Origin of the sequence: Nostoc sp. ChiQUE01b, assembly GCF_034531255.1 — a bacterium.
Classification (GTDB): Bacteria; Cyanobacteriota; Cyanobacteriia; order Cyanobacteriales; family Nostocaceae; genus Nostoc.
The window spans coordinates 1-57,671 of sequence record NZ_JAVRBM010000047.1; the positions used below are offsets into that span (position 1 = coordinate 1).

General features: G+C 39.8%; 36 protein-coding genes (1 of these 36 running past the window's edge). 21 read left to right on the forward strand and 15 right to left on the reverse strand.

Features of this window, described 5'->3' with window-relative positions; all coding sequences use genetic code 11:
* Window positions 1-1,242: 1,242 nt before the first annotated feature.
* The 3 genes from RMY63_RS26035 (at window position 1,243) to RMY63_RS26045 (ending at window position 8,814) form a co-directional block, all read left to right on the forward strand.
* Window positions 1,243-4,278: an amino acid adenylation domain-containing protein gene (locus RMY63_RS26035; RefSeq protein ID WP_322731518.1), complete on the forward strand. Its 3,036-nt coding sequence runs from the start codon at window positions 1,243-1,245 to the stop codon at window positions 4,276-4,278.
* Window positions 4,279-4,453: 175 nt separating this feature from the next.
* Window positions 4,454-7,339 carry a hybrid sensor histidine kinase/response regulator gene (locus RMY63_RS26040; RefSeq protein ID WP_322731475.1) on the forward strand — a complete coding sequence of 962 codons (2,886 nt, stop codon included), beginning with the start codon at window positions 4,454-4,456 and terminating at the stop codon, window positions 7,337-7,339.
* 44 nt (window positions 7,340-7,383) lie between these two features.
* Window positions 7,384-8,814 carry a response regulator gene (locus RMY63_RS26045; protein WP_322731476.1) on the forward strand — a complete coding sequence of 477 codons (1,431 nt, stop codon included), beginning with the start codon at window positions 7,384-7,386 and terminating at the stop codon, window positions 8,812-8,814.
* Window positions 8,815-9,110: 296 nt separating this feature from the next.
* Here RMY63_RS26045 and RMY63_RS26050 read toward each other — a convergent pair whose 3' ends face one another.
* Together RMY63_RS26050 and RMY63_RS26055 are read right to left on the reverse strand one after the other, a co-directional pair.
* Window positions 9,111-10,283, reverse strand: coding sequence for a heat-inducible transcriptional repressor HrcA (locus RMY63_RS26050; RefSeq protein WP_322731477.1), 1,173 nt, complete (start codon window positions 10,281-10,283; stop codon window positions 9,111-9,113).
* A 458-nt stretch (window positions 10,284-10,741) separates the two neighbouring features.
* On the reverse strand, window positions 10,742-11,074 hold the full coding sequence (locus tag RMY63_RS26055; RefSeq protein WP_322731478.1) for a rhodanese-like domain-containing protein: 333 nt from the start codon (window positions 11,072-11,074) through the stop codon (window positions 10,742-10,744).
* Between the two features lie 158 nt (window positions 11,075-11,232).
* Here RMY63_RS26055 and RMY63_RS26060 point away from each other — a divergent pair, with 158 nt between their 5' ends.
* The 3 genes from RMY63_RS26060 (at window position 11,233) to cysE (ending at window position 14,714) form a co-directional block, all read left to right on the forward strand.
* A complete protein-coding gene (locus RMY63_RS26060) occupies window positions 11,233-12,894 on the forward strand; it encodes a DUF3352 domain-containing protein (protein WP_322731479.1) in 1,662 nt (553 codons plus the stop codon).
* A gap of 416 nt (window positions 12,895-13,310) precedes the next feature.
* Window positions 13,311-13,802 carry a hypothetical protein gene (locus tag RMY63_RS26065; RefSeq protein ID WP_322731480.1) on the forward strand — a complete coding sequence of 164 codons (492 nt, stop codon included), beginning with the start codon at window positions 13,311-13,313 and terminating at the stop codon, window positions 13,800-13,802.
* 147 nt (window positions 13,803-13,949) lie between these two features.
* The gene (gene cysE, locus RMY63_RS26070; protein WP_322731481.1) at window positions 13,950-14,714 is read left to right on the forward strand and encodes a serine O-acetyltransferase; all 765 of its coding nucleotides are present in this window, start codon (window positions 13,950-13,952) and stop codon (window positions 14,712-14,714) included.
* Between the two features lie 403 nt (window positions 14,715-15,117).
* Here cysE and RMY63_RS26075 read toward each other — a convergent pair whose 3' ends face one another.
* Window positions 15,118-15,702 carry an Npun_F5749 family FMN-dependent PPOX-type flavoprotein gene (locus RMY63_RS26075; RefSeq protein WP_322731482.1) on the reverse strand — a complete coding sequence of 195 codons (585 nt, stop codon included), beginning with the start codon at window positions 15,700-15,702 and terminating at the stop codon, window positions 15,118-15,120.
* Window positions 15,703-15,953: 251 nt separating this feature from the next.
* Between RMY63_RS26075 and RMY63_RS26080 the strand changes: the two genes are divergently transcribed.
* Together RMY63_RS26080 and RMY63_RS26085 are read left to right on the forward strand one after the other, a co-directional pair.
* Window positions 15,954-17,306 carry an AAA family ATPase gene (locus RMY63_RS26080; protein ID WP_322731483.1) on the forward strand — a complete coding sequence of 451 codons (1,353 nt, stop codon included), beginning with the start codon at window positions 15,954-15,956 and terminating at the stop codon, window positions 17,304-17,306.
* A complete protein-coding gene (locus tag RMY63_RS26085; protein ID WP_322731484.1) occupies window positions 17,263-18,945 on the forward strand; it encodes a tetratricopeptide repeat protein in 1,683 nt (560 codons plus the stop codon). The genes RMY63_RS26080 and RMY63_RS26085 overlap by 44 nt, the downstream gene beginning before the upstream one ends.
* 443 nt (window positions 18,946-19,388) lie before the next feature.
* Here the strand turns inward: RMY63_RS26085 and RMY63_RS26090 are convergent, their stop codons facing one another.
* The 3 genes from RMY63_RS26090 to RMY63_RS26100 all read right to left on the reverse strand — a co-directional run bounded on the left by RMY63_RS26090 (window position 19,389) and on the right by RMY63_RS26100 (window position 22,603).
* Window positions 19,389-20,747, reverse strand: a complete 1,359-nt coding sequence (locus RMY63_RS26090) for a Rieske 2Fe-2S domain-containing protein (protein WP_322731485.1) — start codon at window positions 20,745-20,747, stop codon at window positions 19,389-19,391.
* An 810-nt stretch (window positions 20,748-21,557) separates the two neighbouring features.
* Window positions 21,558-21,923 (reverse strand): Lin0512 family protein, encoded by a 366-nt coding sequence (locus tag RMY63_RS26095; protein ID WP_322731486.1) that lies wholly within the window; start codon window positions 21,921-21,923, stop codon window positions 21,558-21,560.
* 311 nt (window positions 21,924-22,234) lie between these two features.
* A complete protein-coding gene (locus RMY63_RS26100) occupies window positions 22,235-22,603 on the reverse strand; it encodes a cyclic nucleotide-binding domain-containing protein (protein WP_322731487.1) in 369 nt (122 codons plus the stop codon).
* 315 nt (window positions 22,604-22,918) lie between these two features.
* Between RMY63_RS26100 and ileS the strand changes: the two genes are divergently transcribed.
* A complete protein-coding gene (ileS, locus tag RMY63_RS26105; protein WP_322731488.1) occupies window positions 22,919-25,870 on the forward strand; it encodes an isoleucine--tRNA ligase in 2,952 nt (983 codons plus the stop codon).
* A gap of 649 nt (window positions 25,871-26,519) precedes the next feature.
* Window positions 26,520-27,671 (forward strand): histidine decarboxylase, encoded by a 1,152-nt coding sequence (locus tag RMY63_RS26110; protein ID WP_322731489.1) that lies wholly within the window; start codon window positions 26,520-26,522, stop codon window positions 27,669-27,671.
* Between the two features lie 74 nt (window positions 27,672-27,745).
* On the opposite strand, the gene RMY63_RS26115 is transcribed toward RMY63_RS26110, so the two are convergent.
* A complete protein-coding gene (locus RMY63_RS26115) occupies window positions 27,746-31,129 on the reverse strand; it encodes an EAL domain-containing protein (RefSeq protein WP_322731490.1) in 3,384 nt (1,127 codons plus the stop codon).
* A gap of 422 nt (window positions 31,130-31,551) precedes the next feature.
* Window positions 31,552-32,436, reverse strand: coding sequence for a ParA family protein (locus tag RMY63_RS26120; RefSeq protein ID WP_322731491.1), 885 nt, complete (start codon window positions 32,434-32,436; stop codon window positions 31,552-31,554).
* Between the two features lie 742 nt (window positions 32,437-33,178).
* Between RMY63_RS26120 and RMY63_RS26125 the strand changes: the two genes are divergently transcribed.
* Together RMY63_RS26125 and RMY63_RS26130 are read left to right on the forward strand one after the other, a co-directional pair.
* Window positions 33,179-33,502, forward strand: coding sequence for a phasin family protein (locus RMY63_RS26125; RefSeq protein ID WP_273769398.1), 324 nt, complete (start codon window positions 33,179-33,181; stop codon window positions 33,500-33,502).
* A 78-nt stretch (window positions 33,503-33,580) separates the two neighbouring features.
* On the forward strand, window positions 33,581-34,102 hold the full coding sequence (locus RMY63_RS26130) for an FKBP-type peptidyl-prolyl cis-trans isomerase (RefSeq protein ID WP_322731492.1): 522 nt from the start codon (window positions 33,581-33,583) through the stop codon (window positions 34,100-34,102).
* Window positions 34,103-34,222: 120 nt separating this feature from the next.
* Here RMY63_RS26130 and dnaB read toward each other — a convergent pair whose 3' ends face one another.
* The 3 genes from dnaB to gloB all read right to left on the reverse strand — a co-directional run bounded on the left by dnaB (window position 34,223) and on the right by gloB (window position 39,555).
* Complete coding sequence (gene dnaB / locus RMY63_RS26135; protein ID WP_322731493.1) at window positions 34,223-37,816, reverse strand: replicative DNA helicase; 3,594 nt, start codon at window positions 37,814-37,816, stop codon at window positions 34,223-34,225.
* Between the two features lie 144 nt (window positions 37,817-37,960).
* Window positions 37,961-38,419, reverse strand: coding sequence for a 50S ribosomal protein L9 (gene rplI / locus RMY63_RS26140; RefSeq protein ID WP_094352304.1), 459 nt, complete (start codon window positions 38,417-38,419; stop codon window positions 37,961-37,963).
* A 362-nt stretch (window positions 38,420-38,781) separates the two neighbouring features.
* Complete coding sequence (gene gloB / locus RMY63_RS26145; RefSeq protein ID WP_322731494.1) at window positions 38,782-39,555, reverse strand: hydroxyacylglutathione hydrolase; 774 nt, start codon at window positions 39,553-39,555, stop codon at window positions 38,782-38,784.
* 420 nt (window positions 39,556-39,975) lie between these two features.
* Here gloB and RMY63_RS26150 point away from each other — a divergent pair, with 420 nt between their 5' ends.
* The 8 genes from RMY63_RS26150 to RMY63_RS26185 all read left to right on the forward strand — a co-directional run bounded on the left by RMY63_RS26150 (window position 39,976) and on the right by RMY63_RS26185 (window position 50,070).
* Complete coding sequence (locus RMY63_RS26150; protein ID WP_322731495.1) at window positions 39,976-41,340, forward strand: glycosyltransferase; 1,365 nt, start codon at window positions 39,976-39,978, stop codon at window positions 41,338-41,340.
* Window positions 41,341-41,462: 122 nt separating this feature from the next.
* Window positions 41,463-42,626: a glycosyltransferase family 4 protein gene (locus RMY63_RS26155; RefSeq protein WP_322731496.1), complete on the forward strand. Its 1,164-nt coding sequence runs from the start codon at window positions 41,463-41,465 to the stop codon at window positions 42,624-42,626.
* Window positions 42,627-42,667: 41 nt separating this feature from the next.
* Window positions 42,668-44,917 (forward strand): ATP-binding cassette domain-containing protein, encoded by a 2,250-nt coding sequence (locus tag RMY63_RS26160; protein ID WP_322731497.1) that lies wholly within the window; start codon window positions 42,668-42,670, stop codon window positions 44,915-44,917.
* A 4-nt stretch (window positions 44,918-44,921) separates the two neighbouring features.
* Window positions 44,922-46,133 carry a glycosyltransferase family 4 protein gene (locus RMY63_RS26165; RefSeq protein ID WP_322731498.1) on the forward strand — a complete coding sequence of 404 codons (1,212 nt, stop codon included), beginning with the start codon at window positions 44,922-44,924 and terminating at the stop codon, window positions 46,131-46,133.
* A gap of 51 nt (window positions 46,134-46,184) precedes the next feature.
* Complete coding sequence (locus RMY63_RS26170; protein ID WP_322731499.1) at window positions 46,185-47,144, forward strand: glycosyltransferase family 10 domain-containing protein; 960 nt, start codon at window positions 46,185-46,187, stop codon at window positions 47,142-47,144.
* Window positions 47,145-47,147: 3 nt separating this feature from the next.
* The gene (locus tag RMY63_RS26175) at window positions 47,148-48,128 is read left to right on the forward strand and encodes an Npun_R2821/Npun_R2822 family protein (RefSeq protein ID WP_322731500.1); all 981 of its coding nucleotides are present in this window, start codon (window positions 47,148-47,150) and stop codon (window positions 48,126-48,128) included.
* Window positions 48,129-48,131: 3 nt separating this feature from the next.
* Window positions 48,132-49,022: an Npun_R2821/Npun_R2822 family protein gene (locus RMY63_RS26180; RefSeq protein WP_322731501.1), complete on the forward strand. Its 891-nt coding sequence runs from the start codon at window positions 48,132-48,134 to the stop codon at window positions 49,020-49,022.
* A 16-nt stretch (window positions 49,023-49,038) separates the two neighbouring features.
* Window positions 49,039-50,070 carry an Npun_R2821/Npun_R2822 family protein gene (locus tag RMY63_RS26185; protein ID WP_322731502.1) on the forward strand — a complete coding sequence of 344 codons (1,032 nt, stop codon included), beginning with the start codon at window positions 49,039-49,041 and terminating at the stop codon, window positions 50,068-50,070.
* Here RMY63_RS26185 and RMY63_RS26190 read toward each other — a convergent pair.
* The 4 genes from RMY63_RS26190 to RMY63_RS26205 all read right to left on the reverse strand — a co-directional run bounded on the left by RMY63_RS26190 (window position 50,067) and on the right by RMY63_RS26205 (window position 56,556).
* Entirely contained in the window at window positions 50,067-50,909 is an 843-nt protein-coding gene (locus RMY63_RS26190; protein ID WP_322731503.1) for a glycosyltransferase, read from the reverse strand. The genes RMY63_RS26185 and RMY63_RS26190 overlap by 4 nt on opposite strands.
* Window positions 50,910-51,245: 336 nt before the next feature.
* A complete protein-coding gene (locus RMY63_RS26195) occupies window positions 51,246-51,620 on the reverse strand; it encodes a hypothetical protein (RefSeq protein WP_322731504.1) in 375 nt (124 codons plus the stop codon).
* Window positions 51,621-51,649: 29 nt separating this feature from the next.
* Entirely contained in the window at window positions 51,650-53,374 is a 1,725-nt protein-coding gene (locus RMY63_RS26200) for an AarF/ABC1/UbiB kinase family protein (RefSeq protein ID WP_322731505.1), read from the reverse strand.
* 500 nt (window positions 53,375-53,874) lie between these two features.
* A complete protein-coding gene (locus tag RMY63_RS26205; protein ID WP_322731506.1) occupies window positions 53,875-56,556 on the reverse strand; it encodes a M1 family metallopeptidase in 2,682 nt (893 codons plus the stop codon).
* Between the two features lie 1,108 nt (window positions 56,557-57,664).
* On the opposite strand from RMY63_RS26205, the gene RMY63_RS26210 reads away from it, so the two are divergent.
* Window positions 57,665-57,671 carry the 5' portion of a DUF3352 domain-containing protein gene (locus RMY63_RS26210; protein ID WP_322731507.1) on the forward strand. Its footprint extends 1,670 nt past the window's final position, so only the first 7 of its 1,677 coding nucleotides appear in the window; its start codon is at window positions 57,665-57,667; the stop codon falls past the right edge of the window.

The following is a 57,671-nucleotide window of genomic DNA, read 5'->3' on the forward strand; positions in this document are numbered from 1 at the left end:
GCGCTTGAGCGCTGCTGTAAGGTTGTTGTCATGGTTTGATGATTGCGGTTATTTACGAATCAGGTAGGTTTGACTACCTGTTACATATCTTAAAGAACTTATTGCGTTTTGTAAAGGACTTTCACAAAAAATTTTTCTTTTAGGATTTACGCACCGACAACAGAAAATCCCCAATCCGTTGAAAAATGGGACTTTGGGTAAATTCTGTTCTAGAAATTTTGTAAAAACCGCTTAACTAAATGCCTCTGCTATCAAATCCGATGCCAGTCTCGTAGAGAGCGTCTGGCTGTGACAGGGGCGAACAGAACTTTGGTGGCCGCTCGAAACTTCTTCTTCAAAGACGCTGCGTTTAAAAGTAGAAGTACGGTAAACGCACAGAGAGAAGAAGGAGAAATAATTTCGGTGCAAGCAAATTTAATATAGGAATCATATTTGATTTCTGAAATTATCTACGTAGCTGGGGAGTAGGGAGTAGAGAATAGGGAATCAGGCTTTTCGAGTTATACGGAGTTTTTTCAAAAGTAAATAAGCAGGGGTGCAGGGAGCTATTAGCTGGGGAGAAAAACCACGCCACTTGCGGGTGGCTTTTACCAAGAGAGAAAACGAGCAGGGGTGCTTTCGTGCCACTTGCAGGCGAGGTTTGTACCTTTCTTTTTCCCTGTCCCCTGCCCCCTCCCCCCTGGTTATTGTAGAGAGTTTTATGTAGATCCTTTATAAAAACCATAGTTTGTGAATTGTCAAATAAATATTTTGTGTAAAATTTTTATATATTTTTAGGCATTTTCATAAAAATAAAATACTCAGCACTTTTTGATAATTTCCATTATAGTTCCTTTAGAAAAGGCCAGATTTTACTTGGTTTTAACTTAAAAAAATATATCGTCATCTAACCAATAACACTTAAAAAATTAGATACTAGTTTCAACAAACAGTTGTTTACAACTCTAGTAATGTCACTATGGTATCTGAAACATTTTTAAGTGAAAATGATTTACGCACCTCAAATTTATATATGTAGCATGAATATTACTTGTATATGTTGGGGATGTCTTAAAGATTTATTAATCAGGGTTTTACTAGCTAAATATACTTTTGTATTCCAAAAAGTATGTTTTCTAATTAGATAATTATAGCTAAATATCTACCTAATATCAACAAGATATTCAGTATGAATACGATGAAGAAGTCGTAGTATTTTCATATCTGATATTTTCGGAAAAATCTCAAAAATTTAAAAAAGTGATGCAAGAAATCGATTTAAATTTAATTCATAAATTAGTAGAAATTCAAGTAGAAAATTATCCTCATGCTGTAGCTGTTATTTTTAAAAATGAGCAGTTAAGCTATGAAGAACTTAACCAAAAAGCGAACCAAATAGCACACTATTTGCAGAAACTAGAAGTTAAACCAGAAGCTTTGGTAGGGGTGTGTGTAGAGCGATCGCTAGACATGGTAATTGCACTGCTAGGGATTCTGAAAGCAGGTTGTGCCTATGTTCCTCTTGACGCTACTTATCCTAAAGAGCGTTTAGGTTTCGTGATTGAAGATACTCGACTTCCGATCTTATTAACCCAACAGCATTTACTAAAATCGATTCCTCAACACCAAGCTCATACTATCTGTATAGATAGTGATTGGCAAAACATTGCACAACAGTCTGTGGATAACCCAGTCTGTGAAGTCCAACCTGACAATCTTGCTTATGTGATTTACACATCGGGTTCTACAGGTAGACCTAAAGGCGTAGCACTGGAACATCGCAATACAGTTGCCCTAATTGACTGGGCAAGAAAATTTTTTACTCCTGAACAATTAAAAGGAGTACTCTGCTCAACATCATTATGTTTTGATCTATCGGTTTTTGAATTATTTGTCACTCTCAGCTGTGGTGGTAAGGTTATTCTGGCTGAAGATGCTCTACAGTTACCCAATTTGCCAGCCGCATCGCAAGTAACTTTGATTAATACCGTGCCTTCAGCGATTTCTACATTACTGAGAATGAACGGTATTCCGGCGTCGGTGAACACCATTAACTTGGCAGGTGAACCGTTGCAAAATGCCCTAGTGCAGCAACTTTATCAGTTGAAACACATTCAACAAGTGTTCAATCTCTACGGCCCCACAGAAGATACCACTTACTCTACCGTTGCCTTAATAGACAAAGAATCGAGAGAAATTCCATCAATTGGTCGTCCAATTTCCAACACCCAAATCTACTTACTTGACTCTCGACTCAATCCTGTACCTGATGGGGCTGAAGGTGAAATTTATATTAGTGGAGCAGGTTTAGCCCGTGGTTATCTGAATTTTCCAGAATTAACAAATGAGAAATTTGTTGTTAACCCTTTTAGCAATCAACCGGGGTCACGACTTTATAAAACAGGAGACCTCGCAGTTTACTTGCCTAATGGCAATCTCAAGTTTTTAGGTCGCATAGATCATCAAGTCAAAATTCGCGGCTTTCGGATTGAACTGTTAGAAATCGAGGCACGTTTGAGTCAACACCCAGCAGTCCGTCAGCTAGTTGTTGTTGTCCGTGAAGATGTACCAGGTAATCAGCGCTTAGTCGCTTATGTAGTGCCAAATTCTGCCGGAGATCGCTTACAAGACATCACTCCCAAAACTCTGCGTAGTTTTCTGCATCAGAAGTTGCCTAAGTACATGATACCTTCAGCATTTGTCGTGCTTGATGAGTTACCCATGACTCCCAATGGCAAGATTGATCGTCGTGCCTTACCTATCCCTAAATGCTTCCAAAGAGAGCAAGGAAATTACACTGCACCTCGTACCTCATTAGAAAAAGAACTAATTGAGATTTGGATTGAGCTACTAGGGATAGAGCCAATTAGTATTTACGACAATTTTTGTGAATTAGGAGGACACTCCTTACTAACTATTCAACTCATTGCCGAACTCAGACAAGTATTTCAGTTAGAGTTAACTTTAGAAAATTTTCTCCACATGCCAACCGTTGCAGGTCTTGCACAAACTATTGAAGCTCTCCGTCAAGCCGCAACCGTTCCTATACCAAGCAAACCTCCAGAAACAAAAATATTACTAGACTCCTCAATTCACCCACAAAACACTCTGACCGAACCTGTATTGGATCTTTTATTAACAGGTGCTACAGGATTTTTAGGCACTTTTTTACTCTTTGAACTGCTGCAACAAACTCGCTCAGATATCTATTGTCTAGTTCGTGCTAGCAGTATTGAAGAAGCTAGAGTCAGAATTATCGGCCGACTAAAGTATTATCAACTCTGGCAAGAAGACCTCAGTGACAGAATCATCCCGGTTCTAGGAGACTTAAGCAAGCCACTTTTGGGGATAGAGGTACAACAGTTTTCTCGGTTGGCAGAAAAGATAGACATTATTTACCACTGTGGGGCATCTGTGAATATGGTGTATCCCTATTCAGCTTTGGAAAGTGTTAATGTTTTGGGCACTCAGGAGGTTTTACGGTTAGCCAGCCAAAGCAAAATTAAGCCAATGCATTTCATCTCCACCGTGGATGTTCTGTCATCAACGAATAATGGTATTGCAATAGTCAGAGAAGAAGATACTGATACTGTTGCGAATGGCCCATATCTCCATAGTGGTTATGCACAAAGCAAATATATCGCTGAACAGTTAGTTAAAATGGCATACACCAGAGGTTTGCCAGTCTCCATCTATCGACCAAGCAACATCATGGGGCACAGTAAAACAGGCTTATGCTCAACCACAGGTTTCTTACCAAGGATGATCAATGGCTGTATTCAAATGGGTATTGCCCCTGAGGTAGAGGCAGTATTAAATCTTGTGCCAGTGGATTATGTGAGTCAGGCGATCGTCCATCTGTCACGCCAACAGAAAATATGTGGTCAAGCTTTTTACATTGTAAATCCAGAACCTATTGAGTGGAAACAACTAGTTAACTGGATGGAGGCTATAGGCTATCCACTACAACAGGTTTCCTATGAAATTTGGTATGACAGGTTACTTCAACTTGGAAAACACAATTCCGAAAATCCACTAGCCCCCTTAGTAAGCATTTTAACGTATAATTTCATTCAAAAACTGCTAGGAGCATTTCAGTTTAAGTCAAAAAATACCGTCAATGAATTGAATCGCCATTCTATCTTCTGTTCTCCAGTAAATAGCGAATTACTAAAGACTTACTTCTCATATTTCAGCGAAAGTAGTTACTTAAAACCTCCTGTTTCCAGTAGTGAATGGAGAAGTTTAGTTTTTTCCACAAACTCAATGAAAAGTGCTGAGTTCCGAGTGCTGAGTTAAAAGACCGCCCACCAGGAGCGGGGCATTAACCATAGTAATAAATTTTTTAAGTAAGAAAAAATACTCAGTACTCAGCACTCAGTACTGAGATAGTAAATCTAGATAAGCAAGGAGACTATGAACAAAGTGCGATCGCCAAAATTGCCAACATGCACGCCATTTAAAGGATGTGAAAATGAGCAGAAAGTGGATCAATGGGTTAAAAATGCGAGTATCTGTGCCCAAGGTAAATAATATTGCTCAATGTCAGCACACAGCTTCGCTAACACAACAAACGCTAATCAAAACCGCAGTCAGCATTGGAGTGGTGATTGTGGTATCCACTGGTATTGCTTATTTTAAACTGATTTCCAGCATTACTACTGAGGCATTGGCTGCGGTTGAGAAATATGTCCAACTCCGGGCACAACGAGAAAATAAAATTTTTATTCTGGCCCAAGAAAATCATGTCCTACTTAAACAGGCTCTCTTAGCAAGGTTAAAAGCACAGAGCGATCGCGATCCCAAAGTTGAATTTGACCAACTGTTTGTCAGAATGGCAGACGGTACTATTCGCAATCGTGCGAGTAAATTTGATCTTCAAAAATCTCCGGGCATATTTCTTGGCCAGAACATCAGTATAAATCCTGATATCAGACGACGTGTCGTAGCCTATTTTGATGAGCTGAGTGCTTACGGCCCAGCATGGCGTAACCGCTTTGTCAACACCTACATCCAGATTCCAGAAAATGGAATTGCCATCTATATGCCCACCTATCCTTGGGTACAGAATGCACCCCAGGATAAATCTTTTCGAGTCACGGATGATGAGTCTTTTTATATTACCAACAAAGCTCATAATCCAAAACGCGAAACTGTCTGGACAGGAATTTATTACGACCAAGTAGCTAAGGCTTGGATGGCTTCCTGCGTCACACCTGTGGATATGAACGGCAAACACATTGCCACGATTGGACACGATATTTTTATTGGTGAATTGCAGCATCGTACAATTAACGACGCATTAGAAGGTACTTACAACATGCTTTTTCGGGAAGATGGGCGATTGCTAGCTCATCCGGCTCTCATGAAACAGATTCAAAAAGAAAAAGGCAAATTCGAGATATTAAATTCTGGAGATTCCCATTTACGCAACATTTTTAAATTAGTTAGCCAACAACACGATCGGGTTATTGTTGACAACCCCCAAAATGATGAGTATTTAGCAGTCACCAAACTTGAAGGGCCAAATTGGTATCTGGTGACTGTTTTTCCTAAATCATTTCTGCAAAAAAAAGCATTTATAACTGTTCAATTCGTCATATTTTTGGGTCTGACATCATTGCTAATTGAAATTGTGGTGGTGTTTTTAATTTTACGTCGCCAAATTTCTTCTCCTTTAACTAAACTAATGGCAGCAACTGAAAGTGTTGCTGCTGGCAATTGGAACATTGAACTGGATGTAACACGACAAGATGAGTTAGGTCGTCTCGCATATTTATTTCAGAAAATGGCCCAGGAGTTGCAAGAGTCTTTCACCACTCTAGCAAAGACCAATGAGGAGTTAGAGGTGCGAGTAGATAAACGCACAGCTGAACTTCAGGCGGCTAAAGAAACAGCTGATAGCGCTAGTAAAGCTAAAAGCGAATTTCTCGCGAATATGAGCCATGAACTACGCACGCCTCTCAATGGTATTTTAGGTTACGCCCAAATCCTTCAAGGCTCAAAAAATCTCACTGAAAAAGAGCAAAAGGGTATTAGGGTTATTAGTCAATGTGGTTCCCATTTATTGACTTTGATTAATGATATTCTTGATATTTCCAAAATTGAAGCTCAGAAGCTAGAACTGTATCCGACAATTTTTCACTTTCCTTCATTTATTCAAGGAATTTCGGAAATATTTCGGATGAAAGCTGAACAAAAGAATATTGAATTTTTATATGAAGCTGATGAACATTTGCCTATAGGTATCCAGGCTGATGAAAAAAGGTTGCGGCAGATTTTAATTAACTTACTGGGTAATGCTATCAAGTTTACTGACAAAGGTTTTGTGAAATTTATAGTTAGAAAAGAAAAGCTGAAAAGCAGCGTTTCTGGAGAAGCATCAATCTATCAAATTCGTTTCCAAGTTGAAGATACTGGTGTCGGTATGTCCAATGAGGAATTAACAAAAATATTTTTACCATTTGAGCAGGTTGGTGATCTTAAAAAGCAATCACAAGGAACAGGATTAGGGTTAACTATTAGTCAGAAAATTATTGCCATGATGGGTGCTAGTTTAGAAGTGCAAAGCCAATGGGATAGGGGTAGTATTTTTTGGTTTGAAGTAGAGCTACCTGAAGCAAGAGAGTGGGCAGAAAAATCTAAAGTTTTTTCACAAGTAACTATCCTTGGTTTCCAGGGTGAAAAACGAAAAATATTAATGGTAGATGACCATTGGGAAAATCGTTCAGTAGTTGTTAATTTGCTAGAACCTCTGGGATTTGAAGTTATAGAATGCGGTAATGGTCAAGAAGGTTTGGTAAAAGCAACTGATTGTAGACCTGATTTAATTATCACCGATATCTTGATGCCTGTGATGAATGGATTTGAATTGATACATCATCTACGAAATTCTCCTGATTTAAAATATGTGAAGATTATTGTTTCATCAGCAAGTGTATATAAGACTGACATCCAAAAAAGTCTAGATGCGGGTGGTGATGACTTTCTTACCAAACCTGTGCAAGCAATTGATTTGCTAGAAAAGCTCCAAAAGTGTCTAAACTTGCAATGGATTTACGATCAAAACTCTGAAGGAAAAAATCAAAATGTTTGTGCTTTAGAAATAGGACAACAAAAACAAAATTTTTTATCTCTTAAAAAACAAATAATACCTCCACCGCCAGAAGCTCTGTCTAAGTTATATGAACTTGCTTTAAAAGGTCGTATTAAAGCTTTACAATTGGAATTAGAACAACTAACAGAAGAACATCAGGAATTAACTCCATTTGCTCAAGAAATTTATCAGTTAACTAAAAAATTTCAAGTCGAAAAGATTCAAAGCTTTATTCAAGAGTTTCATAAAACAAATAATTTTTAAAATTTCGATTTTTAAATCACATTAATAATTTGGCAGGGTTTATAATGCATCTATCTGACACAAATGTAGTTTTAATTGTCGATGATATTTCCACCAACTTAGAAGTGCTTTCAGAAGCCCTAACAGATGCGGGATTTGACGTTGCAGTGGCAACTAGTGGCGAAAGTGCTCTCAGACAAGTTGAATACGATTTACCAGCATTGATATTGTTAGATGTGATGATGCCGGGAATTGACGGATTTGAAACGTGTCGGCGATTAAAAGCTAATGCCAACACAAAAGATATACCAATTATTTTTATGACTGCTCTTAGTGACTCTATAGATAAAGTTAAAGGGTTGTCGCTAGGTGCTGTAGACTATATCACCAAGCCGTTTCAACAAGCAGAAGTACTAGCCCGTGTCCAAGTTCATGTGCAACTGCGAAATGTCAGCACAGCACTGGAGGAGCAAAATCTGCGTCTGAAACAAGAAATTGAGGAACGTATTGCCGCAGAAGTTGCGTTGCAGCAGCTGACTCAGGATTTAGAGCAGCGGGTAGCAGAAAGAACTAAAGAACTTTCACAAGCTTTCCACACTTTACAAAAAGCTCAAGTTCAGCTTGTGCAATCAGAAAAATTAGCTACTTTAGGCCAATTAGTAGCTGGTGTTGCTCACGAAATTAATAATCCAGTCAATTTTATTTATGCCAATATTCATCATGCTAATCACTATATCCATAACTTACTAGAGCTAATACAGCTTTATCTAATTCAGTGTCCTCATCCCACTGCCGATATTCAGAAAAAAATCAAAGAAATTGACTTGGAATTCTTGATTGAAGATTTACCACAACTTTTTTCCTCAATGGAGATCGGCGCTGAAAGAATTAGTGAAATCGTCAAGTCTTTCCGTACTTTTTCCCGTCATGATGAAGCGGAAGTTAAAACAGTAGATATTCATGAGGGTATTGATAGTACACTGAGAATTCTCGAACATCGCCTGAATCCAAAATCGGCGCATCAGGCTATTCACATCACTAAAAAATATGGGAATTTAGCTAAAGTTGAGTGCTATGCAGGAAAAATGAACCAAGTGTTTATGAATATCTTAAGTAATGCGATTGATGCTTTGGAAGAAGTAATAGGTACTTATGACTGTTTTATTCCCCCTACTATTTGGATTTACACACATATTGTAGAAGCGGAATATATTGCAATTAGAATTATTGATAATGGTCCTGGAATATCCCAGGAAATTCAAAAACGATTATTTGATCCTTTCTTCACAACTAAACCTGCTGGTAAAGGTACAGGTTTAGGTCTATCGATTAGCTATCAAATTGTTACTGAACAACACGGTGGTTCATTGTGTTGTATCTCTAATCCAGGTAAAGGGACAGAGTTTGTAATTCAAATTCCACTTCGGCAGTCAACATTCTCTTATTATAAATGGCAGCCATCTCCAGATTTATTTGAATTCTTGACACAGAGTTAACTGACTTGAAAGTGCTGAGTTAGGAGTTAAGAGTAACGAACCACTCCAGACACAGCGGCGAGTCGGAGCACAGGCTTTTGGCAATCTGTTATGTCATGTCCGGTTAATTAGTTATAATTCCCGTAATCTATGCAGAAACCGGAAAACCCTCTTTCCCCCAGCTAAGTGCCCCCAGCAAGAACTGCGGTCTTAGTGATAAGTCTTTCACCGGACACGATATTAGTGCAGTGGTAGCGAGTCGGGAGAGCAGCACAAGCAGCACACTGCACGAACGAGCGTCCACAGGAGCGTCACTTTTAAGGATTGAAATAATTGAAAGCTTCTGAGAGGTAATCAGCAGCAGATGCTACTACTGCGATCGCACTTTCATAATCTAGGCGCGTTGGCCCCAAAACTCCCACACTTCCTACGGGTATCGAACCTCGACGATAGTTAGAAGAAATCAAGGTGCAGGTACGTATCGGTTCTAATGGATTTTCTGCACCAATGCGAACCGTTACCTTTGGTTTATCACCATCTTCCGGCTCTGGTTCCTCAAATATTAATCGCCACAGTTGGTCTTGTTCTTCTTCCAGCAGGTGGATAATCGTTTGTACCTGCTGTAACTGGGAAAATTCCGGCTGGCGCAAAACTTCTGACACACCCCGAACCATAATTTGGGTTGCGGTTGGTGCAAGAGTGCGACGAGTCAATTCGGCAACTGAGTTTTTCAAGAATTCCCCGTAACGTTGGAACTCCTGATCTAGTTCGCTCCAGTTGAGGTAGGCTAATTCCAACAGACTTCGCCCCCGCAGATGACTATTCAAAAAGTTAGAAACAATCTGCAACTCGCGATCAATTACCTCTGAATCCCGTTGTGTTTCTTCTGGTGTTGGCGACAAATCCATCAATTTGGAATGTGTCTCGTAACCATCAGTTACCACAATCAGCATGATCCGTCCGGCTTCAATTTGCACTAATTGCAGATGTCGCAATAGCGCTGTGGTCGTTTGCGGCATAGTGATCAAGCTAATGCAACCACTCAAGGTTGCTAAAATCTGCGCGGCTCCTTGCAGTAGGGTTTCTAAACTCCGATCTTGCCACTGTAGCTGCTTTTGCAATGCCACCTCTACTTCTCGCCCTAAAGTTTCCGTACCACCTCCCTGCGGGACACTGCGCGAACGTGGAAGCAAGCTACGCGTAACATCTGTCTGCGACACGCTGCGCGAACGCAGAGAAGGTGTAATTAACTGGTCAACATAAATGCGATAGCCTGAGTCTGAAGGTACACGTCCAGCAGAAGCGTGTGGTTGGTAGAGCAATCCAGACTTTTCTAAAACGCCCATGACATTGCGAATTGTCGCCGAGCTTACGCCCAGATCGTACTCCTCAACTAAAGCCTTTGAACCAACAGGCTCTGCCGTAGCAATATAGTGACGTACCGTTGCCCAAAGTATATGCTGTTGTCGATTTGTTAACTGAACTTCCATTATGGTATGTTTTGCTGAAGGCAAATTTTAATCAAACTCTGAAGAAATTTGTAAATTTAATCAAAAACAGAAAATATTAATAATTTATTAAGATAGCAAATTATATAACTATATTATGATAAGTATTTTTAAACTTTATATACATACAACATTTTTTAAGAGTAGGGTTGAAATAGTAGTTCAACTTTTTTGTAAAAACTGCTAATTATAATGTACCCTTACGATGCTTCTTTCTAACCGTATTTTTGCACAACTTTCCACTTGCAACAGTATTATTAGATACGTATCTTTGTGCAAGGGCTAATGCTGAAGGGCCAGTCGAAAAGTTTTGTGCAGATGTACCTGATACCCAAATTCTAAACTTTCCAGCAAGGCTATAAATTGATGTACTTCTGCTTTTAGCATAGCAAACGCCAGATGGAAGGGTAAGTTCCATCTCAGTGATGTATCTGAAAAAGCTAATATTGAGGAATTGAAGGGTCTATTAGTAGGGAATAAGCATCAATACCACCCGAAATATTTTGCACATTTGTAAAACCTTGAGCAATCAACCACTGGCACATCTGAGCAGAGCGGATGCCGTGATGGCATAACACCAGGGTTTCAGCTTGGGGATTGAAGAGGGTAGGTACTTGATCTCCCCATTCGGCAAATTGACTTAAAGGTAGGTTGACAAAGCCCTCAATGCTAGCGATCGCCAATTCTTCTGGTTCCCGCACATCTACGAGCTGAATACTTGTATCACTAGAAGAAAGACGTTGCGCCAGTTCTTCTACACTAATTTGGTTCATGGGTTGACTAAAAGAATTCCCTATAAACAGTCCTAATCCTATTTATGGTGACAGAAAATCTCTGCCTTTGCATGAGTATCCATTCTCAAGAGGGTTGATTAATTCTGCTAGGCTTTCTGCTTAAATGGCTGTAAACCGTCTTTTTTAATAGGTTTAATGTGAATAGGCAACGTTCATTTATTGGTTTTATCGTAGCTGGGGCGATCGCCCTGCTAGTAATTGCGATCGCAGGCTTTTACTGGTTTTTCGCTAAAAGTCCGGCTAACCTCATTGCTTCTAGCTCTGGGCCTGGTGCAGCCATATTCGTGTCGAAACTTTCTCCTGCAATGGTTTCGTTATTGACCAATCCTGACCGTTTGCAGGCGTTGGAGCGCGAAGAGGAACTATCTAAACTTAAAACCAGTTTATTCGCCAAGAGTGGCATAGATTACAAACAAGACATTCAACCCTGGTTAGGGGACGAAATTACATTAGCGATCGCTACCTTAGATATCGATCGCGACCCAGAAAACGGACAACAGCCAGGGTATTTGTTGGCATTAGCAACCAAGCAACCACAGAAAAGCCGCGAGTTTGTCGAGTTGTTGTTTTCTAAACGAGCCTTAGCTGGGGCAAACTTAGCTGTTGAACAATATAAAGGTGTAAAACTGATTTCTGATAATTCTCAACCAGAACAAAACTTGCTTGCTGGTGCTGTTGTCGGTGAAAGCTTTGTCTTATTTGCCAACGATCTGAAAGTACTACGAGATGCTATCAATAACGTCCAAGCGCCCGATCTGAATTTGACTAGCTCACCCGAATACCAAAAAGCTACCAAAGAACGGCTCAAAGGGCGATTAGCTGTAGCTTTCTTGAATCTTCCCATCGTTGCAAAATGGCAAGGGTTAGAGTTACCAGAACAACTTTATAACAGTCAAATCATATCCTTGGTGTTAAATCCTAAAGGATTACTGGCAGAAACCACCATTTTGACTTCATCGGAAATTGTCCCTCCATCTGCACCACTATCTAAACCTGTGAGAGCATTACAGTATGTTCCAGCATCCGCAGGTTTAGCAATTTCCGGCTCGAATTTGAGTAATTTGGGTGACAGCGATTTAGCCAAGCTCTGGAGACAAGCAACAGCAACTATCTATGGTTCTGAGGAAGATGTGGTTTCTCGGTTAGCAAAACCTTTGGCAGATGTTCAAAAACGCTGGGGTATAAATTTACCAAAGGATATTTTTAGCTGGGTACAAGGAGAATATGCTATAGCATTGTTACCTGACAAAGAGCAAACAACCCCACATTGGATTTTTGTGGTGGAAAAATCCGAAGGTGTAGAACAAGGCGTTGCTCGATTAGATGCGATCGCCTCATCCAACGGACTCAGCATCAATACCCTGAATATAGACAAGCAAAAAATCTCCGCTTGGACAGAGTTAACCACAGCTACAAAAAAAAGTGATGTTAAAGAAGGAGCATCTTTCAGCATTGAAACAAAAGTGCGGGGATTGCATACAACTTTAGGAAATTACGAGATTTTCGCGTCTGACTTGGAGACGATCAATGAAATTTTCACAACCAAGGGTAATTCCATAATTGACAATCCCAATTTCAAAGATAGTATCGCTGCAATTCCCCTACCAAACCAAGGCTATATATATCTTGACTGGACAAAGAGCCAGAATTTGTTAGAGCGTCAAGTACCGATTCTCAAATTAGTGGAAGTCTTAGGTAAACCATTTTTTAACAACCTGCGATCGCTCACAGTGAGTAGTTATGGAACTGACACGCGATCGCTCAAAGGTGGCGTTTTTTTCAAACTCCATAATTCGTGAGATTTTCATAAAACCTCAAAGTACAGAAGGGAAAAAACTCTTTTCCCTTCTGTACTTTCTTACCTCATAATATTTACGTAGATATTGTGTAGCATTTACTAATTAATGGCTTGATTGCCAAAATGCCCCACTATCAACGAGCGCGATTTAATTAGGACTTACGCAAAACATAACGAAAGTAGCGGTAATTCATGAATTACCGCTATGCAATAATCAGGTTTACAGGGACATCTTGCGTAAGTCCTGTTAATGTTGCTGTCTAGATTGAGAAACAACCTAGCAATTAGCTGTCCATTTTCTAAAACATTAACTGTGGCACATTTTAATGTGGCACAACCAACTGAAATATCACTGTAATTTTTTCACTAGAATATGTATATATCACTACTCATTTAAAAGCCTGTTGGAGGGCTACTATGAAATACTGTTGCCCCCGACTTCAGTTTCGCGGCGGTTGGTTGGTAGCTATACTTACCGCCATCACAGCTACCCCTGCAATAGCACAAACAGCAAACTTTGGTACTTTCAAATTATTAACAAGCTTTGATTCAGCACAAGTAACAGTGCAGGGGTTTACAGGTGGTTCTTACTCATTATCTGCCATCAGTAACCGCGATCGCGATCAAAGAGCCTGCATTGGCTTTGCCGATCCCAAACCAGATCACATTATGGTTTTGGAAAAGGACTTTTCCCAGCTAACAATCCAAGTTGATAGCAACAACAACGACACCACTTTAATCATCCAAGGCCCAGGTCAAACAACAATTCGTTGCGGCGATGATACTGGCAAAAGTAAAGATGCTAGCGTTAGCGATCGCAACTGGAAAAGGGGCACTTATCGGATTTGGGTAGGTACATTTAATCCTGGGGTCAAGCGGGATTATACTCTGAAAGTGGAGCAGCAGTGAAATAGGGAGTGCTGAGTTAGGAGTTAGGAGTTAGGAGTTAGGTGATTAATAACTAATGCCCAATGCCCAATGCCCAATTTTTACGTGTAACACCTGAAAGGATAATATGGGATAGTAGCTTGTTGTGCTTTCCGAGGGTGCTATCTCGTGCTATCTATACTGCGTGCTGACTTTCGTATCATATTTGAACGTGACCCAGCTGCCCGTAACTGGTTGGAAGTTTTATTTTGTTACCCTGGTTTGCAAGCCTTGTTATTCCATAGGCTGGCTCACTGGTTGTATAGTGTTGGTCTTCCCTTTATTCCGCGCCTGATTTCTCACTTGGCTCGGTTTTTGACTGGAATTGAAATCCACCCTGGTGCAACAGTTGGGCAAAGTGTGTTTATTGACCACGGGATGGGTGTAGTAATTGGTGAAACTGCGATTGTCGGCGACTATGCCCTAATTTATCAAGGTGTCACCCTTGGAGGTACTGGTAAAGAATGTGGCAAGCGCCATCCTACTATGGGCGAAAACGTCGTAGTTGGAGCTGGAGCGAAGGTACTGGGCAATATCCAAATTGGCAATAATGTCCGTATTGGTGCTGGTTCTGTTGTTTTAAGAGATGTGCCTTCAGACTGTACTGTGGTAGGTGTGCCTGGGCGCATTATGTATCGTTCTGGAGTTCGGGTTTCACCTCTTGAACACAATAACTTACCAGATTCAGAAGCTCAAGTAATTCGTGCTTTAGTAGACCGGATTGAGGCTTTGGAAGAACAAATACAAACCCTTCAGCGCACCAATTCTTCAGAAAAAACTCCTGTTTTAGTGGGTTCTTTAGCAGCGAAAGAGGACGAGCTAACCCATGATACTCGCTGGTGCAACCTCAAGGATAAGACTATCCAGGAATTTCTAGATGGTGCTGGCATTTAAAAAAGTGAGAAGTTAAGAGTGAGGAGTGAGGATTGAAGAAGAATTCAGAAGTCAGAATTCAGGAGCGGAGCAAGGAAAGCTCCGCCTCCGGTCAGAATCAATGAGTGGCGGGTCTGAATCCCCCACTGATTGAAGACCACCAAATTGAAAATTTGGTGGGGGTCTTAAACCCGGTTATTCATTCTGAATTCTGAACGGCAGTTGCTACAACGGAGGGAACCTCCCTCCGGGTTCGGCAGTTCCTCATGGGGGAAACCCCCAAGACCGCGGACTGCCTCACCGCAACGCACTGCCTCCTCCTGACTCCTGAATTCTGTTAGATAAAAATCATAAATGTCAGGTTTGCAGTTTCCAACTCCTAACTCCTGTAGAGATGCGATTAATTGCGTCTCTATTCCAATATTTAAGGATTAATCGCTTGGCTAGACCACTCTTGCTGGTCATCACGGTGGTAAAGCCATCGATTTTGTGGTTCGCCGCGTAATTCTAAGTGATCTACCTGCACCGGATCGAGTAGCAGTAGACAAAAATTAGCCACTGGCTGCATGGGTTCGGGTGCTGGTGGTGCAAAAGCTTCTGGGTTTTCAACTCTGGGTTTACCAGGATGCGGCCAAGCAAACTGTAAACGCGCCGCATCACTCAATTCTTGCCACATTGCGATCCGCGCTGGCTGTAGATTGTGGTCAGAATCATCACCGCTTACTAGGGTTAAACAGCCAGTGATGCGGAATTGTTCTCGTGTATTAGGAAAATACCAGCAAACTTCTGCCCAAGGTTGTTGCTGTATCTGGTCGGTTTTGGCGCTACGGTTATCGGTGATAAATTTTAGCTGGTTTGTATCTTCTAGAAAGCCGCGAAAGACTAGGGTACGATTAGGAGGGCGACCGTTTGTCTGTAGCGTTGCTAGTTGCAGGTAACGGGCATAAACAAGGCTGCGGTTGCGATGGAGTGCATGAGCGATCGCACCTCGCCAAGGAGCAAGAGACATTATACAATTCTGTTGGTAATCTAGCGCCAGGTATTCTTGAACATCCTACCATTTCAATACTCCTGGTTGAGCGCCAGTGATTCCTAAAAGTTCTCTAACGCTATAAAGCTTTAAGATTTTGTTGCTGTAATATATAGCAAGGGACTGGGGACTGGGTGAAAAGTCTTTTGGTGTCTAAGTTTTATCATCTTTTGATGTCCTAACCAGCTTGGCTGTTGCTATATATAAATTCTTAATATAAATAATACCTAATGAGTTCCTTACCCGCTAATCGTGCTAATACCCTTAAAGCTGCTTTTCGTGTTTGTGATGTAGCTCCTCTAGTGAGTAATAGAGATATTGAACGTTATTATGTTGATTTATCAAAAGTTCGCAAGACACAGGCAATTAGTACTGTTAAAAAACGTTTAGATTTTCTGGAACCCGCCGAATTTTGCAGCCTTCTATTCACTGGACATCGGGGATGCGGTAAAAGTACAGAATTAAGGAAGATTCAGCAAGAATGGGAATCTCAATATAAGGTTATTTATATAGAAGCCGACGCTGAACTAGATATATTAGACGCAGAATACACAGATTTATATTTGGTAATTATTAAAAAAGTTGCTGATGTGCTATACGCATCGGAATTAAATTTTGATGCCAAACTTTTAAACAATTTTGAGTCTTGGTTTAAAGAAATTACTCAAGAAACTGAACAAACAGTTGAAAGGTCAGTAAGTGTCGGTGTTCAGGCAGAAGCAGGTATAAAAATTCCCTTTATTTCAAAACTATTGAGTAAAATACAAGCTCAAATTAAAGGTGCTGACAAACAAAGAAAGACGGTTCGTCAGAATTTACAAAAAGATATTGGTCGTTTACAAGCAGATATAAATTTGTTGTTAGGTGATGCTTTTGTCAAGCTTAAATCCAAATACCCGGAATATGAAAAAGGATTTTTAATTATATTTGATAACTTAGACAGGGTTCCTCCGAATGTAGCTAAACATTTATTTTGTGATTATGCATTTCAATTACAAAGTCTACATTGTACGATTATCTATACAGCGCCAATTTCTATAGTCTATTCTGAAAATAATTTGGCTAACACTTTCGACACACCTAATATTGTGCCGATGGTTAACATATATGAGTTTGAAAAAGACAAAAACGAGCTAGATTATAATGATGAGGGGATAACAGCAATTACGAGTTTAATTGAACAAAGAGTTGAAGTAGACGCAGTGTTTGAATCGCGTCAACTATTGGTAGATTTAGCCAAAGCAAGCGGCGGTCACATCCGCCAATTGATGCAAATAGCATCAAAAGCATTTATTACAGCAGCAACTCGTGAGCATGAGAAAGTTACTGCTGATGATATCACTTATGCGATTAAGCAAGAGCAGTTTAATTTTGAGCGGAGTATATCAACAGAATACTATTCTGCTTTGGCTGCGGTATATATCAACAAGGATGTTTCTAAGGATGAAATCGGCAGGTTAATGCTATTTAGTCTTTGGGTTTTTGAGTATAACGGCAAAAATCGCTGGAATTATGTTAATCCAGTTGTGAGGCAAATCTATGCTTTCCAAGAAGCAGTCAAATCAGCCACAAGTAACCCCTGAGTTAAATTTAGCAAAAGAAACTTTTGTGCAAATAAATCAGCAGTCATTAGCGGAACTGTTAACCTTTATTGACTTTGCTGACACTCAGTTAACGATTGGGTTCGTTGCTGTTAATTTTGCTGAAGATAGAAATACTTTAATTGAAATCCTCAACAACCATCCTCAATGTCATGAGATTCAGTTTGAACTTCTCAATTTTGCCGATCCTAATTTGCGTTTTTTAAGGGATGAAATTATTCATGATTTAAAAGGAATTCATTTAGAACCAGAAAAAAAATTAGTTTTAATTGTTATCGGTTTAGAAAAGTCTATTGGTTTATCTGGAGAATATCCCCCTGTACTGCAAGACTTGAACTTTGTCCGAGACGCTTTTACTAATAGTGTTCCTCACCCTATACTGATATTTCTGCCAGATCATGCCTTAACACGTTTGGCAAAATATGCTCCAGATTTTTGGGCATGGAGAAAAGGAGTATTTTATTTTCAAACAGTCGAGTCTACTCAAGAGTTGGCTATTGAAAAAACTATTCAGTCGGAGAGAATATTAGGAAGTTTAGATTTACCAGAAAGGCAAGAGCGGATTGATTTACTTGAGCGTTTGCTAATGGAAGAATCAACTGATGTACGTACCCGCATTACTATTTCAAAAGAGTTAGGGGTTGCTTACAGTAGTATTGGTGAGGCGAAAAAAGCAGAAGATTTTTTACTCAAAGCTTTGAAGTTGACTGAAGAAGATGAAAATTTAGCAGGAATCAAAGCCAGCGTTCTCCACGAATTGGGAATAATCTACGCCGACAAAGGGGAAGTGGATGAAGCGATCGCACTTTACAATCAGTCTTTGGAAATATTTGAACGCATTGGTAATGTCCAAGGTCAAGCGGCAACGTTACACTGTCTGGGAATAATCTACGCCAACAAAGGGGAAGTGGATGAAGCGATCGCACTTTACAATCAGTCTTTGGAAATATTTGAACGCATTGGTAATGTCCAAGGTCAAGCGGCAACGTTACACTGTCTGGGAATAATCTACGCCAACAAAGGGGAAGTGGATGAAGCGATCGCACTTTACAATCAGTCTTTGGAAATATTTGAACGCATTGGTAATGTCAAAAGCCAAGCAGATGCTTTGCATAACCTAGCAATTATCTACGCCAACAAAGGGGAAGTGGATGAAGCGATCGCACTCTACAATCAGTCTTTGGAAATAGAAGAAGGCATTGGTAATGTCCAAGGCAAAGCGGCGACGTTGCACCAATTGGCAGGTATCTACGCCAATAAAGGGGATGTCGATGAAGCGATCGCACTTTACCATGAGTGCTTGGAAGTTTTTGAACATATTGGTAATGCTTATTGGAAAGCACTAACGTTGCATAACATAGCAAGTATCTACGCCGACAAAGGGGATGTCGATGAAGCGATCAAACTCTATAATCAGTCTTTGGAAATAAAAGAACGCATTGGTAATGTCCAAGGTAAAGCAATGACTCTGTGGTGGTTAGGACATTTGGCAGAACAGCAAGGTGAATATACTAAAGCGATATCCTATTTGCAACCAGCTTTAGAGATTTTGCAGCGATTGAAGTCACCGGATGCTGAAAGTGTGAGTGCAAGTCTTGATAGGATAATTCGTAATTCGTAATTACTGAAAGATTTTTGTTTCACGCAAAGGTGCAAAGAAGAAGGCAAAAGTGTAATTTAAGTAAATGAAAACTGCTGTAATAAGGCTTTGATACTTGTGGACGAGCCTTTAATACTCGCGGACGAGTCTTTGATACTCGTGAATGAGTCTTTGAACTCTATTAATGAACTCTTGCAAAAGTCCCCTAAACCCCACTGCCAGCCCCTAAGAGCCTGCTCTTAGGGGAGACTTTGACGTAATTCAAAGGCGGGGTGGGGTTCTTATTTTGGATTTATGCAAGAAGTCTACTTTTTCTCCTTTGTGTCAACTTTTCTGTTAAGAAACATGTTTATAATGCATAGCTTTCTAAGGGGGGTTGGGGGGATCTAAGACTTTGAAAACACGCCCTAGTCCCCAGCGATGCACTGAGCTTGCCGAAGTGTCCCCAACCCCCAGTCCCAATTTTAGTGACGAGTGTAGGAATGCTCAAAGTGAGTTTTGAGTGTATGAGCCATAACAGACATGACAATTGCTGCGATGGAAACCGATATTGCTGCGATTTTGATTCTAGAATCATCTGCAAGTATTGCGACAGCAAATAGAGCGATCGCTACCCCGATACAACCTTGTTTGATTCTATTTGTCACCTGATAAGCTCGATTGCAAGAACTACAAATAAGTGTATGTCGTGAAAACCTGTCTAACAAAACCGGCTTTGAATTCAACTCGCCATTCTCAACATTTTTCCACGTGGAATAGCCTTGATAAAAAGGCAAAGATGACCCAAATTTATCTAGCCACTTGCGGTACTCAATCACTAATGTGTCAGATGTTTTCAGCGGCAAATATAATTCTTTGAGACTTCTTCCCAAGCGCTCAATTTCTGCCTGTTGTCCCGCAATCAGAGGCAAATCCTGCTCCAATATTTTGTTCGTATTCAAGTGATCGAGCCAGCGCGGCCTCAGCTTGACTCCCCAAGTCATGAAATTACGATAACCTCTAGCTAAAAGACGGCATCGCCCTTTACCTAAAGGAATTGAATACAAAGCTAGTCCAAATGTCCAATCTTTTTTTTCAATATAAGCAGTGTTCAGCACAAGATTTGGAGCAACAAAATCAATATACTTCCAGGCTTCATTTGATTTGTTAGCTCCGCGCCACCTGCCTTTAACCCCCTGAGCCGAATTCTCTAGTACTTCCATTTCTAGCGGTTGGGCATTTTTACGATTACCACCCCCTCTAGTGCCATTATGGCTAATAGCAACATGAGCAGGATCGCTGACATTTTCGACTAGATATGTTTGGTCATAAGGCAGATCCAATATAAAGTCTGCACACACAAATCCTGGCTTATCTAAATCTGGCAAAATTGGAATAATTTCATCAACAGCAGTTTCTTTTTCGCCAGCCCACACCCAAATCATGCCTTGGCGTTCTACTACCTTAAAGGATGGCACGCAAGCATTGACTGGAATTTTTGCATCTGCTGGTAATTGGGGAATGTGCACACATTCACCATCACTGCCAAACTGCCAACCGTGATATAAGCACTCAATTTTGCCGTCAATAATTTGTCCTTCAGAAAGTTTGGCTGTACGGTGAGGACAACGATCTGCTAAACAGATAAATTGTCCATCTTTGTTTTTGAACAAAACCAAAGGTTCATCGTACAAGGAAAAGCTATGAGGGCGGTTGGCAGGCAAGTCTTGCACAAAGGTGACGGGATACCAGCATTGCCTCCAGTTAAATTCTTGCTTCTCCTCAAGCGTCTCAAAGGTAGAAGTTGGTGGTGTCGCCTGTAGTGTTTCTGTTTGTAATGACATATTTTTCTCCAGGTTTATATTATTTTATACTTTTGGATTAGCAAATCTTTAGTCCCATAGATAGAACATTTCTAGGGTAAAACTTCAAAAATTAACCATGAGAAAGCATTCAAGCATTTTGAGTAAGTCAAAGAACGTTTTGCTTGCGGAAAACACCCAAATGAGAAAGCAAACTGGGGTTTGAGTAAGTCAAAGAACATTTTGCTTGCGGAAAACACCCAAATGAGAAAGCAAACTGGGGTTTGAATAAGTCAAAGCTGCTTTTGCTTGCGGAAAACACTAAAATGAGAAAGCAAACTGGGGTTTGAATAAGTCAAAGCTGCTTTTGCTTGCGGAAAACACCAAAATGAGTAAGTCAAATGGCATTTTGAGTAAGTCAAAGGTCATTTTGAGAAAGAATTTAAGTATTTTGATAAAGTAATAAGGTTTTTTGATAAAGCAATAAGGCTTTTTGATAAAGTAATCAGCAAATATACTTAAGATTAAAAATCGCACTAGCACAAAAAAAGTCGGCGATCAAATAACTTAATAGCTTTTCAGTAAAATCTAGGACTTACGCAAAATATCTTTGAAACTCTCATTTCTCCGTGACGCGCCAGTTGCTTCTCCCTTGGCGCTAGCCTCTCCCTTTGGGAGAAGGGGAGACGCTGCGCGCGAACAAGTCGGGGAACCGCAAGGGCGCACTGGCTTCTCTGTGCCTCTGTGGTTCGTTATTCCGTGACTCTTGCGTAAGTCCTAAAATCTTTGAACCGTAAGCAAGGATAAAAAATTTATCCAATTAGTGATTTGTTTATAGAGGAATTGCCTCAGCTACTCATCTTCGATTAGAACTGTAACAGCAGCGATCGCAATCAACATTTCGTCATTTTTATCATTGAGTTCGGCAATCGCCCGCCCTTGAACTACCATCCCCCCAGATTCTACGGTGAGGGTTTTTCTACCAAATGGTAATACAGCGAGTACCTCTTCTTCTCTAACTTGTTCTGGGTATGGAACTGCTACTTGAACCTCTATAATCATTTCATTGGGATGACTTAAACCTGCAACCTCCCAAACACCAGGTAAAGCATTGTGAGCGATGGCATTTCGTACTGCCCTAGATGCTGCTACTGTTGGTTCTTGTCCATGCTGATCTATTCCCATCCCCATCTCGATAATCAACCGTTTACGCGCCATTATTACCTTCGGTAAATCTTGTATCTTTATTCTTTATATTGCATAGCAATACGAAATTCTCCAATAGACCTTTTGCACAAATAACAACCCCACCCCGCCAAAGCTACCCTTTGTCTCCCCTACCTGCAAGCCTACAGTCTACACACAAGTCCTAAAAATCTAGCTTGATAAGCCTTTCCTCGTTCCCATACTCCGTATCGGAATGCATTCATTGAGTCTCTGACTCAACGTCTGACTGGAGGCAGCAGCCCCTAATCAGCCATTCCCAGGCTCCGCATGGGAACGAGAGAATTTATTTTTTTGGGATTCCTTTATACCATACGCTGCAAGCGACTCAGACGCTCTGAGTAGCTTTTCATCACCTGTAGGGCAAACATGGGTGTTTCTTGAACGGCAAAGAGAAACTTTTTCTCATTAAGGAAACCCAGTTTGGTATCCACCTTAGCAATAGCTGCGTAAGTTCTACTTTTTACTTTTATAAGTACCCCAATACCAAAAACTTCACCCATTTCAATGGTTTCTACAACCTTGCCATTGACTAATATATTTACCTCTCCTTCGATAATGCCGTACATTTCATCACCAGACTGTCCTTCTTCAAAGATGACTTGACCTGCTGAAAATACTTGAGGGTCGGGTTGTTTTTGAAAGATACTGACTGTTACTACAGGACTTAACATTTAGAGCAACCCCAAAATTCTTAGTTTTAGACGAAACTTTTTGATAGCTTTAGGCGAACCCAGAAAAGTATACTACTTTCTGTTGGTTAACTCTCAATCACCGCAAAATTCCTGATTAGTCCCCTAATCGCCTAAAAACCCTCCCTGGTTTTACTACGTAAAATTGTTTCTCTTTGAGTCGCAGAGGGAGAGACTTGAACAAAAATTCAAGCTAGGGAGAGGTTTATCGAACTTACGTCAAAATAGCAAATTTTGGTTTTCCTGCCATCTTCTATAATTAATAAAACCTGCACACCTAATTCTAGGCATGAGACTGTGACCGAATCAGGAAGTTACAAAGATACTGTAAATCTACCCAAGACTAATTTTGATATGCGGGCAAATGCCATCAAGCGTGAGCCTGAAATCCAAAAATTTTGGGAAGAAAATAAAATTTACGATCGCCTCTTTGAAAATAACCCCGGCGAATTATTTATACTGCACGATGGGCCTCCCTACGCTAATGGCTCACTCCATATTGGTCATGCCTTAAATAAAATTCTCAAAGATATTATTAATCGCTACCAAATGTTACAAGGGCGTAAAGTTCGCTACGTCCCTGGTTGGGATTGTCACGGTTTGCCAATTGAGTTGAAAGTTTTGCAGAACATGAAGTCAGCAGAACGGCAAAACTTAACATCTTTACAACTGCGGCAGAAAGCGGAAGAATTTGCCTTAGCTACGGTTAACGACCAGCGCCAAAATTTTCAACGCTACGGTATTTGGGGTGATTGGAACCACCCTTATCTAACTCTCAAGCCGGCTTATGAAGCGGCTCAAATTGGCGTGTTTGGTCAGATGTTCTTAAAAGGCTATATCTATCGCGGTTTGAAACCTGTTCACTGGAGTCCGAGTTCTAAAACTGCTTTGGCTGAAGCTGAGTTGGAATATCCTGAAGGTCACGTTTCCCGCAGTATCTATGCAGCTTTTGCAGTTACAAGTTTGGCGGAAGCTGTAAAACCACTGTTGGCGGAATATCTCTCAGATTTGGGTGTGGCTATCTGGACGACTACACCTTGGACAATTCCGGGGAATTTGGCTGTGGCGGTAAATGCAGATTTAAATTATGCAGTGGTGGAAGTGAAACCCCACCCCCCAACCTCCTCCCCGCAAGCAGGGAGGGGGAGTGAGGAAGTAGCTTCACCCTCTTTGTTAACAAAGAGGGGGACTGAGGGGGTGAGGTTCCGCTATCTCATCGTTGCTGCTGATTTAGCGGAACGTTTATCTTCAACTTTGGGAGTTGAGTTAACTGTAAAAGCCACCTTCAAAGGGAATGATTTAGAACATACTACTTATCGTCATCCTCTATATGACCGCGAAAGTCCGATTGTTGTCGGCGGTGATTACATTACTACTGAGTCGGGTACTGGGTTGGTACATACTGCTCCCGGTCATGGTCAAGAAGATTACATTGTTGGTCAACGCTACGGTTTGCCCATCCTTGCACCAGTGGATGATAATGGGAATTTTACCGAAGAAGCGGGACAATTTGCTGGGTTGAATGTGCTGGGTGATGGGAATCAGGCGGTAATTGATGCAATGGCTGCGGCTGGTTCTTTGTTGAAGGAAGAAGCATACCCCCACAAGTATCCTTATGATTGGCGGACGAAAAAGCCGACGATTTTCCGCGCTACTGAACAATGGTTTGCTTCTGTGGAAGGATTTAGAGAAGAAGCACTTCATGCGATCGCAACTGTAAAATGGATTCCAGCCCAAGGTGAAAATCGGATCACGCCAATGGTAGCGGAACGTTCCGATTGGTGTATCTCTCGTCAACGGAGTTGGGGTGTACCCATTCCGGTTTTCTACGATGAAGCCACTGGAGAACCACTGCTGAATGAGGAAATTATCAACCACGTCCAAGGAATCATTGCAGAAAAAGGTTCTGATGCTTGGTGGGAACTTTCAGTTGAGGAATTATTACCCGAATCTTATCGCCAAAATGGTAAGTCGTACCGCCGGGGTACAGACACAATGGATGTATGGTTTGATTCTGGCTCATCTTGGGCAGCTGTCGTCCAACAGCGTCCAGAGTTACGCTATCCTGCTGATATATACTTGGAAGGTTCCGACCAACATCGCGGTTGGTTTCAATCCAGCTTGCTTACCAGCGTAGCAGTAAATGACATTGCGCCTTACAAAACTGTACTAACTCACGGCTTCACTTTGGACGAACAAGGCCGAAAGATGAGTAAGTCAGAAGGAAATGTGATCGATCCAAATACAATCATTGAAGGCGGAAAAAATCAAAAAGTAGAACCGCCCTACGGTGCAGATGTATTGCGATTGTGGGTATCATCGGTAGACTACTCCGGCGATGTTCGCATTGGCAAAAACATCATTAAGCAAATGAATGATGTTAGAGGTAAGATTCGCAATACGGCGCGGTTTTTGTTGGGTAGCTTGGATGATTTTGACCCCAAAAAAGATACAGTACCTTTTGAGGAATTGCCAGAACTTGACCGTTATATGCTGCACCGCATCACCGAAGTATTTGAGGAAGTAACCGTTGCCTTTGAGAATTTCCAATTCTTCCGCTTTTTTCAAACAGTGCAGAATTTCTGCGTGGTGGATTTATCCAACTTTTATTTAGATATTGCCAAAGATAGATTGTACATCAGTGCAAAAGATGCTTTCCGCCGTCGCAGTTGTCAAACGGTGCTAAAGATAGCAATAGATAATTTAGCACGAGCGATCGCTCCAGTGTTATCTCACACTGCCGAAGATATCTGGCAATATCTCCCTTACCAAACACCTTACAAATCGGTATTTGAAGCCGGTTGGGTACTAGTTGAGGAAAAATGGCGTAATCCAGAGTTAGCGGAATTTTGGTCTGTGCTGCGACAACTCCGCACCGATGTTAATAAGGTGTTGGAACAAGCCAGGATAGAAAAACTCATTGGTTCTTCCCTGGAGGCGAAAGCTTTGATTCATATACCTGACAAACAATTAGGTGATGCTATCAAAGCCTTTAACCCTGTTAAGGGTAACGGGATTGACGAATTGCGGTATTTATTGCTGACTTCCCAAGTGGAATTATTAGATTCTGCTGAAGGATTGCAAGGATTAAAATATACAGCGCAGACAGAAGACTGGGGAATTGGTGTAGTGAATGCAGATGGGGAAAAATGCGATCGCTGTTGGAACTACTCTATTCATGTGGGAGAATCAGCAAAACATCCCTTAATTTGCGAAAGGTGTGTTGCAGCCTTAGCTGGAGAGTTTTAAAAGCAAAAATTTCACGGCGCTCAAACTATAAATCACTAACCTACAAATGGCTAAATGTACTGACAGCAGTTTTCTTTTACATGAAGTACAAAACTACAGGTTTTGAGGCAGAAAGAAGGAATTAGAAACTCTTCATGTCTGATGCGTGAGTCTTGCATTTTGTACCTCATATACTAGAAAACTGCTGTAAGACGTAGGAGTGAAAAAGAATATAGAGACGAGCAGTGCTAAATCTCTATTAGGGTTCTGTATAACGCATATTTAATTTATGGAAATGTTTTTTTAGCTTGATGAAGTCCGCATAAACGAACTTCGCTTGTATAGCCTAGTCATTCCCAGAAATTACTTACACAACTGGCACAAAGTTAAATATGTGATTAAATCAGGTTGCAATCAGCGACTAAAAAAAATATTTTACGTAATACGCATTATAGTTATTTCGTATTATGCAGAAGTGCTAAGTATAATATACTTCTGCAAAAAAAAAATGGGTATTATTACTGAATATTTGTCAGTATTTTCACTGTATTATCTTCTATTAAAGAGCTAAATAGATGCATTCTTAAGAAAAGATAAAGGTATGGATTAATACGTATAATTTAGTTTAAAACATCCATTAACTCAATCAAAGTTTAAGAGATGCAAATATATGTCAAATAAAGTTGCTAAGGAATTGGCTGATTTTCTGCTGCAAATAGAACAGCGATCGCAGTTTCATACAGGCTATCCATATAATTTAAGTTGTGATTATAGTGCGATCGCTAAATTTTTCAATTTTCTGTTAAATAATGCTGGAGATCCATATATTGAACCAGATTTTGCTCTCCATTCTCGTAAATTTGAGCAAGAAGTACTATCTTTTTTTGCTGACCTCTATAAAATTCCAGAAAATCAGTTTTGGGGTTATGTTACTGCTGGCGGAACTGAAGGTAATTTATATGGAATGTTCTTAGCAAGAGAAATCTATCCTGATGGCATTCTTTACTCATCACAAGACTCTCATTACTCAATACCAAAAGCCGCAAAATTATTCCGCATCCAACACAATATTGTTAACTCACAAATTAATGGAGAGATGAATTATGAACATTTTGAAAAACTCATTAGTGAAAATCGCAATTCTCCTGCGATCGTCAATTTAAATATTGGGACTACTGTCAAAGGTGCAATTGATAACTTAGACAAAGTTATCGAAATTTTAAAGCGCAATCAGGTTAAAAATTACTACATTCATTGTGATGCTGCCCTTTCAGGATTAATATTACCCTTTCTAGATGGCGCTCCACAAGTTAACTTTCAAAAACCCATAGATAGTATAGCTATTTCTGCTAAATTCATTGGTTCTCCCTTACCTTGCGGTGTAGTTTTAACCAAGAAAAAATGGGTAGAAAAAGTTGAAACAGCAATTGAATATATTGGTTCATCAGATACAACAATTTTGGGATCTAGAAACGGTCATAGCCCTCTGATTCTCTGGTATGCAATCAAAACAAGAGGTAATGATGGATTAGCCAAAGAAGCAAAGACCTGTATAGATAATGCCCAATATCTTTTCCAACAACTTAAAATCAGAGAATATCCATGTATGCTCAATAAATTTTCCAATACCGTAGTGTTTCAAAAACCTTCTCAAAGGTTAATTAAAAAGTGGCAGTTAGCAATTTATGAAAATTGGGTACACATTGTAGTTATGCAGAATATCGATCGACACAAAATAGATACTTTTGTTAACGAACTGTTGTTAGAAGAAGGGTTGCTTGATAACGTAGAGAATTTTCAGCTACAAGCAGCGCTACACTAAAAATAGATTGTCAAGTGAAATTAATCGCCCAGTTTGAGAAAGTGTTTCTTTAAACAGAATTTGCTCCCAAGATTTTATCTTTTTAAAAAGTTTTTTCCGCACAAGTTAGCAGCAAGTAGTATTTCTACTTCTGCTCGTTCCATAGGTGGTAAGAAAAAATACCCTTGTCCATAATCACATTGTAAAGCCTTCAATTGTACTAATTGGTCTACAGTTTCTATGCCTTCTGCTGTTACAGACATATTTAAATTATGGGCTAATGTCACAATCGCTCGAATAATTTCTAAATTTTCTCCTCGACTACCGATACTGGTGACAAAAGAGCGGTCAATCTTAATAGTTTTGATTGGTAGGCGATGTAGATAACTCAAGGATGAATAGCCAGTCCCAAAATCATCCATGTGCATTTCAACATTCAGCGCTGTTAATTGGGAAAGCACAGTGGTAGCTAATTCAAAATTATCCATCAACAAGCTTTCAGTAATCTCCAATTTCAAACAGCATGGCTTCAGTCCAGTTTGCTGCAAAATATGTTTAACCTGTTTAAACACATCAGGTTGCGTGATTTGTTTACCAGAAAAATTTACGCTAATCGTTAAAGGTTGTGAGATAGGAAATTGTTTATGCCATTTGTGCATTTGGTAACAGGCTTCATAAAGTACCCATTGCCCGATACTAACAATCATTCCAGTTTCCTCAGCCAAGGGAATAAAATCTTGAGGAGAAATAAGTCCTCGTTCTGGATGATACCAACGTATCAGTGCCTCAAATCCAATAATTTTGCCAGTTATTAGTGAAACAATTGGCTGGTATTCAAGGCGAAATTCTTCTTGCTTGAGCAACGCATTTCGCAGAGCAGTTTCTAACTCTAAGAGCAAAGCTGCACCCTCGTGCATCTTTGGATCAAAAACCTCATAACGTGCCTTACCAAGTGATTTAGCGCAATACATTGCCACATCAGCATCGCGTAAAATCTGCGCTGCTTGCTCATAATCTGCTCTACTTAAAGCGATGCCAATACTAACATTAGTAAACACCCGATGCTCATTTAATTGAAATGGCAAAGCTAGCACCTTTTTAATTCGCTCGGCGACCTGTATGGCGGTGTTGACATCCTCAATTTCCTCAATTAAGATTGTAAACTCATCTCCGCCAAAACGGGCAACTATATCTTCACCCCGCAGAACTGACTTGAGCCGATGAGAAATTGCAATCAAAAGTTGATTTCCTAGTAAATGTCCAAGGCTGTCATTAACAACTTTAAAGCGGTCTAGGTCTAAGAAAAGTACAGCAAATAAATAATTATTTTGCTGTTTAGTCTGTTCTATTGCCTGCTGCACTCGCTCCAGAAATAATCGTTGGTTAGGTAATCCAGTTAGCCCATCATGAAGACTATTGTGCAGTAATTGTTCTTGTGCTTCTTGACGTTTAACAATGTCTTGTTGAAGTTGTTGATTAACTCTAATAAGTTCAATAGTGCGTTCTAGCACTAACTGCTCAAGCTGATAACGATGTTGGACTAGTTCTTCCTCTGCTAGCTTCCGTTTAGTTATGTCACGGACAATAACAATATACTCCCGTAGCAGAGAATTAAATGGCTGTGAAATCGTCGATTCAACAATTCGCAAACCTTGGTTTATTTTCAAGCTTTGCTCACTTCTAATAGACCATTGCTCCGGTTTGCCACGATAGCATATTAGAAGTTGATTCAAGTTTTGCCCAAGTAACTGTTGAATACTTGTTTGAAATAATTCTTCAGCAGCAGCATTTGTCTGAGAGATTTTACCTTCTTCGTCTAATACTAAAACAGTATCTGGAACAGTATCGAGAGTGGTGATAAATAGATTTCTTGCTTGTTTGCGTGCTTCATCAATAGCAATAATTTGTGGTAAGGTTGTCCAGCAAGCGATCGCAACCCCAGCAAAAGAAAGTGTCACTAATAAAATTGCTAGTAAAGAATTTTGAGGATTATGAGAAAATCTATCGAAAAAATTGCGAATAACCCAACTGATTGTGGCAGTAATACAAATCAATGATACTAAAACAATCACTTGTAGTACTACAAAGTCTGGATTGTTTCTACTGGGCTTAGTATCGTAACGCTGTGTCCACCAATTTGGGTGTAATGGCGCAAATCTTAAGCGACGTAGCCCTATATCTCCGATCATCAAAATAATGGGTAGTAATAATCCCACTAAGAAATCTCTCCAATTCCAAGCTAAACCTCCCATTATTAGAACTACTGCTTCTAACAAGAAAAAACCAAGTGACCACCAAGGCCATAACACGTATGATTTGCCCCGACACACCCATAATCCCAGATGTAGCCCCATAATGGACATGAGATAACAGGTGCCTGCTACTGTGACAAGTTGAGATACATTTCCCAAATTTAGACAAAGTAAACTGAGTAGAAAGGTAACTAAAATAGCAGGGCCAAGGACACCTTGACGGGAAACTAATGCAAATATAGGAGAAAGCTGTCTATCTAAGGCAAGCTGGTATAATATCCGAGGAGAGTTAGAAACTGCTGTAGCAGAACTTAGAAGGCAAGATATAGTAATCAGAAGTGTTACTAGAAAAGAGGTAGATTCACCCCAAAAAGGTTTAGAAGCCGCTACCAGATTTAAGAATGCATCGTCACCTATTGTTGAATTTGGAGCAGAACACATTAATACCCAAGAACCACCTAGAAACACCGGAGGAATTAACCAAGCAGCTAGGGTTAAAAACTTTAAAGTTTTATATGGGTGGCGACTATCAGCAACAAAAGAAGAAGTGGTTTCACAAGCATAAATTGAATAGCTAGCTAGAAAAAACCACTTTGCCCATTCTTGAAAGGTCAGGCTATGTGTGCTATTTGGGAGAAAATTAAAATTAGCAGATGAGAAGGCTAACCATAATATGCCTTGAACACAAAACAATAGCAGTAATAAAATCGCTGGGAATACAAAAAATAAATGCAGAAGCGCCAAAGCACGGGTACCACTGAACGCTAAAATAAAGGGAATTGCTGTAAATAAAACTTTTAACAAAGTTTCTGGACAATAAATACCTAATGTTTCAAAATTGACTTTAATTAAGTTAGTGAGAATAATCGCATACAGTGCTGGTGCTGCTGCCCAGCTAAAAAAGTATCCTAATGCTACGTAACGGCCTAAGCCAGGAAAGTTCTTTAATAGCCTTGTGGTATAGTTTGGTGTTCCTCCAGCAACATCTGACCAATGCCTACCTAGACTTTGTACCTGCAAGTTAAGCAAAAAGGAAATAATCGTGCCAAAAAACCAAACTAAGATAGCTTTCGGGCCTAACGCTGCATGAATGATGGGGGCAGTACCAATCCATCCAACATGGCCAGTTAACCCAAAGCCCCAGGTTTCGAGATAACTCAGAGTCCGTGGTAGGCGCATTAGCAAGTGCTGATTGTTCCCCGCTCGTGCAGAATCGTTACTAACCATTGTTTCTTAGTGAGATTTACTGACCTTTTCACTCAATAGCTGAATCTCACCAATTATAGCTTCCGTATAACTGCTGAACTTTAAGAAAGGATAACTTATTTGTTACTGGATTGTGAATTTTGGATTTTAGATTGACCTCATGCCTAAAGAGTTTCCTTGAATAGAGAATTTTAAATTGGGATTTGAGACTTATTCCATGTAGCTTGTTTCTCACCAAGTAAGTATAAATTCTTTTTCTTCAGACCTTTATAAAAATTGAAAGGTTCAGAGTTTGCGACCTACTTAATAGACATAGACATCTCCAAAAATAAATTATTCATTGCCTGAAACCCTTATAAAGACGTAGGAATGCTACGTCTTTACATGCATATCTCTAATTTAATAAGTCGGAAATCATGTTGTTCATCAATGATTAACTAGCGCTATAGCTTTTGCAACAACTCCTGAGTTAATTGCAAGAAAGCTTTTGAACCTGCTGATTGGGGAGCAATTAAAACAGCTGGCATAAAACTATCAACAGCCTTAGCAACATTGACATCAACTGGTATTTGTACCTTACAAATTTTTTCGACACCAAAATCTTCTACAACACGGTGCATTACTTGTTTATAGTATCTGCCAGTGAGCAGATTAGCGCTGGACATACTAAATACAATTCCCAACATTTTGATATCTATTTTGGTTTCATGTCCGTGACTATCTTTTAATTGGGCAATCCGTCTTTCTAGGAGTTGAATACCCACTACAGATAATGGTTCTGGTTTTGCAGGAAGTATGTAGAAATCACTAGCAGCTAAAGCGCTACGAGTCAAGAGATTATAGCCTGGTGCGCAATCAAGAAGGATAAAATCATATTCTTGATGTACTGGTTTTAAGATATTATTAATTAAGACCCTTTCAAAGCGATTCCAAATCGTTTCAAAGTCCTGTTCGCCTAAAGCAGTTGCTTGCTGATGCAGCATTTCTGAAACAACAAATTCATCATATAAATCGATGTCTCCCGGTAATAAATCTAGTCCGGGAAGATTACAAACCTGAGATTGAATAATATCCTGAATTGTACGTTTTGCTTGTGGATCTGGATTAATAACTTCGTCTATCAGATACCTAAATGTCTTACTTTGTTTACGAAGCTTGGCAAAATCTAAAGGCGACATCAAACTAAGTGTGGCACTAATTTGGCTGTCTAAATCAAGGACAAGCACCCGCTTGCCATGATTTTTAGCTAAACAGGTAGCTAAGTTGACGGTGAGGGTGGTTTTACCAACACCACCTTTCATATTGGCAGTAGCAATTACATATCCCATTGATTGAGTCCTCTATTGACGCATTCCCACTGGTCTGTCAAGAAATAATTGAGAGGTGCAGATTGTTTGTAGTTTGTGCTTTAGCACAAACTACGAACCAATCAAATCAAACTTGACAGACTACTAGGTAGCGTACACCCCTGCTGATATCTCAAATCTTCCATTAAATTTAATATTTTCGGAAATTCAAAAGAGTGATTTCAGCGATTTTTACTCGATTGAGGCAGCAACATGTAGTTGGATCTTTACCTGGAATCGAGCTACTATAGGACTCATATTTGATTGCGTGAAAAAAACTCAGTACACCTTTATTCCTTCTTAAGAGTCCCCATTACCCCTTATCCCCTTCAGGGGCGCCACCTTCCCCAGCCTCTACGAGTAATTCTCCGAATCAAATCGGATTGCTATAGCCTCCTTTAACGATCAATCTCAGATATTGTGCGATCGCTGTTGTCCAAATTTGTCCCTCCTTCTAGATAAAATCTTCCCATGAACTACTCACATTCACCACAAAGAGTGAGTGTGAGTTTTGTGATTTATGGGTAATTGCCTCTGACATCCCAAAAATAGGTAAATTTGGGCAACCTTAAACTTGAAGAGTTCTATAACCACGTCCTTTGATCTTTGTGCTTGCCAATTTGCCAAAATAGAGCTGTAGGGTAGAATAACTAGGCTTTAAGAAGCTTGATTGCCTACACTCAGGAGCAAGGGTTGGCTGGTTAATAAGTAAGAGGAAGGGAGTATGGACAACAACAACTGGTTGCAACAGCTAATGATGGTGGGCCTTGGCACAACGTCTTTAGTCGCAGAAAAACTGCGGCAAGTCAGCGATGATTTAGTTAAAGATGGTAAGCTCAATCCTGAGCAAGCCAAGGCAGTAATAGATGATATTGCCCAGCAGTTAAAGTCGGAACAGGGAAACTTCGATGTCCAAATGCAACGGCAAATGCGAAATATGATGCAGGATTTGGGGGTGGCTCGCCAGTCAGAGGTAGACGAATTGAGGGGTAGAATTGACCGTTTAGAGCGTCAACTGCGTGATTTAGAAAATAAGCTTTGGCGTTAGAATGCTCTTTCTGATTTAAACTAAATGTGTCCTGTTGGTAATCTTTTTGCCAGGATACCTAAGTAAGGAGAACTGATTTTGAAACCAATTTTCCTCAGTGTGGCGTTCATGCTGGTGTGTTTTGTGCTTTTGGTTGTGGGGCAAATAGGCAGTAAACAGAATACTGCCATTGCTGCCGAGTTAACCCAAACACTGCCAGCGTCCACAACTGTAACTGAAAACAATATCTTAATTGCGAGTAATACTATGTCTGATGCTAATGCCGTAACCACTCCCTCTGGATTAAAGTATGTGGAGTTAAAAGAGGGGACTGGGGCGACTCCCAAACCTGGACAAACGGTTGAAGTTCACTATGTCGGCACTCTAGAAGATGGTACTCAGTTTGATAGTTCACGCGATCGCGGCCAACCCTTTAGCTTTAAAATCGGTGCTGGACAGGTAATCAAAGGTTGGGATGAAGGACTGAGCACTATGAAAGTAGGCGGTCTTCGTAAGTTAATCATCCCATCTGAATTGGGTTATGGCGCTCGTGGTGCTGGTGGTGTGATTCCACCCAATGCAACTCTAATTTTTGAAGTGGAATTGTTGGGAGTTAAGTAGAAACTAGGGGATGGGGGTGCTGAGTTAGGAGTTAGGAGTTAGGAGTTAGGAGTTCTCTCCTCTGCTCCCCTTTCCCTAGTCCCCAGTCCCTAATTCAATAATTATTATCTAGCTAAATTTTTAAATTTTTAAATTTTGAAACTTTGTAAATTGTGGATTAAACAAAAGTTTCGCAGTACCTGTAGGCCCATTGCGGTGTTTAGCTATAATTACTTCTGCAATCCCGCGATCGGGAGTATCGGGAGAGTAATATTCATCGCGGTATAACATTATTACTAAATCGGCGTCTTGTTCAATTGAGTTGTGGACAATGATGTTATTGGCAACAAAATTATGCAAATTAGGAACAGTCAAATCAAAGACTTCTTCCTCACCACTATATTCGATTGAAAGGATCTGATCCCAATAAACATCACTTTTGCCAAGAGTAACCAGTTTAGATGATTTAACAACATTACCGACTTTTAAACATCTTTCTCGACTTAAATTTGCTTTATAAAAGGTAGAGCCACAATACGAAACTCCAATAGAGGCTTGCAATATCCGTGTGGTGAAGCCAACTTGATACCACCCACTTTCAGGTGAAATTCTAGGAACAATTGAATCTCCAAAAACTTCTGTTGCCAAGAAAGCAACATTCTGAGCTAAATCTATCTCTCTAGTAGTGTACTGTATGGCATGACGTGGCAATGTACAACCGTCACCAATTAAATGTCCTAATAATGCAACCTCGGCATAAGTCATTGTTTGTTTACCAGAACTTGGCAGATGTCTTGGTAAACATAGATGTTGTTTAGGAGTTAATTCATCAAGTCTTTTCCAGCCATTAATTGTTAAAAACTTGTGATTAGCAGTAGCACGTATTTTTCTACCCAATCTAGTTGTTAAAGTAAATACAGGCTTCCTACCTGTTGAAAAAGCATTGCTTACAATTCCTGCTTCTAGCTTCATTGTAGCTTTGTTCAACGCCCAAACTGCAAAACCAGATTTACCTGCTAATTCCCTAATTGGTACTTGCAGTCCGCTATCTACTAATGTCACTAGACTATCGCCTGCTAAACAACCAGATTCTCTCAAATCAGATAACATCGGACGCTTGTTAGTGCGTGCCTCTACCCCTCTACTCAACTGAGATAAGGCAATAACTGGTACAGATAATTCCCGGGCTAAACCTTTGAGTTGACGCGTAATTTTTGATAATTCTTGTACGCGATTATCACCTGCTCCTTCCATCAATTGCAGGTAATCTATTACAATTAATCCTAATTCAGTTCCTATTTCAGCTTGCAGTCTCCTTGACTGACTACGCATTTGTGTAACTGTAATATTCGGCGTGTCGTCAATATAAATCGGCATCTCAGAAAGGATACCAATAGCACGGCTTAAAGGTTCCCACTGTGTTTGGCTCAAGCGGCCAGTTCGCAAATAACTACTTTCAATTTGCGCTTCACTAGCTAATAAACGTTGCGTCAATTGCTCTTTGGACATTTCCAAGCTGAAAAAAGCAACTGGTAATTTATAAGAAGCAGCAATGTTATGAGCAAGGTTTAAGCAAAATGCTGTATTGTGAACACAAATATCATTGGCAACAAAATTGTGTGTTTCTGGAATTGTTAAGTCATAAACTTGCTTGCTACCCACCGATTCAATCGCAACTATTTCATCCCAATAAATATCACTATTTGCTAACTGTTGAAGTGGTAAATTATCTAAAGCTGTGGCTAGTATCCAAAGTCTTTCCCGCCTGAAAGCACGTTTACCAACATGCATATTCGTATAGCCTTGAATACCAGCCCGTCTGGCTAAACTACTCCAAGTTTCATTGCCTTTTGCTACTGCTATTTGTTCCCAAATCTCTACAGGTATCAAGTCACGATTAGTTTGATATCTTTTTTGAGATATTGCTGTTGCAACTTTTGCTATTGCTTTTTCTTTACTAAAGATACCTATTTCTGCGATAAAAGTTTTGATAGATAAGGCATCAGTAATATCTAATTGCCACGCTGTTCTGCGAATATTTTTATACTTGACAGCCCGTTTTTTGAGAGAGGCAATAATGCCAAATCTTAATAAAAGATGTTGAATTTGTCTGGCTAATTTCTCACTGACTGTTCCATATCCTAACTGTGCTTGACCACTAGTAAGGAGGGTAGCCCATCCATCTGTAGCAAAGAGACGATTCAGAAATAAAGAGATTTGCGATCGCTCTAATTGAAAAATAATTGGTGGGATGGTCTGATCATGAGCATTTTTGCCCCACAAACCTAATTCTTCTAACCAAAGTGTCAGCGAATTCTTCCGAGATTTGCTCATGCAAGCAAGTTCGTGAGAGACAAACTCTTCTGACTCGAATTGTAAAATTTCGCATAATAGCTCAAAAGTTTCTAAATTTGGTACACACACTCCTTGCTTCCAAGCACAAAGTAAAGTAGGGCTTATTTGTTTTCCTCTCAATGACTGCGATTGAATCGCTAGTTTAAAACTTTCAGCAAAAACCTGTCTTTGAATAGTAATAAATTCTAAATCTCCTCGAACACAAAGTGATGGTGTGCGTTTTACTTGAGAAGTTTCCCAACGCCCTTTTAAACCACCAAAATCTGCAACTGCTTGCGAAAAATCGGCTTGCAGTAATGGATTCCCATTTGTAAATCCTGGATTGCAGTTAGTTAATCCACCATCGCCAATTAAATAAGCTAATAACTTGACTTCGCACTCACGGATAGTTTTTGTACCAAATACATCTATTTTTCGCGGGACAGCGATTTGATCGCCAACTTTCAAATGTTCTAATCTTTGCCAGCCTTTAATAGTTAAATACGGATGGGTGATTGTAGTTTCAATAGTTCGACCTAACTGAGTAGTGATACGAAAAACTGGTTTGATTCCATCATCTACAAATGCAGATGGTTGGGTAAAACTAAATTTCCAATCGTTGTTCAACGTCAATAACGAGCCATGACGTTGGTTATATAATTCTTCAATTGTGGTAATTTTTCCATCTGCCAAAACTATTTCTGAATCAAAACTTAGGCATTTCCCCATTGATGGCCTGCCAGCAACAATAATTAAATCAGAACGTTGAAAGCCGCTGGTCATGGCATCTAAATCGTAAAATCCGCAAGGGATTCCAGGTAAGGCAATGCCTTGATTTCTATCTTCAATATCTTGGAAATTATTAATTAGAGTATCAGAAATGTGAACTAAACCTGATTGGGGACGTTCTTGAGTAACGCCAAATACTTTCTGTTCTGCTTGATCTAAAACCTGTGGTAATTCGGTTTCTGTTTCGTAACCAAGATGTACAATTTCATTGCCAGCTTTAATTAATTGCCGCCGCAGGTATTTTTCGATCACCAAAGAGGCTAAACCGTCGATGTTCACGGCTGACACTGTGCGGTCTACGAGAGTTGCTAACTTATTTCTCCCACCAATTCGAGCAAGTAAATCGTGGTCAGTCAGCCAACTTGTGACCGAAAGTAAATCTGTGGGTTTCCCTTGTGCATGGAGCCTGATAGCTGCTTGATATATATCTTTGTGAGCGCTAATGTAAAAAGCTTCGGGAAGAAGGCGATCGCTAACTCGACTAATCGCTTCTGGATCTAGCAAAATACCCCCCAAAATCGCTTCTTCCGCTTCTATATTTTGGGGTGGGAGGCGTAGTTTACCGCCGTAGGCATCGCTACCATCACCTTTAAAACTCAATTCTTCAGCCATAAACGATTTTAGTTTTAATATTTTGCTAGAGACGCGATTAATCGCGTCTGTACAGGAGTTAGGAGTTAGGAGTTATTATTCACCTTTGCTTCCCTTGCTCCCTCATCCCCCTCATTCCCCTCATCTTTGCGTCCCCCTCCTGAGTTAGCTAGCGACTACTTGAATATCGACTTGTGCTGCTACTTCCGAATGCAGCTTAATTTCGGCTTGATAAGTGCCAAGGTGGTTAATATCCGGGATGGTGATTCCACGCCGATCGATTTCTTGACCGGTGGCTGCCTTAATTGCATCTACAACATCTTGGGTGGTGATAGTACCGAAAATTGCTTCGTTTTCACCAACTGGCTTGGCAATTGTCAAGCTGCCAACTTTTTCTAAAGATTCTTTTTGCTCAAGAGCTTGTTGTCTAAGTTCTAATTGCCGTTGACGCTCTTGCTCGCGACGGCGTTCTACTTGCTTGAGAATACCAGGAGTGGCATTGGTTGCCAATTTCTGGGGAATCAAATAGTTACGAGCGTAGCCAGGAGCTACTTCCACTAAGTCGCCAGATTTCCCCAGCTTGCTGATATCCTGATTTAAAACTAACTGCACGCGTTTCGCCATCGTTTTTGGTTTTTCCTGTAAAATCTGATTAATTTGGGTAAGGTTTGAGCAGCATAGCTCACTAAAACAGTGCTGTTAGCTTTCTTCTCTACGAGAGCTGCGCCAACGGGGTGTTAAGCCAGTGCTGAGTAAAGAGTCCTGAATAACAAGTGTTTTTTCAGAACTTAAAACTCCTGAAATGAGTATATTGTCTCAAGTAGCTTTGCCCATACCCTAAAGCTTACAGATCCTAGCGAAAGGAAGGGTGCGATCGCAACTATTAGCGCTAGAAAGTTGGAGGAATGGGGGATGAGGGAGCAGGGGAGCAGAGGAGAATAATCAATGCCCACAATGCCCAATGCCCCATGCCCAATCCCCAATATCTAAAAGTTATTTTTCATTTCCCGTATCCGCGCAAAGGTTTGCACTTCATCGCTACCTTTTACGGTTGATTGTAATGATGGCTGATCCCAACGTAAAAAGGGATTGGTTCGCTTCTCTATTCCCAGCAGCGAGGGTATAGTAGCTTCTCCTCGACTACGATAAGTTTTTACTTCATTGAAGCGTTTTTGTAAATCGGCATTGTCGCCATCCACAGTTAGGGCAAATTGCAGATTTCCTAAAGTGTATTCGTGGGCACACCAGATACGGGTATCATCTGGTAGAGAGCGCAGTTTGGTTAAAGAGTCTACCATTTGAGTTGGTGTTCCTTCAAACAAGCGACCACAACCGCCAGAAAATAAGGTATCGCCGCAAAATAAATCGCCTGTCTCACCAGCTTTTTCAGGGGGAAAGTAGTAAGCGATGTGAGCACGGGTATGTCCGGGAACAAAAATAACTTCAGCGATGCGATCTGCAAACTGGACGCGATCGCCTTGTTGCAAAAACACCTGCTGTCCCGGAATTCGCCCACGATCTTCGACGCCACCGTAGACTGTTAGTTGCGGGAAGTGTTCTATTAATTGCTGATTGCCACCTACATGGTCGTTGTGGTGGTGTGTGTTGAAAATCGCCACCAACTCAGCTTTTAACTGTGCAAGTTGCTTTAGTACTGGTTCAGCCTCTGCTGGATCGACAACAGCAGCAATTTGTTGCTGGCGATCTACTAGCAAAAATATGTAATTATCTGAGAGTGCCTCAAGCCTGATTACTTGCATTACTTTATATCTCCCTTTCCAGTAAATACTTTGGAATCTATCAGCAATCTTAAATATCTCAGCGAGAAAAGGTTGAGAAAGTCCATAAATACTATGATACTATACAACCGTAATAATACTTAAAAATATACTAAGAAACTATAAATTATATCTGGGTATATCAGTAAAATTTCTCTGGGAGGAAGTGTAAAAGCTAAGTTAGATTTATTCTGTTCTTTTTGTCATAAATTGTCTTTTTTACTCAAAAACACAAAATCAGTAATCGAAAATTTTTTATTTGTACATACTAATTCTTAATACAGAATCTTATAGATTCACTTTAGGTTCTTTATAAAATATAGATGTTAATAACGACAAATAGAGCAATAAATCATGGTAAAAAAAGATGAGCTTTCCAATTTTTTCTTTGCAGGTTCATAAATGAAGCTAATCCATACAACTAGCTGGTATTTTCCAGATACATCAGCCGGTGCTGAAGTATACTTAGATTCACTACTGCATGGTTTACAAGTACATGGACTCGAAGGTATTGTTGCTGCTCCTAAACAAGGTACAGAGGAAGATACCTACGAATACAATGGTATCTCAGTTTATCGTTATCCTGTTTTTCCTAACCCCAGTCAGATACAGGTACACAAACAGCTACCCCACGGCGGCTTTAAAACTTTTGCTAATTGGCTAGAAAACAATCGAGCCGATGTATATCATCAACATTCATGGCGATTTGACTGCGGTTTACATCATCTTGCTCTCGCCCGTCAGCTAGGGATGGCTACTGTAGTCACCGTCCACATACCTGAGCCTATATGTCTGCGTGGTACGATGATGCGCTGGGGTGAAGAACCTTGCAATGGGTTGATTGACTCTGTTAATTGTAGTCAATGTTTGGGAGTAGCAAAGCAAGCAGCCCCTTGGATGCTCAAGGCTTTTAGTCAAGTTCCTTTGGATGTTGGCATAGCAGCAGAAACAAAATTACTTACCTCTAAAAGTTTCAAGCTACGCCTGCTTGGTAAAACTCTTGGTATTCCTACTCTAGTGTCTCAACATAGACGCAATTTGATGCAACTAGCAAAACTAGCCGATCGCATTGTTGTAACGAGTAATTGGCAATACAATGCTTTTGTTGCAAACAACGTTCCTCCCGAAAAACTTACTGTTTCTCGGCAAGGTGTTGCTAACACTTTCAAACGTGAAATAACACCAAACAAACCACAAAACTCGACATTAAAAATCGGCTTTTTGGGTCGCTGGCAAGAAACTAAAGGGGTACAAGTTTTAGTAGAAGCGGTACATAGTCTACCGAATGATGTACCTGTTGAGTTAATTCTTCATGCTACTCATCCGGGAAAATACGGTGCTGCCAATCGTGAAAAAGTGATGGCGATCGCTGCTCGTGATCGCCGGATTCGGATTGCTGAACCACTTTCACGCGAAGCAGTACCAGACGCATTAGCAGGTTTCGATATCCTAGCAATACCATCGCAGTGGTTAGAAACTGGGCCGATAGTTGCTTTAGAAGCACAAGCTATGGGCATTCCCGTACTAGGTTCAAATTTAGGAGGAATTGCTGAGTTAGTCCGTCACGGCATTGATGGTTGGTTAGTTCCAGCCAAAGATGTCCAAGCATGGGCTGAAGCGATCGCAACTTTAGCCAAAGACGCCGATTTACTAGCTAAGTTACGTCAAGGTATCCAGCCAGTACGTACAATGGATACTGTTGCTTCAGAGATGTTGGCACTTTACCATGAAATCTTAAAAATTCCTCAGAAAAATTTTGTATCTTGATGGATTGACACTTAATTTCTTTAGTTGCTCCAACTCCGACAAAACAAATTAAATTAATATTTGCAAATTTAGCAATAGCTGACAAATCCTGGGAAAATTAAATAAAAATCAGTATAAAAATAGTGAAAAAATTTTCTAAAATATCCTTGTTGGTTTCAGATTTATCAAGCGCAGCAATTCTGCGTGCATACTTGATAGCAAAAGCTCTCAATCAGTTAGGATATGAAGTTGAAATTATGGGTTTTTTATTTGGAAATAAGTTCTATTTAAATTTACCATCCGAATTCAACGTTTATAATTTACCAGGCAAAGACTTTCCAGAGTTTTTTGGAGAAATCCAAAAAATTTTACCCAAAATAGATGGCGATATAATTTATGCTATCAAACCACAAATAGCAAGTTTTGGAGTTGGACTATTAAGGAAAATATTCACTAGAAAGCCATTAATTTTAGATATAGATGATTGGGAACTCAGCTGGCATGGCGGTGATAACTGGCATTATCATCCTACACCCAAAGAATTAGCTAGAGACTTATTGAAACCACAGGGCGCACTCAAAAATCCTCATCATACTTTATATGTGAAATGGATGGAAGGTTTAGTAAGTCATGCTGATGCTGTGACAGTGCATACTAAATTTTTACAGCAGCGTTTTGGTGGTACATTTGTTCCGAATGGCAAAGATGTTTCCTTATTCGATCCCACTCAATATGATGCTGAATCCAGTAGAAATCGTTATGGTTTATCTGAATATCGGATTTTAATGTTTCCTGGTGCGCCAAGACCTTATAAAGGTTTAGAAGATGTTCTCATGGCGCTCGATAAACTTAATCAACCAGACTTGAGACTAGTAATTGTAGGTGGTAGTCCTTATGATGATTATGATAAACAACTTCAACAAAAGTGGGGACGTTGGATTATAAAATTACCCAAGTATCCAGCCGACGTTATGCCTGATTTGGTAGCAGCTGCTCACATTGTAGTTGTTCCCCAGCGAGATACTCCAGAAACTCGCGCTCAATTTCCCTTGAAGTTGACAGATGGGATGGCAATGGCTAAACCTGTATTATCAACACGTGTTGGAGATATTCCCCAACTTTTAGGTGATACTGGTTATTTAGTAGAGCCTGGTTGTCCTGAGCAAATTGCTGAACAAATTCAATTGATTTTTCAGAATTTAGAGTCAGCAAGCCAGAAAGGTATCAAGGCAAGAGAAAGATGTGTGGAACACTATAGCATAGAGGCTATGGCTTCTGTGCTCAAGTCAGTAATTGCTCAGTTGTGAATAATATTAATAATTAAGTTAAATTGGCATAAAAATACCCAATGTCTACCAGAAAACTAATACTAAGATTCGCCAAACCCTATCCAGGTTTAATTGTCCTAACAATGCTGTTGGGATTTTCTGGTGCTTTATTTAATGGTGTCGGTGTGACTTTGATTGTGCCAGTAATTTTGAGAATTGTCGGACAACCAGTAGATTTAACTGGTTTTCCTCCGATTCTCAAAGCTGTGATGTTTCCATTTGATAATCTTCCCGAAAATTATCGTAATCTGGGAATGGCTGGAACAATTATATTTGTAATTTTATTAAAAAACTTATCTAGTTATTTTAGTATTTTAACATCAAGTGTTTTCACTCGGAGATTAAATGCAGACATTCGCGAAGCTAGCTTAGAGTTATTATTAGATATTGATATAGATTATTATTCAAAAATGAAAGTAGGCGATATTATTAATCGCCTTGGTTCGGAAACTGCCCGGACTTCAAGTGCTATCGGGTCTATGATCAATTTAATTATTTTAATAATTACAATTTTAGTTTTCGTTTGTTTATTATTAGCAATTTCTTGGCAGCTAACAATCGCAGCAACAATTTTGTTGGGTTTTATAACATTAATCAATCAATACACAATTAGTAGAGCGAAAAAATTTGGTCAACAACTATCAGAAATGTCTACATCTTATTCCATCAGTGTTTTAGAAACATTGAATGGAATTCGTTTAGTAAAGTCAACTGCCAATGAAGACAGAGAATATCAAAAAATTACCAAATTAATCCGCGATCGCGAGAAAGCAGATTTTCAATCTCAGGTAAACTCACAAGCGATCGGGCCGATAAGTGAGGTGATGGGCGTTATAGCCTTACTTCTGATTGTATTCTTGAGTAAAACTTTCTTTGCCAACCAGGTTTCTTTTATTTCAACGGTACTACTGACATATTTATTAGTATTACTGCGACTGCTGCCTTTGGTTTCTCAGTTAAATAGTCTTCGTAGTAGCTTTGCCAATAGTGCTACTAGCGTAGAAATAGTGAGTGAGTTTTTAAGTCGCGATCGCAAGCCGTTTATGAAAAACGGTAATGTAATTTACACAGAATTAAAAGAAGGAATAGGTTTTAATTTACTTTCCTTTGCTTACCCTAGTCATGAAAAGTTAGTACTCAAAGATGTAAATTTATTTTTACCCCGTGCTACAACTCTGGCTTTGGTAGGTGGCTCTGGTGCAGGTAAGTCCACCTTGGCTGACCTCTTACCCAGATTTTACGATCCGACATCTGGCAGTATCTCTATCGATGGCACAGACCTGCGTGATTTTGATATCAAATCTCTCAGAACACACATGGGAATTGTCAGTCAAGATACATTTCTCTTTAATGACTCGGTGCGAAATAACATTGCTTATGGAAGACCTGAAGCTACAGAAGATGAAATTATCTCAGCAGCCAAACGAGCAAATGCTTATGAATTTATTGATAAATTACCTCAAGGATTCAACAGCCAAATTGGCGATCGCGGCGTCATGTTGTCTGGTGGACAAAGGCAAAGATTAGCGATCGCTCGCGCTCTCCTGCAAAATCCAGAAATTTTGATTTTAGATGAAGCCACCAGCGCTTTAGATACCGTTTCCGAACGTTTAGTACAAGCTGCACTCGACGACTTAAGTCGCGATCGCACAACCCTTGTAATTGCTCACCGCCTTTCCACAGTCCAAAAAGCCGATCAAATTGCCGTATTAGATCAAGGACAGGTGGTAGAAGTGGGAACCCATGAAACACTTTTACAAAAAGGGGGTTACTACTCACGTTTGTACTCAATGCAATTTGCGGAACGTCCTGAAACTGCTACCAAACACAATCAAAGCTTGCTCCGCATTTCTCACGAAATTCGGACGCAGTTGAACTCGATGATCGGGTATCTACGCTTATTACTTGATGATTTGGTAAACGATTCCCAAGAACGGCACGAATTAATTCAAGATTCTTATAAATCAGCCTGGAGAATTCTCAACACCATTGATGTTTTTGAGGATGTGATTAACTTACAAATCAAGGGGCAGATTCTCTCAATTTCTGACCACAATCAGAATGTTATCAGTAACCATTATCAAACTTTTAATCATATCTCCGTTGAGTTTCGGACTTACCTTAATCTCATACTTAGCTATCTCCGCTCTCTTGATGATAATTTGATATCTACCACAGAAGAAAAAAATGGATTAATTACCGAAAGTTATGAATCTGCTATGTATCTGCTCGATAATTTAGAAAAGTTTGAAAATAATATTAATATCTAAAGTTATGAAAAACACTGCTTCAAAAAAATACTACATTTTTTTCATTGGTGAAGAGTTGCCGCAGCCAGAAGCTCACTTAGTACAGTCTACAAATGCAGCTAACGCCGCTGCCAACTTGGGATACTCAACAGTTTTGGTATACCATGACAAAGGAGTAAAAGCAATTAACCCAGTTAATCTAGCTTGTCCTTTTCAACCAAGAAAAACACCAACAGAACTTATTGAATATTACAACCTTCATGACAAATTAAAAGTTGCTCCCTTACCAATGCCTTGGCCGATTGACCATTTTCAGAGTAAATTTACTGATTCTAATACCATTGCTAGCAAATATTATTTACCATTTCACATACTTCCAACTACTAAACTTGTCCACAGTCGCAACTGGAATTTTGTCAAAGCTGCCATTAAAAATGGTCTTCCGGCAATTTATGAACACCACCACCACGAAGACAAGCAATTTGAGCCAGAAATTGTTAAAAATCCGCTACTGCAAATTGCTGTCACCGTTGTAGAAACTGTCCGTGAAAGTATGATTAAAAATGGTATGCCACCAGAAAAAGTAATTAAACTCCACAATGGTTTTAATCGCTTATTTATGGATAGACAACCAGAAAAAGCAGCGGAATGGCGTAAAAAACTATTGCAAAACGAAAGCCAAAAATTGGTAGTTTATGCGGGAGCATTACAGCAATTTAAAGGTATTGATGTACTAATTGATGTAGCTAAAGAAATGCCTAATGTGCAATTTGCTTGTGCAGGTGGTAAGCCAAAAGAAGTCGAAGATTATCAGCAATTAGCAAAAGAAAAACAGGTTCATAATCTTAAATTTTTGGGATATGTTTTGCATAATGAGTTAGCATCTTTGCTACAAGCAGCCGATGCTTTAGCTCACCCTCATTGTTCGGGAAAAGCGGCAACTTTCACATCTCCCTTAAAGCTGTTTGACTATTTCGCCTCTGGAACTCCCATTGTCTCGACGGAAATTTCTTCATTGGTTGAGTTTCAAGATACTCAAGCAATCGCTGCTTGGTGTGAACCAGATAACCCCAGCAAATTTGCCGAAAGTCTGAAGCGGGTTTTAGAAACTCATCCCAGAAAAATAGAAGGTTATTCAGATAGTATCGAGTTTGTCAAGCAGTTTTCTTGGGAAAATCGAGCGGCAAAAATTCTTAGTTATGTTGATGAATCTCTGCTGTCCCAAATTATTGTCTAAGGAAAAATGGCTGAAATTAGGAAAAATAACTCATGACAAATAATAACTAAAATGAATATTAAAACTGTTGGCATGATTAGCAGCTATTCAGGTCTGGCTAAAAACAAAGATTGGTTATGGCAACAAACTCCGCACTACTTTGGTGTTTGGAAAAACATGCAAATGTTGAAAATGGCACAAAAGCCAGATTTTATGTTGCTATATCAATTTGATTTTCCCCAAGCATCGCCGCCAAAATCTTGGTTAGATAGTTTTCGCAAACAGCAGCAAAAACCAGTAGTAAATGTTGAATCTCTACTGCGTGGTGTCAACAAAGAGCGAATTATTTATTTGCTCAGAGAACCGCCTTTAGATGAGGTTGTAAAAATAACTAATCATAATTATCAAGAAGCTCAGAAGTATTGCGGCTACGTTTCTGGCCCCGATGATTTTGCTCCCATTCCTGACTATATGCCTGCTATTTGGTATCACTCAAATTCATTTCAAGATTTAAATGAAATGCCACCGCCTCCAAAAGTTGCCCCATGTAGTTGGATTACTTCGGGAATTAGCCGCACAGCCAACCATCGCCAGCGTTTAGATTTTTTACAATCTTTGCAATCTAGTGGCATGAAATTTGATTTGTATGGGCGTAACTTACCAGAATGGGCGAACAGTTCGGGAGAACTAGGTAACAAATGGTATGGCATGGCCCCATACTATTACAATCTAGCAATTGAAAACTATGCTGATAATAATTGGTATGTGAGTGAGAAACTTTGGGATAGTTTACTTGCTTGGTGTTTACCAATTTACTATGGTGGCCCGGCTGCTGATAAGTTATTGCCACCGGGTAGTTTTTTGCGCTTGCCCAGTTTAGATGAAAAAGGTATTGCCTACATCCAAGAAGTCACAGCAACACCTGATGCTTGGTATGCTGCCAAGGATGCGATCGCAGAAGCACGTCAAATCATTTTACACAAATTAAACCTGCTTAACTGGTTATCAAACTTTGTCGATCAACACTCATAAATTATGAATGGTATTTGTACCCTTGGCAATGATTATGTTTTCGATCAACTGGTGGCTTTGCTCAATAGTATTGATGTTATCTTAGGCCCAGAAACTCCTGTTTGTATCTATCCTTTCGACGATCGGACACAACGAATTACTGATGAAATAGCTAAACGCCCTAATGTATTTCTTTACGATGACCAAGAATCAATCAACCGCTGGGATCAATTTATGTTGGCAGCAGCCCCAGAAAGATTGAATCGGAGTAAATCTCGTCTTTATGGCGCTCACCGTCGTTTTTGCGCTTTTGATGGGCCATTTGAGAAGTTTATCTATTTAGATGCAGACACCTTGGTAATGAACTCACTCGCAGGAGTGTTTGAAAAGCTAGAGAGTTATGATTTTGTTGTCTATGATTTTCAATTTACAGACGTAAGTAAAATATATAATGTTAATTCTCCCAAATTACTAAAAATATTTGAGCAAAAACGCATTGATTCTGAAATATTTTGCTCAGGCTTTTATGGCGCAAAACAAGGGCTATTTGACTCAGAAAAAAGAGATTGGCTAATATCAAACTTACAAAATGGTGAGTCAGAAATTTTGTATGGTGGTGCTGGCGAACAACCATTAATTAACTATATGGTAATGAGGTCTAATCTTTCTATTTATAACTTTGCTTGCCAACTGCCAGATAATGAAAAAACAGGATGTTCTGCTAGCTCTAAACACTTTGAGGAACGAGAACATATTCTTTACGATCGCGGTAATCAACTAACTTATCTGCATTACATTGGGATTCCTCCTAATATCAATCAAGCAGTTTGTGCTGGAGAAAATATTCAGTTCCCTTATCGAGATTTATTTCTCTATTATCGTTACTTACACGAACCAAAAAAGCGTCCAGTCTTTAACAATCCTCCTAAGAATTATAATGACGCTCCAGTACCAAATTTATTTACCAGAGCTTTGCGAAAATTTAAGTTAATTAACCAAGGATAATTTATGAGTAGGGGCATTTATATAGTTGCCAATGACCGCGTTATCGATAATGCTATTGCTCTACTCAATAGCATTCGTTATTACGACCCAGAAGTTACCATTTATCTCATACCTTTTAATGACAATTACCATAAGGTAGCAGAACAGCTTGCTACCTTACACAACGTCCAAATTTTCCCAGATTTAGAACTTATTGATAGCTTTACCAAACGCATCGGAGAAATTTTTGACCGAGATTTCCTCGCCTTACCTAACAAAATGCGTAAATTGGTGGTGTGGTTTGGGCCTTTAGATGAATTTATTTATATTGATACGGATATTGTCGTTTTTGAAAAAATTGCCGACAATTTAGACAAACTTTCAGAAGTCGATTTCTTCTGCTGTGATTACCATCATGCTAATGAAAAGCTGCGAAATATTTTTTCCCCATTTGTGAAAGAACAGCAAATTTTTTCCGATGCCCAACTTCAAGATGTTTTCAACAGTGGTTTTTGGGCTTCGAGAAAAGGAATTATTACCCAACAAAAAATGGATGAAGCTTTACGCGAGTGTGCAGCACATCGCGAATATTTCGATTTTTCTGAAGGAGTGACAGACCAACCAATTTTAAATTATCTTGTTCTCAAACTAATTTCTAAACGTGGAAATCTTGTCAAAATTCCTGGGGGAGGGCCTGGTAGTTGGGCAGGTTCGCAAAATTTTCAACAGCAAGATTACGCCCTCTATGACCGAGGACAACGACTCAAATATCTCCACTGGGCTGGTACGCGGATGAAAACTGGTAGTCCCTATTGGCAATTGTGGGAACACTATCGCTATCTTCATGAGGGTAAATTTGCCTTTATTCCCAAACTGACTCGCCGTTTATTTCCCTTTGTTTCTGCCCGTACTTAATATTAGGAGTATCCCAATGATTGATGGTATTTACACCTTAGCGAATGATGTTGTCTACGATCAACTAGTTGCTTTGCTCAACAGTATAGAAGCTAATGCTGGTAGAGAAATTCCTGTTTGTGTAATTCCATATAATGACCAACTAGAGAAAGTAAAGGCAGAAATTGCATCTAGAGATAATGTTACTTTATTTGAAAATTCTGATTCCATAGCCTACTGGGAGGACTTTGGCTCTCGGATCTGGAAAGCTCATCCAAGGGCGTTAAAGCTATGGCGAGAATATGGTTTACCAGAGAATTATCGCATAGAAAGACATCGAAAACTTTGCTGTCTAGATGGCCCATTTGACAAGTTTATCTTCTTTGATGGAGATACTTTGTTGATGAAATCACTCGATGATGTTTATCAAAAGTTAGATGAATATGATTGGATTACGAATGACTTTCAATATAGATCCGATTTGAATTATATTTTCAATTGGACAGAAGATAAGCTAGGAGAGATTTTTCCTATAGAAGATATTAGGAATCAAATTTTTTGTTCTGGTTGGTTTGCCTCTAAAAAGGGTGTTTTTAACGATGCTAATTTAGCAAATTTACTAGCAAACTTAGAAGCAGGTGAAGCTGATGCACTGGCATGGGCAGATTCCGATCAAACAGTTCTCAATTATTTAGTTTTACGTAGTGGAATTTCTTACTACAATTACGCCTATCACGGTAAAGCGACTGGTTGCCATTGGACTTCTAAATTTGATGTTGTAGATAATATTCTTTATGACCAAGGGCAGAAATTGACATACTTACATTATATGAGTGTATCTTCTTCAGCTTTTACGAGGCTTTGTGGGGGTGAAGATGTTGATATTGCTTACCGCGATGTTTTCTTATATTACCGCTATTTAAAATCACCTGAAAAATGTCCTCAAAGCTTTAAGCGCCCAAGCAAGCTAACACTTATGCAAAAGTCCACTAGTAGCTTTATTCAGCAAAGAATCAACAATATTAAGCTAAAGTATCGCAATTTCAAGCATAGAGTTAATGGCTACTAATAACATAAGTAGGTCAAATCCCTGTAGTGCTTGAACCACAATTTATTTGCTTTCAGCATCATCTGATGCTTTGAAGAACCTATAAAACGACGAACAAAATTTTTTAGGATTCTATATAGATACTTTTTCTCATAAGCTGATTTGTACAAATGCCATGGCTTAGTTTCACCGATGTAATGAATTATTTTTATAGGCTTTTGAGCATGATTAAAATCATAGCCAAATAATTGATTGTACTCATCCAGATGAATCTGGAACATATTGTATCCATGATCCAAATGAAGCTCTTTTTGATTTGGCCAATTGAAGTAGTAGGCATGAAGAAAGTCTTGATCGCCTCCTGAGGCAATGCCCTCTATCTTGCCAATTTTAGATAACATGTCATCAAATAATTCTGTAGATGGTTCAACAACCATAAGCCCAGAATTTAGCCTTGTCCAAGACAAAAGTTTGGGTAACATTCCTCCTGAATTGACAGCAGACATATGAGGCTTTTCAAACAGTTCGTCGATATTATTAAGTATCAGCATATCAGCATCTAAGTAGACTAATTTGTCAAACTGATTTAGTCCGAATATATTCAACTTTGGATAGGTGAAATGCCATCGATACGTTATCTGATTTATTGTACTTGGATTCTCAATGTTTTGAATAGTAATACAATTAATATTATGCTTGGTGAGGGACTCAATTACTTCCTTGGATAAATTAGGTGTTATTATAACTACAAAAGGATATCTTGAATTTGTTTTTGCTAATGAATAGTTCAAAACCAAAATGCCTTCCAAGTAGTCATCTGTTGTAAGTACAGAGATAAAGCTATAGTTTTTCATAGTCATATTTAGCCTCAAAGTTTTGGGTTGTGCATCAAAGAAGACTCTGCCTATGTAAAAGAATCAATAGAACATCCGCTAATTTGTGATCTCAAAACGCAATTTGACTGAATATTGAGCTAATAGGAAAGGATAAGAGCGATATCTTTTAACTAAAGCTAAACTACAAAAACAAACGTCTGGTTTTTCTTTGTTCATAAGGTTTTATTTTTTAAATCAAAATACCAGAAGTGGAAATGCTCACCATCGCCGGTGAGCATTTAGGTTGATTTGTATATTATTAAAGTGTCCTAGATATGAATACAGTTGAGTTAATCAGAATTTAACTGTATTGTTTTAAATTTATGACATAGAATCTAAATCTAAAGATTGCATACCTTCACGTTCTATAAAGGTCATCATACTTCCCAACTGCAACCAAACTAATAAACAAGTAAAGAGACTAATTGGTAGACCGACTCCTAAAGCCAAGGATGAGGGAAAACCAAATATCTCTAAGCCTGAAGACATAAATAGACAAGTACCGCCTGTTATGCCGATAAATGGTACAAGTAATTGTTTCAGTGAGGAACGTGGCTGAGTATTTTCTGCTCGTTCGCTTGGCCAGTTCTGCACAATTACTTTCAAAGTGCCAGATAATGCCAAACCAGATGTTAATGCTATCAAAAAGCCAACAAGTAAGAGAAAGTAAGGCGGTTGCTCAGGAAAATAATACATGAAAACTCCTAATTTCTATTAAAGATTTTTTACTTTTTATTTGTTGACTGGTTCTCAGCAAAAGACCCAAGTAATGTCGCTTTTGGCAGGATAGCGGCTGCCCCTTCTCTGGATAAGTCTGTTAAAATCCCGATCGCTACATTTAATAAACGATCCGGTTTTAAGTCATCTTTAACCAGGTTCCATAAGCGTTGCACATCTTCGGTATGCAGGCGGTCATCTTCGGTGAGAGCAAGCACTAACTGTCGCCTGAGAAACTTGCCTTCTGCCGACATTAAGTATTGGAACCCCATTTGCGCTGTGGGCAATACATCAAAGTTGTTATCGGTACGAGCGATCGCAATCAAATTCTCTAACCGCTGCCACTGAAATTTACCATCTTTGAACAACACATTCAATAATCGTCGTCGTAATTCCGGCGATTCTCCTGTCAGCAACCGCCGCGCTATATAGGGATAACCCACTTCCACAATTTTGAAATCGGGGTTAAGGCTAAGGGCAATACCTTCTTGGGTAACTAGGGAACGAATAATCAAGGCAAACTTTGCCGGGACTCGGAAAGGATATTCGTACATCAGTTCCGAAAATTCATCGGTAATAGTTTTGAAGTTAAAATCCTTGACATTTTTACCAATAGCGTTTCCTAGCACCGCTTCTAATGCTGGCACTATCGGGCAAATATTTGTATCTGGAGTCAGAAACCCTAATTTTACAAAGTCTTCGGCTAAGTCGGTATAGTCTTTATTCACCAAATGCACTAGCGCATCTACCAGTGTTTCTTTGGTGCTTTCTTCCAACTGATCCATCATACCGAAGTCAATATAAGCCATACGACCATCAAGCACAGCAAACAAATTGCCGGGATGAGGGTCAGCATGGAAGAAGCCATATTCTAAAAGCTGTTGCAATCCTGATGTCACGCCAATTTGGATGATCGCTTCTGGGTCTAAACCTGCTTCGCGGATGTGTTGAGTATCCGTCAGCTTGAAGCCGTTAATCCATTCCAGTGTTAAAACGTGGGTATTTGTATAACGCCAGTAAATACCTGGAACTTTTACTTGTGGGTCATTGTGGAAGTTGCTAGCAAATTTTTCGGCGTTGCGACCTTCATTAATATAGTCAATTTCTTCAAATAACTTCGTGCCAAACTCGTCCACAATTAAAGTTAGGTCGTGACCGAGATTTAAAGGCAACCAAGGAGCTAGCCAACCTGCTGCCCAACGCATTAGATATAGGTCGCGTGTAATTATCGGATGTAAGTTGGGGCGTTGCACTTTTACGGCGACTTCTTCACCGCTAACCAGCCGACCCCGATATACTTGACCCAAGCTAGCAGCAGCTACTGGGTTAGGTGACAGTTCGCTATAACTTTCGTAAATTGGACGACCTAGTTCTGTTTCGATAATCTGGTAAGCGATCGCATTATCGAAAGGTGGTAACTGGTCTTGTAACTTGATCAGTTCTTCTAAGAAATCTTTGCGTATCAGGTCAGGTCTGGTGGAAAGGGCTTGACCAACTTTAATAAAAGTCGGGCCGAGGCGGGTGAGCAATTCTCGCAACTGGATAGCTCGTTTACCCTTGTTCTGCTCAACTCGATCTTGCCACTCGTCCCACTTCAGACTGAGTATAAATCCTGCAAAGGAGAAGATAATTCTCAGCAGTCGCCCCCAGGCTAACCAGGGACGGTAACTATAGTAGCGAGCGATCGCATCTGGATTATAGAGTTTTAGTTGAGCAGGTTGATACTGACCCACGCCTTTTTTTGCCTCTTCAACTGAAAAATTTACAATGATTACTTTTCTCCTGACCCACAAGTTAGTTGCAAATTCAGGATAGCAGTAGTCTTTTATCTAAAATAACTAGAACTCTACCCTTTGGGGATAGTGTTCGAGGCGATTTTAGCATCTGTTACTGCCTAGATTTATTTATCTTTTTCTTAATTATACTTTATAAAACTACAACTAATTATCCTAGTTTTAGATGATTTTATTTTTTCTTAACTTTAATTTATATAAATATAAGTATGTATCTAATATATGCAAATTGAAACTCAGTAACCGCTTACAACATAAGATCCCCGACTTCTAACAGAAGTCGGGGATCTTGGTACTATGTTTATTTATACCTGTGCTTTAAGTGGAAAATAAAATATTTTATGTGTCCACAATAAAATTACAGTATCAACTAAAACCTTGGTAATTGTTAATAGCTTTGCCACAACTACCAATTACCTGCTTTTAATTGTCATGTAGTGCTATTTAGATTTGGCCTCCAAGTTTTCTAAACGGCTTCTCAATTCCTGATTTTGTTGTTTGAGTTGGTCGAAATCTTCACGCAATTGACGCAGGGTTTTTTCTGAACCAATGTTCTTTTGTACCTTGGAAATTTCTTCTTCAGCAGAGCGACGTACACGCCCATCAGCTGTTTGGTCAACTAGCGATCGCAAAATTCCTACAGCTTTAGGTGTTTCCATTTGTCCTAAGGCTGCGGCTACGGCTATTTGCGTTAAAAAGAAGGTTTCTTTGGCTAGTTCTGTTAATTTTTCTAAAATCCGTTCCAAATTAGCCGGACTTTGACCTACAGAAATCTTTCCTAAAGCGCGAATTGTGGCTAAACGTAGGGGTTGTGGTACACCGAGTTTGGTGTATTCGATCAGTAGATTTAAAGCTGCTTCTGAGGTTTTGAATTCAGCTAAACCAGCAACTGCCCCACTCCGCACGACTTCATTCCAACCTGCCTTTTCTTCTAAAACGGATTTCAGCAGCTTTAATACCTTGTCTTCCTTGGGTTTTTCTTCCGAGTTTGCCGATGCGATCGCCCCGATCACACGAGAAGCTGCTGCTTCCACGTAATAACTGGGATCGCCCTTTTGCACTAACCCTCTCACAGCTTTATAGCTTTCAGCAGTTTTGAATTGAGTAAGTGCTTCCACTACAGCTCGTCGCACATAAGCATTTTTATCTTTTAACCCAGCAATTAAGCCATCAAAGGCTTGATCTAAATTGATTTGGCCTAGTTGTTTTGCCACTTCCACACGCACACCCCACAATGGGTCATTTTTTAGCGATGCAGACAGTGCAATGATCGCTTCTAGCCCACCTTTTTTCGCCAAAGCTGCTGCTGCATAACTACGCGAAATCGGGTCGGGATCAAATTCTAACTGTGCTTTTAACTCCGCGATTGGATATTCCAAAGCTACTGTTTTTAGATAATTATTTCCAACATCAAAGCTAATAAATTGGGGCTTATTCTCTACGGGAAAGTAGAAGCTTTGTTCGCGTTCATTTACCCGGACAGTAAAAGTTTTGAGTTGTGAGTTAGGAGTTATGAGTTTGGAATTATTTTTAACTCCTAACTTTTGTACAGACGCGATTAATCGCGTCTCTACTGCTAACTCCTCACTCCTCACTTCTTCTTGTTGCGTATAGCCAAAACCAATAGGTATTTTTAAATCAAACAAATCTTTACTGCCATCTTTACCTTCAGCAGCTTGGGTTTGAGTTACTGTAATTTTTGCTAAATTAGCATCTCCATCCCAAGAGTAAGCTACTTTAAAATCGGGATGACCGCCACGATAAACGTATTGGTCAAAGAGGAACAAAAGATTACGTCCGGTTGCCTTTTCAATCGCCCTAAGTAAGTCTACTGTTTCTACGGTTTTATGAGCATTATCTTGGACAAATGTTTGGATTGCCTGCCAAAATAACTCATCTCCCAATTGGGCCCGAATCATGTGATAGACACAAGATCCTTTTTCGTAAATGTGGCGATCGTAAAGTTCAATAGCTTCGCGGTAAACGTGCGTTACCATTGGACGGCGATAACGGCTGCTATCTTCACTTAAGTAACGACGAGCTTCCAATAAACGATAGTAAGCTGCTTCTTCTAGACTATATTCCTGTTCTGTCCACATCACCTCAGAGTAAGAAGCCATCCCTTCTTTAATCCAAGCATGAGACCAATGCTTAATCACCACCAAATCACCAAACCACTGGTGCGCGAGTTCGTGAACTACTAAAGCTTCAGTGTTGCGGTTATCTAAGGCAGCGCGTTCATCCAGCAAACATCTATCCGTTAACAGTGTTGTGGAGGTATTTTCCATGCCGCCAAAGATGAAGTCATCGACGCAAACTTGGGCGTATTTCGGAAAAGGGTATGGATAACCATACTTTTGGCTCAAAAATTCGATCATTCGGGGAGTTTTTTCCATGCTGCGTTTAGCATCTTCCTCCCGTCCCTTTTCTACGTAGTAGGTAACTGGTTTTCCATTCCACTCATCCCGAATTTCAGCAAAATCACCTACTGCTAAAGTCATCAAGTAGGTAGGATGAACTTGTTGCTGTAACCAATGATAAATTTTATAATCACCATCTTCTGTGGTGTCAATTAATTCACCGTTGGAAATCGCCACGAGAGGATTAGGAACGCGGACACGAATTTCTGAAGTAGACAGTTGTCCTGGATAGTCAAAGCAGGGGAACCAAAAGCGAGAGTCCTCGTCTTCTCCCTGAGTCCAAACTTGAGTAGGCTTGTTTGGGTAGTGCTTATCTGGTTGAATAAAATAAATACCGCGTTGCGGTTTTGCCACCGAGTAGGCGATCGCAATCAGCAAGCGTTGACCAATTTGGGTTGCCTGAGAAAGTTGAATGGAAAGCTGTTCCCCGTCATATTCAAAGTTTTGTGGCACTTCGTCCACCTGCACAGACTCGATATTTAGGTTGACAGCATCCAAAGTCAAACGATCAATACCATTACGGATTGGCAAGAGGCGAATGTTACAACTGCCCTGATAGCAAAGCTTTGGAATATCCAAGCTGAGATCGAGAAAAATATGCTCTACCTGTCCGGGGCGATCGGGGTTGTAGTGTGGTCTTGCTCCCGGTAACTCAAAAGGTTTGTGTCCGTTATTATCTGTATCAAAATAAGACTGCGACATTGATGCTTACTGACCTTGTAATCCTGAAAAGTCTGGCTTGGTTGGATGTACTTAAGTAAAATAGCGGTGTTTGATGTATTTCCCAAATCAACAGGGCATTATGGAGGTGAGAACTTCCCTTTGGGATTGGGGGATTAAAATTAATCTCACCCGAACTTCCGCAGATCGGCTACCGATCCTGGGGTTTTTTCCATATCCCTCCCGCATTTACTTTTTCTGATGTTTTGCACTTTTTTGGCATTGAGTCAAGAGTCTCTTGCACCTTGCTGCACCTTGATAGATTCTCATTCAGTACAAATACTCCTAATTATTTTTATAACTTAGGATAGCTTGCTGCTGCTGAACACGTTCTTTTGTTTAAGATGAACAGCATATCATTTGCAGATTCGCTCCTCATCTGGTTGAAGTACTTTTTGAGAGTAATTTTAGACCGCTAATTTATAAGATTACTAATTTTATCAGTAAATACCAACTGGAGTTGAAACTAAATGCAGGATACCAGTTGTGTGAAAGTACAATAACCGATTTCTGTCTCCGTAAAAACTCCCATACTGGCGAGTGCCCGTAAAAGTTGATCGCAGGGATCGCTTGTAAATTGATGTTGTACTTCCCAAATTTTCTTAACTCCTTTGACAAATCAGCGTAGGCGTAGCCCGTCGTAGACATCGCTAGCTTGTTTGCTGCATAGATGGACTGCGAAATCCAAGTGCTATAGCAATCCTAAATCATTCGTAAACAACGAGATTCTCAACTTTTTAGAGAAGTCAGGAATCTTGGCTTTGCAATTTTTACAAATCAGATAGGATTGCTATGTATGCAGAAACACTATTTGTAGTGAAAAATCACTTTTAAGTTGGATATTTGCTGATTGAACGTCATATTTAATTGAGAATTTTTCTGATTAAGATTCAATTAATGATGCATATCAAAAGCAACAATTTTCAGCAAGGAGGAGGTAGATGTGCAGTTTGTCAACGAGTGTGCTGCTAAATCCTTTGGTCATGGGTTAGTCTAGCGATGGATTAGCGGAAATTATTATAAATCCGAAAACTCTACAGTGACACTTGTATAAATCTCGGTGACAATCTGAGCAAAAGAGGATAAAAAAATGCCTG

Excerpts from the sequence above, each read along its gene's own strand:
- RMY63_RS26035 (WP_322731518.1), top strand. The coding sequence starts at position 1,243 with ATGCAAGAAATCGATTTAAATTTAATTCATAAATTAGTAGAAATTCAA.
- RMY63_RS26040 (WP_322731475.1), top strand. The coding sequence starts at position 4,454 with ATGAGCAGAAAGTGGATCAATGGGTTAAAAATGCGAGTATCTGTGCCC.
- RMY63_RS26045 (WP_322731476.1), top strand. The coding sequence starts at position 7,384 with ATGCATCTATCTGACACAAATGTAGTTTTAATTGTCGATGATATTTCC.
- RMY63_RS26050 (WP_322731477.1), bottom strand. The coding sequence starts at position 10,283 with ATGGAAGTTCAGTTAACAAATCGACAACAGCATATACTTTGGGCAACG.
- RMY63_RS26055 (WP_322731478.1), bottom strand. The coding sequence starts at position 11,074 with ATGAACCAAATTAGTGTAGAAGAACTGGCGCAACGTCTTTCTTCTAGT.
- RMY63_RS26065 (WP_322731480.1), top strand. The coding sequence starts at position 13,311 with ATGAAATACTGTTGCCCCCGACTTCAGTTTCGCGGCGGTTGGTTGGTA.
- RMY63_RS26075 (WP_322731482.1), bottom strand. The coding sequence starts at position 15,702 with ATGTCTCTTGCTCCTTGGCGAGGTGCGATCGCTCATGCACTCCATCGC.
- RMY63_RS26080 (WP_322731483.1), top strand. The coding sequence starts at position 15,954 with ATGAGTTCCTTACCCGCTAATCGTGCTAATACCCTTAAAGCTGCTTTT.
- RMY63_RS26085 (WP_322731484.1), top strand. The coding sequence starts at position 17,263 with ATGCTTTCCAAGAAGCAGTCAAATCAGCCACAAGTAACCCCTGAGTTA.
- RMY63_RS26090 (WP_322731485.1), bottom strand. The coding sequence starts at position 20,747 with ATGTCATTACAAACAGAAACACTACAGGCGACACCACCAACTTCTACC.
- RMY63_RS26095 (WP_322731486.1), bottom strand. The coding sequence starts at position 21,923 with ATGGCGCGTAAACGGTTGATTATCGAGATGGGGATGGGAATAGATCAG.
- RMY63_RS26100 (WP_322731487.1), bottom strand. The coding sequence starts at position 22,603 with ATGTTAAGTCCTGTAGTAACAGTCAGTATCTTTCAAAAACAACCCGAC.
- RMY63_RS26110 (WP_322731489.1), top strand. The coding sequence starts at position 26,520 with ATGTCAAATAAAGTTGCTAAGGAATTGGCTGATTTTCTGCTGCAAATA.
- RMY63_RS26115 (WP_322731490.1), bottom strand. The coding sequence starts at position 31,129 with ATGGTTAGTAACGATTCTGCACGAGCGGGGAACAATCAGCACTTGCTA.
- RMY63_RS26120 (WP_322731491.1), bottom strand. The coding sequence starts at position 32,436 with ATGGGATATGTAATTGCTACTGCCAATATGAAAGGTGGTGTTGGTAAA.
- RMY63_RS26125 (WP_273769398.1), top strand. The coding sequence starts at position 33,179 with ATGGACAACAACAACTGGTTGCAACAGCTAATGATGGTGGGCCTTGGC.
- dnaB (WP_322731493.1), bottom strand. The coding sequence starts at position 37,816 with ATGGCTGAAGAATTGAGTTTTAAAGGTGATGGTAGCGATGCCTACGGC.
- rplI (WP_094352304.1), bottom strand. The coding sequence starts at position 38,419 with ATGGCGAAACGCGTGCAGTTAGTTTTAAATCAGGATATCAGCAAGCTG.
- gloB (WP_322731494.1), bottom strand. The coding sequence starts at position 39,555 with ATGCAAGTAATCAGGCTTGAGGCACTCTCAGATAATTACATATTTTTG.
- RMY63_RS26150 (WP_322731495.1), top strand. The coding sequence starts at position 39,976 with ATGAAGCTAATCCATACAACTAGCTGGTATTTTCCAGATACATCAGCC.
- RMY63_RS26160 (WP_322731497.1), top strand. The coding sequence starts at position 42,668 with ATGTCTACCAGAAAACTAATACTAAGATTCGCCAAACCCTATCCAGGT.
- RMY63_RS26165 (WP_322731498.1), top strand. The coding sequence starts at position 44,922 with ATGAAAAACACTGCTTCAAAAAAATACTACATTTTTTTCATTGGTGAA.
- RMY63_RS26170 (WP_322731499.1), top strand. The coding sequence starts at position 46,185 with ATGAATATTAAAACTGTTGGCATGATTAGCAGCTATTCAGGTCTGGCT.
- RMY63_RS26175 (WP_322731500.1), top strand. The coding sequence starts at position 47,148 with ATGAATGGTATTTGTACCCTTGGCAATGATTATGTTTTCGATCAACTG.
- RMY63_RS26180 (WP_322731501.1), top strand. The coding sequence starts at position 48,132 with ATGAGTAGGGGCATTTATATAGTTGCCAATGACCGCGTTATCGATAAT.
- RMY63_RS26185 (WP_322731502.1), top strand. The coding sequence starts at position 49,039 with ATGATTGATGGTATTTACACCTTAGCGAATGATGTTGTCTACGATCAA.
- RMY63_RS26190 (WP_322731503.1), bottom strand. The coding sequence starts at position 50,909 with ATGACTATGAAAAACTATAGCTTTATCTCTGTACTTACAACAGATGAC.
- RMY63_RS26195 (WP_322731504.1), bottom strand. The coding sequence starts at position 51,620 with ATGTATTATTTTCCTGAGCAACCGCCTTACTTTCTCTTACTTGTTGGC.
- RMY63_RS26205 (WP_322731506.1), bottom strand. The coding sequence starts at position 56,556 with ATGTCGCAGTCTTATTTTGATACAGATAATAACGGACACAAACCTTTT.